The organism is Desulfobacter vibrioformis DSM 8776 (genome assembly GCF_000745975.1).
Taxonomy (GTDB): domain Bacteria; phylum Desulfobacterota; class Desulfobacteria; order Desulfobacterales; family Desulfobacteraceae; genus Desulfobacter; species Desulfobacter vibrioformis.
Genome location: NZ_JQKJ01000003.1, coordinates 173,015 through 230,685, shown reverse-complemented (window position 1 = coordinate 230,685; position 57,671 = coordinate 173,015). Strand labels below are relative to the sequence as shown.

45 protein-coding genes and 1 pseudogene (2 of these 46 running past the window's edge) are annotated in these 57,671 nt (G+C 49.3%); 15 read left to right on the top strand and 31 right to left on the bottom strand.

The window, feature by feature from the left end; all coding sequences use genetic code 11:
* The 6 genes in view from Q366_RS04275 to Q366_RS04250 are tightly spaced (at most 56 nt apart) and all read right to left on the bottom strand, a layout consistent with a single transcriptional unit that may run on beyond the window.
* Window positions 1-130 carry the 5' end (the start) of a beta-ketoacyl-[acyl-carrier-protein] synthase family protein gene (locus Q366_RS04275; protein WP_035236575.1) on the bottom strand. It extends 1,121 nt beyond the left edge of the window, so the window shows 130 of its 1,251 coding nt (coding positions 1-130); its start codon is at window positions 128-130; the stop codon falls past the left edge of the window.
* Window positions 103-948, bottom strand: coding sequence for a lysophospholipid acyltransferase family protein (locus Q366_RS04270; protein WP_245619863.1), 846 nt, complete (start codon window positions 946-948; stop codon window positions 103-105). Before Q366_RS04270 ends, Q366_RS04275 begins: the two co-directional genes overlap by 28 nt.
* Window positions 948-2,183, bottom strand: a complete 1,236-nt coding sequence (locus tag Q366_RS04265; protein WP_035236574.1) for a beta-ketoacyl-[acyl-carrier-protein] synthase family protein — start codon at window positions 2,181-2,183, stop codon at window positions 948-950. Before Q366_RS04265 ends, Q366_RS04270 begins: the two co-directional genes overlap by 1 nt.
* Window positions 2,184-2,189: 6 nt before the next feature.
* Window positions 2,190-3,572 (bottom strand): AMP-binding protein, encoded by a 1,383-nt coding sequence (locus Q366_RS04260; RefSeq protein WP_035236573.1) that lies wholly within the window; start codon window positions 3,570-3,572, stop codon window positions 2,190-2,192.
* 56 nt (window positions 3,573-3,628) lie between these two features.
* Window positions 3,629-4,546, bottom strand: coding sequence for a hypothetical protein (locus Q366_RS04255; RefSeq protein WP_035236572.1), 918 nt, complete (start codon window positions 4,544-4,546; stop codon window positions 3,629-3,631).
* On the bottom strand, window positions 4,543-5,631 hold the full coding sequence (locus Q366_RS04250) for an SAM-dependent methyltransferase (protein WP_035236571.1): 1,089 nt from the start codon (window positions 5,629-5,631) through the stop codon (window positions 4,543-4,545). Before Q366_RS04250 ends, Q366_RS04255 begins: the two co-directional genes overlap by 4 nt.
* 181 nt (window positions 5,632-5,812) lie before the next feature.
* Between Q366_RS04250 and Q366_RS04245 the strand changes: the two genes are divergently transcribed.
* A complete protein-coding gene (locus Q366_RS04245; protein ID WP_035236570.1) occupies window positions 5,813-7,027 on the top strand; it encodes an SLC13 family permease in 1,215 nt (404 codons plus the stop codon).
* Between the two features lie 146 nt (window positions 7,028-7,173).
* Here the strand turns inward: Q366_RS04245 and Q366_RS04240 are convergent, their stop codons facing one another.
* Window positions 7,174-8,241 (bottom strand): C45 family autoproteolytic acyltransferase/hydrolase, encoded by a 1,068-nt coding sequence (locus Q366_RS04240; protein ID WP_169742931.1) that lies wholly within the window; start codon window positions 8,239-8,241, stop codon window positions 7,174-7,176.
* Window positions 8,242-8,656: 415 nt separating this feature from the next.
* On the opposite strand from Q366_RS04240, the gene Q366_RS04235 reads away from it, so the two are divergent.
* Both Q366_RS04235 and Q366_RS04230 read left to right on the top strand, forming a co-directional pair.
* On the top strand, window positions 8,657-9,445 hold the full coding sequence (locus tag Q366_RS04235; RefSeq protein ID WP_035236568.1) for a hypothetical protein: 789 nt from the start codon (window positions 8,657-8,659) through the stop codon (window positions 9,443-9,445).
* 204 nt (window positions 9,446-9,649) lie between these two features.
* Window positions 9,650-10,402, top strand: coding sequence for a sulfite exporter TauE/SafE family protein (locus Q366_RS04230; protein ID WP_342668573.1), 753 nt, complete (start codon window positions 9,650-9,652; stop codon window positions 10,400-10,402).
* Here the strand turns inward: Q366_RS04230 and Q366_RS04225 are convergent.
* Together Q366_RS04225 and Q366_RS04220 are read right to left on the bottom strand one after the other, a co-directional pair.
* Entirely contained in the window at window positions 10,383-11,108 is a 726-nt protein-coding gene (locus Q366_RS04225; protein WP_035236567.1) for a 4'-phosphopantetheinyl transferase family protein, read from the bottom strand. The two genes, Q366_RS04230 and Q366_RS04225, sit on opposite strands and share 20 nt — an antisense overlap.
* Window positions 11,109-22,808 (bottom strand): type I polyketide synthase, encoded by an 11,700-nt coding sequence (locus Q366_RS04220; RefSeq protein WP_035236566.1) that lies wholly within the window; start codon window positions 22,806-22,808, stop codon window positions 11,109-11,111. It lies immediately after the preceding gene.
* A gap of 209 nt (window positions 22,809-23,017) precedes the next feature.
* Here Q366_RS04220 and Q366_RS04215 point away from each other — a divergent pair, with 209 nt between their 5' ends.
* The 6 genes from Q366_RS04215 (at window position 23,018) to Q366_RS04190 (ending at window position 28,315) form a co-directional block, all read left to right on the top strand.
* Window positions 23,018-24,502 carry a sigma 54-interacting transcriptional regulator gene (locus Q366_RS04215; RefSeq protein ID WP_035236565.1) on the top strand — a complete coding sequence of 495 codons (1,485 nt, stop codon included), beginning with the start codon at window positions 23,018-23,020 and terminating at the stop codon, window positions 24,500-24,502.
* Between the two features lie 160 nt (window positions 24,503-24,662).
* Complete coding sequence (locus tag Q366_RS04210) at window positions 24,663-24,962, top strand: hypothetical protein (RefSeq protein WP_035236564.1); 300 nt, start codon at window positions 24,663-24,665, stop codon at window positions 24,960-24,962.
* The gene (locus tag Q366_RS04205; protein WP_051957812.1) at window positions 24,959-26,188 is read left to right on the top strand and encodes a type II toxin-antitoxin system HipA family toxin; all 1,230 of its coding nucleotides are present in this window, start codon (window positions 24,959-24,961) and stop codon (window positions 26,186-26,188) included. The genes Q366_RS04210 and Q366_RS04205 overlap by 4 nt, the downstream gene beginning before the upstream one ends.
* Window positions 26,189-26,266: 78 nt before the next feature.
* Window positions 26,267-27,373, top strand: coding sequence for a chorismate synthase (aroC, locus tag Q366_RS04200; RefSeq protein ID WP_035236562.1), 1,107 nt, complete (start codon window positions 26,267-26,269; stop codon window positions 27,371-27,373).
* A 26-nt stretch (window positions 27,374-27,399) separates the two neighbouring features.
* A complete protein-coding gene (locus tag Q366_RS04195) occupies window positions 27,400-27,579 on the top strand; it encodes a rubredoxin (protein ID WP_035236561.1) in 180 nt (59 codons plus the stop codon).
* A 382-nt stretch (window positions 27,580-27,961) separates the two neighbouring features.
* On the top strand, window positions 27,962-28,315 hold the full coding sequence (locus Q366_RS04190) for a DVU0772 family protein (protein ID WP_051957811.1): 354 nt from the start codon (window positions 27,962-27,964) through the stop codon (window positions 28,313-28,315).
* A 64-nt stretch (window positions 28,316-28,379) separates the two neighbouring features.
* On the opposite strand, the gene proC is transcribed toward Q366_RS04190, so the two are convergent.
* From proC to Q366_RS21880, 11 genes and pseudogenes are all read right to left on the bottom strand, one after another.
* Window positions 28,380-29,234 (bottom strand): pyrroline-5-carboxylate reductase, encoded by an 855-nt coding sequence (proC, locus tag Q366_RS04185; protein ID WP_035236560.1) that lies wholly within the window; start codon window positions 29,232-29,234, stop codon window positions 28,380-28,382.
* A 385-nt stretch (window positions 29,235-29,619) separates the two neighbouring features.
* A complete protein-coding gene (locus Q366_RS04180) occupies window positions 29,620-29,829 on the bottom strand; it encodes a hypothetical protein (protein WP_035236559.1) in 210 nt (69 codons plus the stop codon).
* Between the two features lie 39 nt (window positions 29,830-29,868).
* A pseudogene (locus tag Q366_RS22325) lies at window positions 29,869-29,925 on the bottom strand (hypothetical protein); the annotation flags it as partial.
* A 151-nt stretch (window positions 29,926-30,076) separates the two neighbouring features.
* The gene (locus tag Q366_RS04175; protein ID WP_035236558.1) at window positions 30,077-31,093 is read right to left on the bottom strand and encodes a helix-turn-helix transcriptional regulator; all 1,017 of its coding nucleotides are present in this window, start codon (window positions 31,091-31,093) and stop codon (window positions 30,077-30,079) included.
* Window positions 31,094-31,285: 192 nt separating this feature from the next.
* On the bottom strand, window positions 31,286-31,450 hold the full coding sequence (locus Q366_RS21205; protein WP_156968109.1) for a hypothetical protein: 165 nt from the start codon (window positions 31,448-31,450) through the stop codon (window positions 31,286-31,288).
* Between the two features lie 101 nt (window positions 31,451-31,551).
* Window positions 31,552-32,685, bottom strand: a complete 1,134-nt coding sequence (locus tag Q366_RS04165) for an ATP-binding protein (RefSeq protein ID WP_245619862.1) — start codon at window positions 32,683-32,685, stop codon at window positions 31,552-31,554.
* Between the two features lie 185 nt (window positions 32,686-32,870).
* Window positions 32,871-33,767: a DUF4198 domain-containing protein gene (locus Q366_RS04160; protein WP_035236555.1), complete on the bottom strand. Its 897-nt coding sequence runs from the start codon at window positions 33,765-33,767 to the stop codon at window positions 32,871-32,873.
* A 244-nt stretch (window positions 33,768-34,011) separates the two neighbouring features.
* Window positions 34,012-37,605 carry an ABC transporter permease/M1 family aminopeptidase gene (locus Q366_RS04155; protein WP_035236554.1) on the bottom strand — a complete coding sequence of 1,198 codons (3,594 nt, stop codon included), beginning with the start codon at window positions 37,603-37,605 and terminating at the stop codon, window positions 34,012-34,014.
* Window positions 37,605-38,516, bottom strand: a complete 912-nt coding sequence (locus Q366_RS04150) for an ABC transporter ATP-binding protein (RefSeq protein ID WP_035236553.1) — start codon at window positions 38,514-38,516, stop codon at window positions 37,605-37,607. Before Q366_RS04150 ends, Q366_RS04155 begins: the two co-directional genes overlap by 1 nt.
* Window positions 38,517-38,541: 25 nt before the next feature.
* Window positions 38,542-39,723, bottom strand: a complete 1,182-nt coding sequence (locus Q366_RS21885; RefSeq protein WP_245619861.1) for a TonB-dependent receptor — start codon at window positions 39,721-39,723, stop codon at window positions 38,542-38,544.
* A complete protein-coding gene (locus tag Q366_RS21880) occupies window positions 39,689-40,678 on the bottom strand; it encodes a TonB-dependent receptor plug domain-containing protein (RefSeq protein WP_245619860.1) in 990 nt (329 codons plus the stop codon). Before Q366_RS21880 ends, Q366_RS21885 begins: the two co-directional genes overlap by 35 nt.
* A 606-nt stretch (window positions 40,679-41,284) precedes the next feature.
* On the opposite strand from Q366_RS21880, the gene Q366_RS21520 reads away from it, so the two are divergent.
* On the top strand, window positions 41,285-41,884 hold the full coding sequence (locus Q366_RS21520; protein ID WP_169742930.1) for a helix-turn-helix transcriptional regulator: 600 nt from the start codon (window positions 41,285-41,287) through the stop codon (window positions 41,882-41,884).
* A 71-nt stretch (window positions 41,885-41,955) separates the two neighbouring features.
* On the opposite strand, the gene Q366_RS04135 is transcribed toward Q366_RS21520, so the two are convergent.
* The 7 genes from Q366_RS04135 to Q366_RS04110 all read right to left on the bottom strand — a co-directional run bounded on the left by Q366_RS04135 (window position 41,956) and on the right by Q366_RS04110 (window position 45,744).
* On the bottom strand, window positions 41,956-42,687 hold the full coding sequence (locus tag Q366_RS04135; protein ID WP_211251862.1) for a S16 family serine protease: 732 nt from the start codon (window positions 42,685-42,687) through the stop codon (window positions 41,956-41,958).
* 27 nt (window positions 42,688-42,714) lie between these two features.
* The gene (locus Q366_RS04130; protein ID WP_035236551.1) at window positions 42,715-42,939 is read right to left on the bottom strand and encodes an anti-phage BREX system Lon protease BrxL; all 225 of its coding nucleotides are present in this window, start codon (window positions 42,937-42,939) and stop codon (window positions 42,715-42,717) included.
* A gap of 8 nt (window positions 42,940-42,947) precedes the next feature.
* Window positions 42,948-43,103, bottom strand: coding sequence for a hypothetical protein (locus tag Q366_RS21200; RefSeq protein ID WP_156968108.1), 156 nt, complete (start codon window positions 43,101-43,103; stop codon window positions 42,948-42,950).
* A 30-nt stretch (window positions 43,104-43,133) separates the two neighbouring features.
* Window positions 43,134-43,262 carry a hypothetical protein gene (locus tag Q366_RS22135; protein ID WP_281175467.1) on the bottom strand — a complete coding sequence of 43 codons (129 nt, stop codon included), beginning with the start codon at window positions 43,260-43,262 and terminating at the stop codon, window positions 43,134-43,136.
* Window positions 43,263-43,429: 167 nt separating this feature from the next.
* On the bottom strand, window positions 43,430-44,200 hold the full coding sequence (locus Q366_RS04120; RefSeq protein WP_169742929.1) for a sulfite exporter TauE/SafE family protein: 771 nt from the start codon (window positions 44,198-44,200) through the stop codon (window positions 43,430-43,432).
* An 11-nt stretch (window positions 44,201-44,211) separates the two neighbouring features.
* Entirely contained in the window at window positions 44,212-44,667 is a 456-nt protein-coding gene (locus tag Q366_RS04115) for a hypothetical protein (protein ID WP_035236548.1), read from the bottom strand.
* A gap of 207 nt (window positions 44,668-44,874) precedes the next feature.
* Window positions 44,875-45,744, bottom strand: coding sequence for a chemotaxis protein CheX (locus Q366_RS04110; RefSeq protein ID WP_035236547.1), 870 nt, complete (start codon window positions 45,742-45,744; stop codon window positions 44,875-44,877).
* Between the two features lie 157 nt (window positions 45,745-45,901).
* Here Q366_RS04110 and Q366_RS04105 point away from each other — a divergent pair, with 157 nt between their 5' ends.
* From Q366_RS04105 to nifS, 4 genes are all read left to right on the top strand, one after another.
* Complete coding sequence (locus Q366_RS04105; protein WP_035236546.1) at window positions 45,902-46,711, top strand: TIGR02757 family protein; 810 nt, start codon at window positions 45,902-45,904, stop codon at window positions 46,709-46,711.
* On the top strand, window positions 46,701-47,429 hold the full coding sequence (gene sfsA / locus Q366_RS04100; RefSeq protein ID WP_035236545.1) for a DNA/RNA nuclease SfsA: 729 nt from the start codon (window positions 46,701-46,703) through the stop codon (window positions 47,427-47,429). The genes Q366_RS04105 and sfsA overlap by 11 nt, the downstream gene beginning before the upstream one ends.
* A gap of 84 nt (window positions 47,430-47,513) precedes the next feature.
* Window positions 47,514-48,098, top strand: a complete 585-nt coding sequence (gene nifU, locus Q366_RS04095) for a Fe-S cluster assembly protein NifU (RefSeq protein WP_035236544.1) — start codon at window positions 47,514-47,516, stop codon at window positions 48,096-48,098.
* An 18-nt stretch (window positions 48,099-48,116) separates the two neighbouring features.
* On the top strand, window positions 48,117-49,283 hold the full coding sequence (nifS, locus tag Q366_RS04090) for a cysteine desulfurase NifS (RefSeq protein WP_035236543.1): 1,167 nt from the start codon (window positions 48,117-48,119) through the stop codon (window positions 49,281-49,283).
* Between the two features lie 118 nt (window positions 49,284-49,401).
* Here nifS and Q366_RS22320 read toward each other — a convergent pair whose 3' ends face one another.
* Window positions 49,402-49,716, bottom strand: coding sequence for an ISAs1 family transposase (locus Q366_RS22320; RefSeq protein WP_084691699.1), 315 nt, complete (start codon window positions 49,714-49,716; stop codon window positions 49,402-49,404).
* Window positions 49,717-49,849: 133 nt separating this feature from the next.
* Between Q366_RS22320 and Q366_RS04085 the strand changes: the two genes are divergently transcribed.
* Window positions 49,850-51,031: a methyltransferase domain-containing protein gene (locus Q366_RS04085; RefSeq protein ID WP_035236542.1), complete on the top strand. Its 1,182-nt coding sequence runs from the start codon at window positions 49,850-49,852 to the stop codon at window positions 51,029-51,031.
* Between the two features lie 247 nt (window positions 51,032-51,278).
* Here the strand turns inward: Q366_RS04085 and Q366_RS04080 are convergent, their stop codons facing one another.
* The 3 genes from Q366_RS04080 to Q366_RS04070 form a co-directional block, all read right to left on the bottom strand.
* On the bottom strand, window positions 51,279-52,043 hold the full coding sequence (locus Q366_RS04080) for a substrate-binding domain-containing protein (RefSeq protein ID WP_051957810.1): 765 nt from the start codon (window positions 52,041-52,043) through the stop codon (window positions 51,279-51,281).
* 66 nt (window positions 52,044-52,109) lie between these two features.
* On the bottom strand, window positions 52,110-53,891 hold the full coding sequence (locus tag Q366_RS04075) for a methyl-accepting chemotaxis protein (protein WP_035236541.1): 1,782 nt from the start codon (window positions 53,889-53,891) through the stop codon (window positions 52,110-52,112).
* A gap of 423 nt (window positions 53,892-54,314) precedes the next feature.
* Window positions 54,315-57,671 carry the 3' portion of a RecQ family ATP-dependent DNA helicase gene (locus Q366_RS04070; protein ID WP_035236540.1) on the bottom strand. It continues 1,887 nt past the right edge of the window, so 3,357 of the gene's 5,244 nt are visible here — the last part of the coding sequence; its start codon lies beyond the right edge, outside the window — the gene reads right to left on this strand; its stop codon occupies window positions 54,315-54,317.

Here is a 57,671-nt window from a genome sequence, read left to right as displayed (position 1 = left end):
GAAATCGGGTCAGCGGACCAATACCGCTTTCTCCTTTCAGCGCTTTTTGCCAGGCGTCAGGAAATCGGGTTCCCAGGGCACAAACCGCGTCATACCCCAGAATCACGGCTTGTCTGTGTGATAATCCCAAGGAGATCTCCTTTGTTTTTCGCTTAAAATCGTTTTGGCCTGTTCCATGAGCCCTGCCGCAGAAACGGTTTCGTTGTCATAATCCGGCTGGATCGTGCCGGCAAGTTCCACACTGATGACACCGGAAAAACCAGTGTGAAATAAGAACCGCCCGGGTGTGAACAGTTTGTCGGTATTGCGGATCTTCACTGCATTGATGGGTGATCTGCAAAATCTGGCCATTTTAAAAACCCCGGTGTGAAATTCCAGGACACCTTTTCCAGCGTTGCGGTTCCGGGTGCCTTCGGGAAACACAAAAAGGATACCGCCTTTTTCAAGAAAGGATGCAAGGGCCGTGGTCTGCCGCACCATCAGGCTGGACAGCCGCCCCTTGGGCATGGACGGGATATAGCCTGCGGCCCTTAATACCCAGCCAAACACCGGCACTTTGAAAAAGGTGCTCTTGACAATGGTTTTATGACGCCTGAACAAAGCGATCATCATCAACGGATCCAGATAGGAAACATGGTTGCCGACAATGATGCAGTTTTCAAGGCTTTTGACGCTGGGGTCAATGTGCCAGCCAATGCCCGGCATCAGCATGCGGACCAGACTGAAAAATCCTTTGTAAAACAGATGATTAAGACATTGGATGCCAGGTTCCCGTATGGGCGGACAAACAAAGGCGATCAGGTAAAACGGGGAGAAAAACAGAATAAATCCAAAAATAAAATAGCCCCAGAGCAGCAGTGTAATGATCAGATCCCGGGTAAACGACAGAAACGTGTTTCCCCTGGTTTTTGTTTCATGCCCGGTTTTTGAGGCTTTGTTGATTCCCATCAATTAAATTTCTTCAAAATAAGGGCGGTATTCACCCCGCCAAAGGCAAAATTTTGAACCGATGCCGTGTTGATTTTTTCATCCAGCAGGTGCCTGGTATGGTTGATCATGGCACAGGATTCATCCACGGTGTCAAGATTGAGGGTGGCCGGGATAAACCCGTGCTTCATCATCATCAAGGTGATGATGGTTTCAATGGCCCCGCAGGCGGCAATGGTATGGCCCATGTAGCTTTTCAGGGCCGTTACCCGGGTCTTTGCGCCATATACATCATGGATGGCCATGGCCTCAATGGTGTCCCCCTGGCGGGTGGCCGTGGCATGGGCGCTGATGAAATCAACATCCTGGCTGGCGATTCCTGCGTCGGCCAGGGCCAGGGTCAAGGTCTGGGTAATCCCCGCCAGGTTGGGCAGAATCATATCCCCGCCGTTGTTGTTGGAGGCAAACCCCACAACTTCACCCAGGATGGCTGCCCCGCGATTTTTCGCATGGTCCAGGGACTCCAGCACAAGGGCGCCGGCACCTTCTCCCACCACCAGACCGTCCCGGCGGCTGTCAAAGGGGCGCGGGGTAAGATGGGGTGTGTCGTTGAACCGGATGGAGCAGGCCCGAAGGTTGTCAAAAACGGCCACGGTTGAGGTGTCATACTCGTCGGCACCGCCGCACACCATGGCATCCTGCATGCCGAACCGGATGGCTTCGTATCCAAAACCAATGGACTGGCTGCTGGTGGTGCATGCCGTACACGGACTGATGACCCGGCCGGATATGCCGAACATCTTTGTGATATTCACGGCTGTGGTGTGGGCCATGGATTTTAGAAAATCAGCCGCATTGATGCCGGAATCCCCGTCTTTGCCGCCCTTAAAATAGGTTCTCATGATCTCGCGCTGGACAAGCGGGCTGCCATGGATGGAGCCGAAAGCCACCCCGACCCGTCCCGAGGTCAGAAAATCTTTGTCCAGACCGGATTGTTCAATGGCCCGCCGGGCGGACTCGCAGGCGACAAAAGCCACCGGCCCCATGGTTTTTCGATGGTTTCGTTCAAAGGGATACGTCTTTGGATAATCAATCTTGCCATAGACACCGGACTGGATAAACCCGGACAGAAACCCGTCATCTTCAAGCTTTTTAACCCCGGAAATGCCCTGGGTCAGATGCCGGATGACCTCATCATCCGTATCCCCGATGGGAGAGATGATGCCATACCCTGTTATAACGACTCTGCGGTTCATTTTTCTTTAGTCCTCATCCGGTTCAAACAAGGCAGCAACCGCAGCCCTGTCGTACTTCCCGGAACGGGTCACGGGCATCTGGTCCACAACCTTGATCCACCGGGGATGGGCTGCAGCCTCAAGCCGCCCGGAAAGAAATTGCCGGATATCGGCGTGGGTGCAGTTTGCCTCAACAAGGGCACAGATATCAAAGGCCCGGCCCCGGGGGACTGGCCTTGCCAGAACCAGCGCATCCCTGATACCGTCCATGGTCTTTAATACCGCTCCGACCTTATCGAGGTCAACCCGAATGCCGGCTATTTTCACAACAGTATCAGATCTGCCAAGGATGGCAAAACAGTTGTCGGAACATTGTTTTACCCTGTCCGGGACCAGGTAGAATCCCAAATCATCCCGAACAATTTCAGGCGAAATAAAAGGGGAACGGATCTTTAAGGTCTCTTCTTCAATATGGGTTTCAATGACAGTAAAAGGCGAAAAAAAGGTCTCGTCACGTCCCCGGCATCTAAAGGCGATGCCGCCGGTTTCCGTTGAACCGTAAACCTCCATTACCAATACGCTATTCCTTTGGCGGAAAGCCCTTTCATCCGCCTCATCCAGGACCCCTGCCGAAGAAAAAGCCAGACGCAGGCCATGGTCCGGGAAATCATGATCTTTTAAGGCCCTGAAATGGGCCGGCACACTGACAAGAATGGTTGCCGCCGTATCCGTAACCGTATTGACAATTTCATGGGGGAATCCGCAGGTTTGATCGGCCACCCTTGCGCCTGCCAGCAACGGGGCAGCCACGGAAAACAGCAACCCGTAGATATGATAGGGCGGCACCGTGGCCACCACCACGTCATCACAGGTGATATCATGCACACCCACATGGAACAGGGCTTCGCCCATGATATTTTCCACGGTCTTTGTCCATATGGCCGGTTTCCCTGTTGAGCCTCCGGTATACAGTTTGAGCAGGGGCGCATCCGGATCAATGGCGGCTTTTAAGGGTATGGGATTCGGGCTGTGGCCGGCCGGGGTAACCCAAAGAGCCTTGAAACGGCTGGGCAACGTCCTGCCCGGGTCTGCCACCACCCATGTATATTCCGGGTCACTTGCCAGATCCATAAGGGCCCCGTCCGAGATATCATGGGGCAGAATCAGTATGGGCCCGCCGGCCAGGGCCGCAATAATAGCGGCAGCAATGACAGCCCGGTCTGTGGTAAATATGGCAAGGTATCCCCTTTGGCCATGCTTTGCAGGGCACCTGTCAAGAATGACATGGGCCATGGCATGGATATCCCCATAGGTGCGCTGCCCGCAAAAAGGTCTGTCAGGCGCATTGTTCCCCGTCAAAAGACCGGCCACGGCCTGTTCAGTCAGAAAATGCAATGTATTCGTTCCCATGAAGTGAATCATCCTGTTTGCACAACGCGCCAGGGGCTACTGAATTTTTTTCAAATTCAGTCAACAATATTTTTTGAAAAATAGTCAATTTCATGTTTGATCTCGTCTTTTTTCAACTTGGCTGCCAATATGGAGAGTACCGTAGAAACAGGAGCTATAACTGCGATTGCGGCAAAAAGATAACCCAGAAACAGTTGAACCCGAAATTTTCGGGCAGGATTGCCTCTGTTGCCTTTTTTCAGAATAAATCTTGACCAGATTTTGAAAATTGCCTGGATTCGTTTTTCAAAAAATATATATTGCGGTACCACAGTGACTGCGCCGTGTTCATTAAGCGTTTCCTGAATCGACCCGGGCTCATTTTTTTCCAAGGCGTGTATCAGAAGATCCCCAAACCTTGCGGCGTCATGAATATCCTGGTCTGATATGCCTGCCGCCGGCAAAAGTCCGGGAACTAATTTTTTTTTCCCGGACAACATCCAAATGGTGATGGTGAGAACACCAAGCAGATTATTGGTTCTATCCGCCAGAACGAGATTACCGAACAAGCGGCCGCCTGATTTCACAATTTTTTGTTTCACGGTCTCGTGGGCCAAAAGCCACATGTTCCTGCATCCGATAATGGTCAGGACCGGCCGTCCTTTCATCACTTTTGCGGCACCGGACTCAAGAAAAGCGGTGATCGGCAATGACGGGGCAAGAAACCAGATCTGGTATGCCAGAATAACCAGATCATAGTCCTCATTGGGATCAAAGTGAACAGGCTCTATTTCGCAAGGTATTCCCTGGACAGATTCAGGAAACACATCGCAAAATTGCGTGGCTGACCAGGGAAAAGGAAATGCCGGTTTTGGCTTGATTTCCTCATAGGTGACAGAAACGGTCTCATCCTTTTCAAAGGGGGCTGTCACAGACTTGACGATATCGGTCAACTGGCCGGTTTGTGAATAATGTATGATAAGTATTTTTTTCATTTTCCAGATGTGTCATTTGCCTGGCATCGTATAAGTGTATGGCCCATTCCAAGGCCGTCATCAACCGATTCAATGTGCAAACCCGCCTTTGTGATGAGATCTTCTATCTGGGAAAAACGGTACATACGGCTGTTCCCATTTGCCATGGCTGTAAAATAGGGTGACGAATTGATTAGACAATATGCCGCAATTTCATATTTTTGGCGATCCCAGTATGTATCCAGAATGAACAAGTTGCCCTGGGCTGCCAATGCGTGCTTTGCCCGTTCAAGCAGGCTCAAAATTTGTTCCTCGGAAAAACAGACCAGGAACTGACTCATCCATACCGCATCAAAACCGCCGGGAAACCCGGCTTTTGCATCGAGCAGATCACAAATCGGATATTGGGTGATTCTATCCCCTAACCCTTGTGCAACAATATTTTCTTCTGCCTTGGCAAGCTGCCCGGGCAAATCCATCATAGTAACATGGACATCCGGATTATGGAGAACACATTGGATGGCAAATTTTCCGGTATTGGCACCGATGTCCAGAAGCGATTGCGGTTTAAGGTCAAATACATACGGCAATGCATCCGGAAAGGCAGAGTCACTGTAAAAGTGGTCAAACGCAAACCAGCTTTTTTGCGCTTTGGCAGGCAGATGGCTTAATGCTTCGTAAATTGTGGACCACTTGCCAAACACCTCCAATCCCGAGGGCTTGCCTTTTTCAATCGCCTGATCTAATCGAAAAAGCCCCTCATAGCAGACGTCATGGATAAAATCCATGTTCACGTTTGTTAATTCATCATTGAGCAAAAAATGTCCGACTCTGGTTAATATATAGCAATCATCTTTCAACTCCAGAACGTCCTGGCTAAGTCCTGTTTCGCACAGAACAGATACCCCGTAACAAGAGACACCTGTTTGTTCTGAAATAGCTTCGGTTTTAAGTCCCGTCTTTCCGGCCGCTTCAACAACTTTGAGAATGTTCAGATCCCTTAGCAGACGTACTGCCTGGAACACCACAGGTGCAAAGGCAATTTTCTGTGCCTCATACCGCGCCTTTAGCGCCTTTTTTTTGCCGGGATCAAATTTTTTATCCATTATTCACCTGTTCACCTCATAAAAAACTAAGTACTCAAACAACGACAACGACAGCAAAATGAAAGAGATATCACAAATGTGATTTCAGATACAACAAGATCCTTTCCTGAAAAATATATGTTCCTCACTATCCATTAGGTGTATATGCTGTCATATCTCTGACTATTGTGGAAGACGGGCTATGACAGCACTGGTTGTTTTTCTTGTGAGTTATCTGGGAATCGCCATGGGACGAATCCCCGGCCTGGCCGTGGACAGGGTGGGCATTGCCATTCTGGGGGCCATCGCCATGGTTGTCCTGGGCGCGGTATCGCCCCAGGAGGCGGTCCGTTGCATTGACTTTCCAACCCTCTGCCTTTTGTACGGGCTGATGATTATTTCGGCCCAGCTGCGTCTTGGCGGGTTTTACACCGCTGCCGCTGAAAAAATCCTTGGGTTTTCCGACCGGCCCCGGTTGTTTCTTCTGGTGAGCATGCTTGTTTCAGCCTTGCTGTCCGCCCTTCTTGCCAATGATATCATCTGCTTTGCCATGGCACCGATTCTGGCCTGTTCTCTCAAACGAGCCGGATTGAATCCTGTTCCCTTTTTGCTGGGGCTGGCCGTGTCGAGCAATATCGGGTCTGGGTCCACACTGATCGGGAATCCCCAGAATATGCTCATCGGCCAGATGGGACATCTTTCCTTTGAGGCCTTTTTTCTTTGGGCGTATATGCCGTCTTTTCTTTCCCTGATGGCCGCATTCGGTATGATTGCAATGTGTTATCGAAAGGACCTGCGCATTGAAAAAGCCGAGACCATGGATGAGAGCGGCATGGACTGGCCTCGATTTGATTGCTGGCAGACTGGAAAAGGGATTCTGGCGGTGGGGGTACTGGTGGGACTTTACTTGACTGACATGCCACGGGATCTGGCGACCTTGTCCGTGGCAGGGTCCCTTCTGCTCAGCCGGAAGATGAAAAGCCGGGAGATGATGGCTCTGGTGGACTGGCATCTGATCACCTTGTTCTGCGCACTTTTCATCATCATTCACGGGGTTTCCCTGGCCCATCTCCCGGAACGGGTGCTCGAATTTTTATCCCAAAAAGGCTTTGAGCTTACTCAACCCGTCGTTCTCACCAGTGTTTCTGTGGTCCTGTCCAACCTTTTCAGCAATGTTCCGGCCGTGATGCTGGTAATTCCATGCCTTGGTCAGGCCATGCCTGATTCCTGGTATATTCTGGCTCTTTCCAGTAGCTTTGCCGGAAACCTTTTTCTTTTGGGCAGTATCGCGAATCTGATTGTGGTTGAAAAAGCCTTGGGCCATGGCGTGGTCATATCCTTCAAGGAACACGCCAGGATCGGTATCCCCGTGACTTTTCTGTCACTTCTGGTGCTGATGGCATGGACATGGCTGTGATAAAGTCCTTCGGACCCATCCCCAAGCTCACCTTCAGCGTTATGTGTTTTCTTTGAATTTCATTTCACCGTTCTTTGCAAACTCAAACATGGGGCCCCAGGCTACTTCCTAATTTTCATTATTCTCCCTCAAATTTTTGTGCGGTTTCAAACATCATAGCGCACATATTCGTGTGTGCATGGATTGCCTGCCGCTACCAGCATAGTCCCCTGGGCAGGCAGCATGATAAACGACCCCAGCGACTCAGCTTGCAATCCCGGCGGCACGGCTGGGTCCGGGTGACGGCAGATGGCGTTGGGGTGCCCCTGGTGGTCCGTCAGTGCCTGGCCAAGCGTTTCGGGGGTAAGTCGTCCGGCCAGTCCTGCGGCCAACTCATCCATGCGCGTGGTTCGGGCCTGGCTGTCGGGAAATATCATCTGCCATCCGTCCACGGCCTGAAAGCGAGATGTCCGGTAGTTATTGGCGTGGGCGAGGAAGCCGTCACGGGGCTGGAGGACCTCGTACTCGTCCAGGGTACTCTCAACGCATAACAGGCTGGCTTGTGCATCTGCCAAGGTGACGGCGACCATGCCCCGGCAGGCCTGTTCCAGCAGGCGGCGGGCCTTGGTGATGTCGGTCTGGCGCATGGCGCGCGGCAGATAGGCTGCCATGGGAATTTGGGGCTTCAGGTCCGGCTGCATGGCTGCAACGCCATTGAGGCAGCAGGCCAGGCCGGCGGAATTAAGGGTGTATTCACCTATGCCCAGCAAAGGCAGTACCAATTGGCGCAGGCCGTCACTGCGCTTGATATGTAAAAGGGAGACAGGCGTGCCCGTGAACCAGTCAATGTTCTGGCCCATGATGGATTGACCGTCCGGTGTTGCCGGTCCGGTACCGGCCAGGGTGGTGCACATGGCAGCCAGATTGGTGTTCACAAAAAGCAGCTCCAGGCCGCATCGTGTGGCCCATGCCTCTTCCAGACTCATTCCGGCGCCTTGTGCCTGGCCGCTGACGAAGGGCTCCAATTCAGGATCGAACTGCCTAGCCGCTGGCCATAGCTTCATTGCAAATGACAGAGCCTCCGTACGAGATGTCTTGTGTACTTCGTGGACTACGGCCAGTATCCGGTTCAGGCCGTGGTGCATATTTTCGGCCATGGCCTTGCCCCAGCCTCGGCCCACCTCGGCTGGCGTACCTGCCAACTCAATCAATGGCATCTTTACACTTCTTTTCATGGAATAACCTCCCCAAACGGGCTGCGCCCAATTAATCATCGCGGCCAACCCAGCCAGCCGCAGGAATTGCCTTCTGTTGAGATTGCATTTAGGTAATATTTTGTTTATTCTTTACTTTCAATGCTGTGTAAAATTATACCCAATGCCATAAACTTAACATTGAGATTTTATTTTACCACGAAGAACACGAAGTTCACGAAGATATTAGAAAACTAAACTTCGTGTTCTTCGTGAACTTCGTGGTTTTAATTTGAAAAGTTTCTTGACTTTATGACATTGGGCCATGACCTGACGGACACAACAAAGGATGAAACACATTTTAACCACAGAACACACGGAAATCACAGAATTCTATCTTCAGTGTCTTCAGTGATTTCCGTGGTTAAACTTTTTCATATAAAGGAACCTTAACCCGATGTTTTCGATTACACCTGCAAAAATACTCTTGATTACGGCCCTGTCTTTCGGTGCCGCGCTGTTAGGATTATTTGACAGGCTATATGCCTGGCAGTGGCAGCATATTCAGTTGCATTCGACAATAGAAACGCTTGGCGGTATGACGTCCTGCCTGATTTCCATAATACTGTTCATCCAGTCCCGGGAAAAGCTGGATGCCAGTTCAGTCATGCTGGCGACAGGATTTGCCAGCATGGGCGTGCTTGATACCGCCCATGCGATAAGCCAGCTTGGAGACGCTTTTATTTTTCTTCACAGCGGGGCCAGTTTATCAGGCGGTTTCTTTTTTGCTTCGGTCTGGTTCAGCAAAGGACGACGGTTTGGAAGCCTTAATGAACTGCGGTTCATATACTTTGGATTTATCATCCTGTCGGTTTCAATCGGATTGAGGGCCCTGCTGTTTCCAGGCGATGTGCCTCAAATTATGCCATTGTTTGACGGTAGATTTACCATGGCAGCAGTCCTGATCAATATAACGGCAAGCCTTTTGTTTATTGCCTCAGTATTCAAGTTTTATCAGGTGTACCGGCAACAAGGAGACCCGCGGGATCTGCTTTTCGCTTGTCTGGCGTATCTGTTTGGAATTGCCGCTATGATTTTTCCATTTTCAAGCCCCTGGAACGGTATGTGGTGGGTCTGGCATCTGGTACGGCTGTCCGCTTTTTTAACCACGCTTGTCTTTATTGCCCGGCAGTATGGAAGATATCTGGGAATAGATGAAGGTGAAAACAAAAAGAATCGTGAATAATGAGAATTTTGTCCTGGCTGCATAACTGCCCCCGGTATCTGGCCTTTTGGGTGCTGGCTGACGTCATTTATATATTTTTTATATTTTTATTTCTGGGAACAGGTGTTCCATTAAGCCTTTCCCAGTTTATTTCTGGGAACAGGTGTTCCATTAAGCCTTTCCCAGTTTATCGTTGTCCATTTGCTGGGCATTGCCGTGGGAACCATGGTCATGTTCGCGGGGTTGGGAGGGGGGGTGCTCTGGATACCGGTCTTGACTTTTTTAGATATCAGACCTTCTGACGCAGTTGCCATCTCCATATTCACCCAGATTGCCGGAAAAGGGACAGGCTCATTGACCTACCTTTTTAACGGGATGGTTGACATGGAAAAGGCTAAACGCTTTATTCCCATGGCCTTACTGGGCGTGACCCTGGGATTTTTAGCAGGCTTTTTTACACCTGCGGCCTATGAACGATTCCTGCTCTACATCTTTTTACTGATTGCAGGCTATCTGCTGATGAGAACCATTCAATCCCTTAATACCCAGGATTCGGAAACAGAAAAAAAGATTCCCATAGATACCATTCCCATTTATACCATTCCCAATTTAAGACAAAGCTATCCTGTTGTTATTCTCTCCTCTTTTTTTACAGGCCTTTTGAGCATTGGTAATACGGATTGGCTCATCCCCCATATGACGCTCAAGCTCAATATGGAGACATCCAGGGCCGTGGCCACCAGTTTATTCATCATGTTTGTAACTATTTTATTTTACCTGGTACTGGTCTGCATCAGTGTCTGGGTTGGGAACGCATCCTGGCCCCATGGGACATCTTTGCTATTTGCAACCTGCAGCGGTGTTATTATGGGGGGGCAAATCGGTACCCGTTTAATCCGTATTCCATGGCTGAAGCGCCATCAAAAACATACCTTCATTATTTTGCTGGCTATGTCTATCATTCACTTGATTTGGTAGAAAAAAAATCTGGAGAAACAACCGAGAAAATGATGTTGTCCCGGTGATATGAATTTACGCGAACACCGTCAACGGGGATGTGATTTTCATACAGTGTTTCATCCAGCCATTCGATTTTTTTTACGGGGGTTTTTAAACCGGTTTGCCGGTATTTGAGCAAGGCTTCTTTGATGGTCCATATTTTCAGGATGGTTTCAAGGTCTGCCCCGGCGTATGCGGTTTGTTCTTTTTGGGAAAATCCGGCGTGTAAAAGGGCAGGGATATCCACAGGGCTTAAAACCTCCATGTCAACGCCCAGGCCATTGGCTTTTCCGGGCAGGGCCGCGGCCAGGGCGTAGTCACCGGAATGGGTAATGGATATGGCATAATCAAAGGCCGGTGCCAGGGCAGGTGCCCCGGATGCGTCATTATGTACCTCAATGGCATCCGGGGACAGGTCTTTTTCCTGCATGACAAGGCGTTTTACCGCCCATCGTCCGGCCAGACGTTCCACCTGCTTTTTCAGGGCAAACAATTGATTGAGCCCGGTGAGTTCAGCCCGGGAAAGTACCGGCCTTGCAAACTGATCCGGGCTGAATTGGCAGCCGGGCCTGGTCTGGTAACCCGGCCCGACACTGCCCGCTAACAATCCCTTAAGCATCTCCGGGATGTGGACAAGGCAGAAACGAATGCCCTGTTCCCGGAACAGAAGGGCCATGCGTGGCATCTAACTGGCCAGCAGGCTGTTCTTTATGATCTGCGCATCGGGGCGGTCTTCTTCGGCCAGGCGATCCACCCGGACCATTTGAAAGTCCTGGATGTCAATGATCACACGGCCCGAAAGGTCTGCCAGCTGCATGTGATAGGTTTTGGTGTCACTGCCCTGGGCCAGACGCCGGGTTACGCAGAAATAGGGCGTATCCGGCAGAACCGTTCCTGCAAATGATACCTTGCTGATGGCATAGGGAAGCACCACGTCTGCACTGGTGAAAAATTCCAGTATGCCGCCGGTTTGGAACATGGCATCCATGATCACCACAGGCGTAACAAATTCAGGATGGGTCTGGCCTTTAAAGAATTCACGTCCGGGCCGCCATTGAACCACTGTCACCAGGCTCTCCTGATCCAGGGAAACCAGCTGATCTACGGAGCGGAACAGCCCGTCCATGAACAGGCGGTCCGGGTGGTAGATCTGTTCCTGCCAGCCGGCATCGACCTTAAATTCTGACAGGGCAGGGGGGGCTATTTCATCCAGGGCAGGCAAATCTGTACCGATTTTAAATTTGCCCTGGTAATGCAGGGTTTTCTGGGCAGGGGCGTTGCCTCCCGGGGGGGTGAAAACAGATTGGATTTGGGTTGTTATCAATCCGTCCGCGGTTTTTTCAGCAAAAATTTCAATGTTCTTGGGACGGTTTTTTAATAATTTAATGCCATAAGGGATTTTAAAATCACTGGCTTCAAGGATGTGTCCTTGGCCACCGCTGCATTCCAGGGCCGCTTCAGCCATGGTTTCCAGACCGGTTGCCCCTAAAAACAGAGGCACGCCTTTTCTGGCATGGTCGAAGAGAAAAAGATCCCTGTCTGCTTCCAGCAGGCGTTTGAATTTCAGCCTGCCCCGGGCGGCATCCTGCTCTACGGTGTCCAGGAACGGACCTATGGCAAGCAGACCGTCCGGGTCAAATGCGGCTGGATTTTTTTCAGGGGGGGCCCCAATCAAAATTTCAACGCTGTCCGGATTGTGCATCTCTTCCTGGAAAAAGCGGATCCCTTGGGCCACCGGCAGAAAGGCAATGCCTTTTTCCTTTAGCACGGCTTCAATGGTGCCCTGGGCCGCCATCCCGATTTCCGCCCAGGCGGTCCAGTCAAAAATTTTAAAGGTCAAATACTTTGTTTTCAGGGCATTTGCCTGTATCATGGCCCCCATCATGTCGTTTCCGGCGGTGTAGTCTGACTGGGCCTCGTTGCCGAACCTGGCCGTGATGGATGAAAATCCGATAATATACCGGCAGTTTTTGTTTTCAATGGCTGCCAGCACATTGGCCACCCCCTTGACCTTGGTGTCAAACACCAGATTAAAATCATCCATGGATTTTTTTTCAATCATAATGCTTTTGTCCACACCCGCAGCATGAATCACCCCGTCAATGCGGTCGTATTGACTGACCGCCTTTTGAACGGCGCCGGGGTCGGTGACATCCACGGCATGATAATCCACGGCCTTTGCCTGGGCCCGCAGCCGGGCCAGATTTTCCCGGGCCGTAAGAATCCGCCGCAGTCCGGCTGTTCTGTTTTTCAGCTCCACGGGTTTGGCTGTGGGATGTATGGACTTGAGTGCAGCCATGATTTGTGTGTCATTCATTTTATCTACGGTGGCATCGGTCCCCGGGATTTCCAGTTCATCTTCCACCCGGCTGCGCCCTAAAATAACCAGGGTCATGCCGGCCGTTGTAACCGACTTGAGCAGTTCATAGGTGATGCCCGCAGCACCGCCTGTGACCAGCAAGGTGTCATTGTCTTTTATGACCGAGAAGTCTTTGTCCCGGGTCTGTGGTGTGGCTGGGCTGCCGGTATTGGCCCGGATACCGAATCTTTTGCCCTTTTCAAGGCCCACCTCCAGACGGGTGCTGTCACCGAAAACTTCATTCATGAACAAAGATGCAGCCCGGGCCATATCTGCAAGTTCGGTTTTGTCCATAAACTCCACAAGTTTTACCCCTGTTCCCGGGTACTCCTTGGCAACGGTTTTCAGCAGGCCTGAAATGCCGCTGAAAACAGGGTAGAGCTGATCCGGTGCAGGTTCCCTGAAACGGGCCAGGGCAGACTGAACCGATACGGCAGCCAGACGGCGGCAGGACTGACCCAGGTGGCTGCCAAATGCCTTGCACAGCAGGAACAAAAATTTGACCGCAGCGTTCTCTTGGTTCAGGGTTGCACCCGGCGCCATGGCAAAATCCAGGGGGTGAAGAAAAAAGATCCCGGAAATGCCGTCATGGTCCGCCTTTATTTGCGGGATGATCTCTTCGGCACGTTCAAGCGTGTTTAAATCAACGGTGTAATCATCGTGTTCACTGTTGCCCACACAGATGGCATGCCCTTTATTTTCTTTGATCAGGTCTGCCACAGTCCGGCCAAACCCCTGTTTGTCCATGGTGATCAAATAGGTTTGCCCCTCAAACCCAAGGTCGCCGGGTACAGAACCGGGCAGTTGGCGCAATCCAAAGGTATAGCGCTGAATTCCGGATTGACCTGGCTGGCCTGTTTCAGGTGCCTGGGAATCAGGAGTGGCAGGCACCGGCGTGGTCTTGGCCTTGGTGGTGCCGCTGTCCCCGGGCAGGTTTGTCTGAATATATTCACTGATTTTCCTGATGGTGTTCAATTCAGACAGATTGATATCCTCGGGAACAGACAGGCCATATGCTTTTGTAATCTTGCCAAAGGTCTCCACCTGCTTGACCGTGTCAATGCCTAAGTCCGCTTCCAGGTCCAGGTCCGGTTCCAGCATGTCCCGGGTGTAACCGGTCTGCTCGGCGATCATGCTTGTGATTTCACCCGTGATGTCCGGGCCGCTGCCGGAACCTGAATCCGGTGTCTGGGCAATGGTTCCGGATGCAGGCGGTTCCGGGGTTTGATCCGTTTGAATCCGGCTGCTGATATACTGGGCAATTTTTCGTATGGTGTTCAGTTCCGAAAGGCTGATATCCTCGGGCACGGTCAGGCCGAATGACTTGGTGATCTTGCCAAAGGTCTCCACCTGTTTGACTGTGTCAATGCCCAGATCCGCTTCCAGGTCCAGGTCCGGTTCCAGCATGTCCCGGGTGTAACCGGTCTGCTCGGCGATCATGCTTGTGATTTCCGCGGTGATGTCCGGGCCGCTGCCGGAATCTGAATCCGGTGTCCGGGCAATGGTTCCGGATGCAGGCGGTTCCGGGGTTTGATCCGTCGGAATCCGGCTGCTGATATACTGGGCAATTTTTCGTATGGTGTTCAGTTCGGAAAGGCTGATATCCTCGGGCACGGTCAGGCCGAATGATTTGGTGATCTTGCCAAAGGTCTCCACCTGCTTGACTGTGTCAATGCCTAAGTCTGCTTCCAGGTCCAGGTCCGGTTCCAGCATGTCCCGGGTGTAACCGGTCTGCTCGGCAATCAGGCTTGTGATTTCCGCGGTGATGTCCGGGCCGCTGTCAGCACCTGAATCCGGTGTCCGGGCAATGGTTCCGGATGCAGGCGGTTCCGGGGTTTGGTCCGTCGAAATCCGGCTGCCGATATAACTGGCAATTTTTCGTATGGTGTTCAGTTCGGAGAGGCTGATATCCTCGGGCACGGTCAGGCCAAAGGACTTGGTGATCTTGCCGAAGGTCTCCACCTGCTTGACCGTGTCAATGCCTAAGTCCGCTTCCAGGTCCAGGTCCGGTTCCAGCATGTCATGGGTGTAGCCGGTCTGGTTTGCGATCAGGCCGGTGATCTGGCTTAAAACATCGGTGGCCGCTGCATCGCCCGCAACTTTTCCGGGCTGTTCTGCCCGGACAGGTACCGGCTGTTTGGGTTCTTCGTGTCCGGCTGTTTCGCTGCCTTTATCCTTAACACTCTCCTGGATCATTGGTCCTGTGCGTTGATCCCCGGGAAAAACGCACAGGGTTTTATTTATGATGGCAAGCTTGGGATCTGCGCTGCCGGTGATCCGGGCCAGCCACGCCTGGTAGGCCGGGTTGTTCTCCACACCGGCTTCCTGAACCCGGTCCATTATTAAAAAGGCATAATGGGACCCGAACCCGGCGCTGAAATGCAGCCCAAAGCGGTAATCGCCATGCCCTGATTTGGTAAAATTCAGATCTGAAAATTCGGCAGGCACATGATCCAGGTTGGCCACAGGCGGAAATGTTTTTTTCTGCAGGCCTTTGACCAGTATGGCATCCTCAATGCCCGCGCCCAGGGTGTGCCCCGTATACCCCTTGGTGTTGGTGATGGCAATTTTTTTATAATCGTTGGGGAACGCGGATTTTAAGGCATTGACTTCAGCCGAGGCACTGCCGCCCCGGGCCGGTGTAAAGGTTTCATGGGACATGAATACCAGTTGTCCGGCCATGTCCGTGCGGGATATGGCGTTTTGTTTTTCCACCCGGCCCACGAATTTATTGAGTTCACCGGCAAGGTGGTTCACATCAATGCGGGAGGGGTGAAATGCGCTGTTGCCGATATGGGAACCCAGTATCCGGGCCTGGCCGTTCAACCCCCTGTGGTTCAGGGTGTCTTGGCGTTCCACAACGAGCCCCACTGCACCGGAACCTAAAATCGTGCCGTTTCGGTCCTCATCAAAGGGTTTGGCCGCGTCTGACACCACTTCCTTGCTGGTGGCAGCACCCATGGCCAGAAATCCTGACCCCACCCACGGCATCTGGGCCTCACTTGTGGCTGCTTCCCCGCCGATGACAATCACCCTGTCGCACCGGCCGGTGCGAATCCAGTCCCCTGCCACGCCAATGGCCTGGGTGGTGGATGCACACGCCCCGGTCAGATGAATATTGGGCCCCTTTGCCCGGATGAGCTGGGCAAAATGTGCGCCGCCCAGGGACACGATGTCAAAGAGAATATTGCGTTCAAACTTGTATTGGCCGTATACTTTGCGCCGCTCGCGGATCCTGAAGAACCAGTCCGTGATAACATCCTTCATATCCCTGTCCGTGAGATGCTCCATCAGGTGATAGTAGATGTTTTCCAGCTCATCATAGGGTTTGACGTAAAATTTGTTGTAATAATACGCATTGAGATGGTGCAGCAGGGTTTCAAAACCAGGGAAAATACCTGTCATGATCACGCCTGTTGTATCCTGCATCTCTTCGGGCAATACAAGTCCGTCCGGGATGCTGCTGCCGGTGGAGGTTTTTTTATACCCGTTGACCAGGGGAATGTGGGCGTCTTTCAGGGCTTCAAGTCCTGCGGCCATGGCCAGTTCATCCACAAGGTCAAACTTGCGGCTGATGCCGTATTCCGTGGACAGGTCAAAATACCCCAGTTTACCGGCCAGTTGGATCACATCACTGGTGCGCACAATCTCCAAAAACCTGGCATTACCGTTGGGTTCCTTGAATACCCGGGTAATGTTCATGTCCACGATTTTGTTTTTCTCTTCCTGGGTCAAGGGTTCAATGAAATTGTGCCCCGCAAGAATTCGGTCGAAGTTTTTTTCATTAAATACCTGGTTGCCTTTACCCGGCAGGCCAACGGCAGCACCGGCAATACAGACAAAACCTGTGTACAGGCCTAAATTTTCAACATCCGCCAGAGCCTTTTTCTGCTGAAACGCCCGGTATTCGCGTTGGAGTGCCGCCTGGACCAGGGTTTCGTTCTGTTTTATAAAGGTGTTGAAATCCATGTCGTTGTTCATGGGTTCTATGGGGGCGTCTGTTTTTTGCAGGGACTTATTTTTCACGTTTTGGGGTTCAATAGTCATCAATTCCCGGGGCGCTGGTTCGCTTGCCTGGGCAGTATTCTTTGCCTCGGGTGTGATAAACCGGTCAGAGGCCAGGGTGAAACATTCAAGCTCTCCTTTTTTGGCATCTGCCGTGGGCATGGATTCAGCAGTTTCAATGGAGATGTTTTTCAACAGATTGCACAAAAGTCTGCCTGGCCCGATTTCAATAAACCGTTTGCAGCCCATGGCATGAACGCCTTTTACGGATTCTACGAATTCCACAGGGGAGACGATCTGGCGTGCCAGGTGGACCCGGATCATCTGTTCATCGGCCGGATAGGGCCTGGCTGTCAGGTTTGAGATGATTTTATGGGCGTTTTTAAGATTGAACTTTACCGATTCAAGGGTTTTGGCCATATTTCCGGCTGCAGGTTCCAGCAACGGGGTGTGAAAGGCTGCGGACAGGGCCAGTTTTTTATGTAAGATATCTTTGTCTTTAAGATGGGCGCAAAAAAGGTCTATGCCCTGGGTGGTCCCGGCAATGGCAGTTTGTTTTTCACTGTTTTTGTTGACCAGCCAGATATCTTTAACGCCGGAGTCTGAAATCATCGCCTGGGCGCCTTTTTCCCCGTCAAAAACCACCATGATCCCGCCGGGGTTTTCCTTGGATGCCCGGCCCATGAAATCCGCCCTGGAAATCACAAGGTTCATGGCGGTAGCAAAGTCAATTAAGCCGGCGCAGTAAAGGGCTGAGTATTCTCCGACACTGTGGCCGATATAAAAATCAGGTTCAAAGCCTTTGAGGCTTAATGCATGATAGATGGCAGCCGTGGACAGGAAAATGGCGGGCTGGGTGTTTTCCGTTTGGTTGAGCGGAGCACCGCCGGTGGTCATGATGTCCAGCAGGGATGCTCCCCGGCGTTCCAGGAAGATCTTTTCCCCCTGGTCCATCAGGGCTTTGATCTCAGGCACAGCCTGGTAAAGGGCGTTCAACATACCTGCAGACTGGGCCCCCTGGCCCGAAAGCAGGGCGGTGACCGCTGCGGTCCGAACCTGGTTTGGCCAGGCCCCGGGTGTGATTGCGGGCAGTTCCACAGACGCGTAAGCGTTTTGGGCCTGCAGAAACCGGGGCACCCGGCCAATGATGATATGGGCGTGGTTGCCGCCGATACCGTTGACATCAGCACCTAAAAGCGCGCCATCCGCCAGCGGTGTGATCTCCTTGACCGGGTGCAGCAGGCTTTCCTCTTCTATGAGTGTGGATTGGGGCCGGAACCCATGGGTCGGCAGCAGAACCCCTTTACCCGACATCATCAAAAGTCTTGTCATGACTACGGCGGGATTGGCTGCTTTAAAGTATCCGAACTCGGTTTTGATATTTCCGTATGCCACGGGATGGCTCAGGCTTTTTTCAATGGCCTGTTTTTCAACCAGATCCAGGAACGGGTTGGACACACCAAATACATCCAGATATGCCAGGTCGGTTTTCCGGGTTTTAAATGTCCCGGTGTCGTTTGAGATGACGCTTTCATATTTGTTTTCAGATGGCGACAATAAATGTTCCGGCGCACTTGCCGCCAGGTTCAGGCATTTTAATTCACCCAGAACAGGCATGTTGTTCTGTTTTGCATATTTATAGGTGGTTACGACCAGGCAGGCCGCACCCTCACCCATGACATACCCGTTGGCGTCATTGTCAAACAGGCTGGGTTCGGTTTGGGCCAGAATGCCCAGGCGTTTGAATGCCAGCAGCACCCCCGGATACAGGTTGGTGTCCACACCGCCGGTGACCACGGCATCCAGATCGCCTGAACGCAGATTTTTAACCGCCATGTCCAAAGCCATGGTGGCCGAAGCACATGAGGCATCCACCACAAAATTGGTGCCCTGGGTGTTATAGTGTTTGGATATGCGGGCAGACACAATGTTTGACAGCATCCCGGGTATGCTGTCCCCGGTCATGGCAGGATATCTTTTGCATAAAAGCGCTCCCACATGGTCTGCAATGGCTGAAAGGGTATTTTCATCCATTTCCTTAACGGACCGGATCATGCGCTGGAGCAGTGGAATCCTTGTGCGGATAATCGATTCAACATTCCGGGTCCCGGAAATTGTGCCCAGGATAACCCCGATTCTGTTGCCGGCGGCCAGGTTGTTCAGAAGGCCTGCCTGTTCAAGGGCCTGGCCTGCCGCATCCAGGCCGAATAACTGGGCCCGGTCCATGTATGCCATGGCGGAAGGCGGAATTTTAAAGGTTTTGGGGTCCAGGAGAAAATCGTCAACAATGCCGTTTTTCATCATGGGCAGGTGAAATCCCGAATTTTCATCCTCCTGGGCATAACACGCATTGGCCAGGCGCTCGGACGGCATGGGCTGGTAAGCCTTTTGCCCCGAGACCATGGCATCCCAGAACGCATCTTTGTTTTTGGCCTTTGGCAGGACAACACCCATGCCGGAAAAAACGATCCTGTCGTCATTGGGATCATGGTCAAGATCTGCAAAAATTCTGCGGGAAAGCGCCGTGTCCGCCCCGTTGAACTCGCTGACCACGGTATGGTAGTTAATGCCCCCGAACCCGTAGGCGCTGACCGCTGCCATGCGCGGACCATTGGCCGGCGCATCCCAGGGTCTGGGATTTTCCAGGACAAACAGGGATGAGTCTGCGATGTCGATTTTCGGAGAAATTTTTTCAAATGCGCCGTTGGGAGGCAGAGTCTGATGGTTCAAGGCCAGCAATGTTTTTATCATGCCGGCCATGCCGGCAGCCCCGAGTAAATGACCGATCTGGGATTTGATGGATGATACGCCAATGGATGTGCCCTGGTTATACACCTGGCGCAGGGTCTCCATCTCCACGGCATCCCCCACTTTTGTGCCGGTGCCGTGGGCTTCGATAAACTGCACCATCCCCGGGGAAAATTCTGACTTTATCTTTTCATGACAGCGTTGAAACGCTAATTTCTGCCCCTCTTTATCCGGGGCTGCAATCCCCTTGCCCTTTCCGTCGGAAGACGAGGCGATTGATTTGATTACCCCAAGGATGGGGTCTTTTTCCCGGATGGCGTCTTTGAGGCGTTTCAGGACCAGAACCCCGGCCCCTTCACCCAGGATAAAACCGTCGGCCCGTTCATCAAAGGGGAATGACCCGTTGGCGGACAGGGTGCCCATCTTGCAGAATCCCACAAATGATTCCGGTGTCAGGTTGGTGTTGACACCGCCTGCAATCACCGTGTCATGGGTCCCGCTTAAAAGCTCATGTATCCCGCACTCAATGGCGGAAAGGGCTGTGGCGCATGCGGCATCCACCACATAATTGGTGCCGAAAATACCTAAATGATGTGCAATGCGGGCCGCTTCCATGTTCAGCGTGACGCCGTGCACAGGTTCGTAAATCGAGCCCTGGGACATTTTTATGCGTAACTGGTCAATGATTTTCTTTTGTTCCGGTTCGGACAATGCATTGAATTCAGGCGTATTGCGCAGGTATTGTTTAACCTCGGGAAAAAAGTATTTAAAATGCAGATCCGATGCCATTTCATTGCCAAGGCAGGTGGCTACAATAACGGCTGTGCGCTTCTGTTCTTTTGCTGCAATCCGGTTGTCATCGGTTAACAGATTCGCGTTTTCCACTGCCTGGTAGGCGGCATGCAGCAGCATCTGCTGGCTGCGGGACAATTTTGATGCCTTGGCCGGTGTATACCCGAACCGTTCACTGTCAAATTGAAAGTCATTCACGATGCCTGCGATCTGTGTATAGGACTTGTCCTGGGCCTTGGGGTCGGGATCATAGTAAAGGGATTTTTCCCAGCGGCTGTCAGGCAGCTCACAAATACTGTATTTTTTATCAAGAATATTGTGCCAGAAGGAGTCTGTGTCATGGGCGTCGGGAAACACGCAGCCCATGCCCACCACGGCAATTTCATCATTGATTTCCCCCTGGGCGGAAAAGAGTACTTCAAGGGCGTTGAGCCGGGCAATCAGCGCATCCTTTTGCAGGAACAACCTGTGGTGAATTTCGGCGATGGTGGTCTGGTTCTCAAAGAAAGCAAGGCCTTCGCCGGTCATGAAGTTGCCGTTTGACCGTTGTTCTTCATCTGTGTATGAAATCCACTGGCCGTTATTCTTACGGCCAAAATCAGGGGTTTTGCCTTTGGCGCTGATGAGAAGCGAGCCTAAATTATCCTTTTCAAAGGCGCTTTTGCGCAGGCTCAGGGTCATGGTCTCTGCCAGGCGGCAATGCTCATTTTTCATGATCTGGCCGGCAAAGGCCGTGTTGGCGGTGCGGCAGGCAAGCCCCACGGTGGAACCGATGATGGTGGTGCATTTGTGTTCCCGAACCACTGTCTGGTACACGGGTGTTAAGGCGCCTGTTTCAATAATTTCCTTTGTGAACAGGTAGGCTGTGCCCAGCTGAATGCCGATCTTAACGCCTTCCCGGGCCAAAAGCGCTGTCATGGCGGATATGAAATGGGATCCTTCGGCACTGGTGATGCCTCCGGCAAACAAAACGCTTATATTCGGCCGTTGATCCAAGGGCAGATCCAGCAGGGTTTCAATGCTCAGTTCCCACAGTACCGTGCTGGAGAGGCTGCCGATATGACCGCCGGCTTCATTGCCTTCCAGGATAAAACGCCGGGTTCCTTTTTCAAAGGCGTTCTTCAATACGCCCGGCAGGGGGGTGTGAAGATATGCCCGGGTGCCGCAGGCTTCCAGTTCATTGATCTGGGAGGGAATGCCGCCTGCAAAAAGTGCAAAGGGTGTCTGTTTTGTTTTAATCAGGTCCAGGTGATGATCCAGGGTGGGATTAAAGGCTTTGATGCCGATCATGCCGGCGCCAAATACGGGCAGTTCATCTGATTTTTCCGGCAGGATTCCGTTTGCAATCTCTAAGGGAAGACTGCCCAAGGCAAAGAAGGGCAGGCCGCCGTTGTCATACACGGCTTTTGCAAATTCTTTGTTATCGGAAATATTGGCCATGGGGCCCTGGGTGATGGGAAAACGGGTGCCATGTTCCTTTGCCAGGGATGCGTGTTCGGTTAAGGGATCAAATTGCTCCACAGCGTTCAGGGCATTTCCCACAGAAGTGAACAGGGCCTGGATCATCTGTGTCAGCCGGCTGCCGCGCTTTGCAAAATGCCGGGCAAAGGCTGCATCCTGGCCAAGATAGAACAGGGCCTGCATGGGGGCGTCATTCTCCTGGCCCAGGGATGCCATGTTCTGTTCCAGTGCGGTTTTAATGAAACCCAGATCCTGTCCCTCTGCTTTTTTTATGCTGATTTTTTTGATCAGATCCTGGACGATCTTTGTCCCGGGCTTTGCAAACACCCGGTGCTGTGTATTGCCGCCGCCGTCTAAAATGACGGTGTCGGTCTCTTCCATTTTTTCAAGGACCTTTTTAAAGGGTCCTGAAACCGGTGCATCTTCGGCCAGATAGAGCTGGTCATCCAATACCAGGCCTGAGGCACCGGCTGCAAAAAATCCCGGTGCCGTGTGAAATCCCACGCCGCCGTGGACAAAATATGGAACGTCAATTTTTTGTGCATAATACTGGCTCAGCATGAAGCTTGACGCTGAAGATGTCCTGCCGCCGGCTTCCCGGCCTTTTAAAATAATCCCATGGGGATTGATGCTTTTCAGGATGGTTTCAAGTCCGGGTTCATAAATTTCCACCATCAGAATTTCAGGGGATACCGTCAGCCGGTTTACCGCTATTCTATTATTGATCAGTGAATCCGGGTTATGGCAGGCAAGAATGACACATTCGGGCAGATCTGCCGGGTGCTGTTCAAAATAGTCCCAGATCTTTTCATCCTCCGCATAAATACGGATACCGTGGCGCAGGTTTTGATTTTTAAGCTGCCCGAGCAGGTCAGAAAGCTGTGAGGTGCCTATGAATTCAGTATCCAGAACAGGCATGGCACCGGCCAGCCAGATGGTTTTAAAAAAATCAAGATCATATGTTTTGGGGGGATGATATGCCAGAAGGGGCAAACGGGTGGTCAGTATTCTATTCAGCACAGGGCTTCTCCTTGTTGGTTTTTCGTTCTCCGGCAGAACGCTAACAAAGATCGTGCCACTCTTTTGTTTCGGCATGATAAGCTTATGAATATATTAGGGTAAAGAAATATTATTTATCTGAAACTATGATTTGAATTATAAGCTATTGTGCAAAAAATGTATTCATGTCATACAATAAATGTACAAGAGATTAATCATTGGATGGGAATATGAAAGACGTAACCGCTTTGCTGCCCGAAGAGCTGGATTTTTTTAAATGTGTTCACTACGCCAGCGCTGCCAACCCCTTTGGCAGGGAGCGGGTTCTGCGGGAAGCGCAAATTGCGGGTATTCCACCGGACAGTCCCAAAGAGATCAGAATGCTTAAGGTGTGTCAGGCTGTTCGGCACCGCCTGGACCAGGTGGAAAAGCGTGGCCGGATCAATCTTCGTTTTTTTCAAGGCGAGAGCCGGTATTTTTTACGGTCTGGATTGCTGTTTCACTATTTTCACCTGTTCAGAAAAGAGATCGACACCCTGATCACACGCCAGCTTGATAATGCCGAAGAGTCTCTGGACGCACATTTTGCGCCGGAGGCCCTGATCCTGTTGCGCGGCTGGGGATTCGGCATTGATGAGAGCAGGCGCTTCATTGCCCTGGCGTATCAGTTTCGCCGGGCCTATTATTTTATTTTCCGGCATCTGGTGGGCCGCAGCAGTTGTATGCAGCAGCTGCGGCGGGATCTGTGGCAGAACGTGTTCACCCATGACATCCTTATGTATGACCAGTATCTATGGAACCGCATGGAAAATTTCTCCACCCTGCTGTTTGGTGAGACCGGCACGGGAAAGGGAACCGCTGCCCTGGCCATGGGGCGCTCCGGCTATATTCCCTTTGATGAAAAGGAAAACAAGTTCACCCATAATTTTGTCAATACCTTTACCACGCTCAATATCAGCCAGTTTCCTGAAACCATCATTGAATCCGAGCTGTTCGGCCATGTGCGCGGCGCATTTACAGGGGCGGTCAAGGACCATAAAGGGGTGTTCAGCCAGTGCAGCCCCAATGGCTCCATTCTTCTGGATGAAATCGGCGAGTTGTCCACCCATGTTCAGATCAAACTGCTCAATGTGCTCCAGGACCGGGTCTATTCACCTGTGGGAAGCGATGAAAAACACCGGTTTAACGGCAGGATCATTGCCGCCACAAACCGCAGCATCCGGGAGATCCGGGAAAAGAAGATATTCAGGGATGATTTTTACTATCGTCTGTGTTCCGATATCATTACGGTGCCGCCCCTGCACAAAAGAATTGCCCAGGATCCCGAAGAGCTTCCGGATCTTTTGGCACACACGGTGACCCGTATTGTGGGGCAGCCTTCCCCGGAAATTGTCTCCCGTGTGCTTGAATATATTAAAACAAGCCTTACGCTGTCATATCCATGGCCGGGCAATGTGCGGGAACTGGAACAATGTGTCAGGCGTGTGGTGCTGCGCAATGCCTATGAAACAGATGAAGCCCTGGAACCCGGGTCCAAAGCCGATGCTTTAACCCGGCAGATTCAGGAAGGCCGTCTCAGTGCCCAGGACCTGCTTATCCATTATTGCACCCGCTTGTATGAAAAACACGGTACCTATGAGGCGGTTGCCCGCATTGCCGGGCTGGACCGGCGGACGGTGAAAAAGTATATTGATTCCCAAGGTCAGGTTTATTAATCTGCCCAAAACAAGATACAAGAGGGTGAAGCGCCTGGGGCGCCCATTTTAGCCCCGCATTGTCGATGTTTTTAGTTTTAGTTGACTCAGCAATTGCTAAAATTTTATCATTATGATACGTATTTTATCCAATAACGATAATATTTTGGCATTTAGCACTATGAAATTCACGCTCACAACCCCGGAAGAAACCGCAATGACCCTGGCCAGGCGGAGCAAAACACTCCGCCTGGCCAAAAAATGGAAGCGGTCTACCCTGGCAGCACGGTCCGGCGTTACAGACGCCTCTATCCGGCGGTTTGAACAGACCGGCCAGGTATCCATGAAGCATTTTTTAAAAATTGTTTTTGCCTTGGGCAGGCTGGATGAGATGAACGCACTTCTTGAAACACCCAAGGCCGCATCCATAGCAGACTTGGAAAAAATGGAAGCCAAACTGCCCCAAAGGGGATCTATTTGAAAAAGCTGGCCGTTTATCTCAAATTTTCCCCGGACAAGCGCCGTCTTGTAGGCACCCTTGCCCAGACAGGGCAGAAGGTTGTATTTGAGTATGCCCCCTCTTTTCTGGACAATCCTTTGTGGCTTTCCCCATACAAGCTGCCGCCGGAAGCCCGGTTCCATGAGCACATTGATCTGGATTTCGGACCGGTATTTGGCCTGTTTGACGATTCACTTCCGGATGGCTGGGGCCTTTTGCTCATGGACCGGTATTTCAGGAAAACAGGAATTGACCCGCAAAGGGTTTCCGTACTGGATCGCCTGTCGTTTATCGGGGATAACGGGATGGGGGCCCTTGTTTATGAACCAGCCATGATGTTTGAACCGGCAAACGGTCAATTATTACGTCTCCATGAACTGGCCCGGCATGCCCGGAATATTCTGTCCGGAGACACCCGGGATGTGCTGCCCCAACTCATGCGGGCCGGTGGCAGCCCCGGCGGTGCCAGGCCGAAAATCCTGATCGGTTTAAAGGAAAACCGCCTCATCTCAGGAGAGACAGATCTGCCGCCGGGATTTACGCACTGGATTGTTAAATTTAATTCCGGAAATGATTTTCCGGATGCCGGACCCGTTGAATACGCCTACTCCCTCATGGCCAGAGCTGCCGGAATCGACATGACAGAGACGCGACTTTTCGAAACCAGCCAGTCAGAGCGGTTTTTCGGTATCACACGGTTTGACCGGGAGGAAAACAAACGGTTGCATATGCACACTTTCGGGAATCTGATCCACAGCAATTTCCGGATACCTTCAGTCGATTATGCCGACCTTTTCAAAATTACCCGCAACCTGACCCGGAACCATAAGGATGTAATCCGGGTATTTTACCGGATGGTTTTCAATGTTCTGGCCCATAACCGGGACGACCATGTGAAGAACTTTGCCTTTATGCTGGCGGATCAGGGAGATTGGCACCTGACACCGGCCTATGATCTGACCTTCAGCCACGGCCCGGGCGGCCAGCATTCCATGACACTGGCAGGGGAAGGGGAAAATCCCGGCAGAAAGGAAATGGTCATGCTGGGACAACAGGCGGGACTGTCGGCTGCAGAAATAGGCGCCTGTCTGGATCAATCAGCGGCGGCAGTAGAAAAATGGCCTGAATTTGCCCGGAAAGCCGGGGTCACGTCCCAAAGCATGAAAACCATCCAGGCAGCCCTGGCAGCCCGCCTGGTCAAACAATGAAAGTACTATCGCTATCGGGATCGAAAACAATGGATATTCCGATAGCGATGTTAAAACAGACCATATAAGGAAAAATTCATGTCAAGTTCATTTGGAAAATTGTTTCGTGTGTCAACCTTTGGTGAATCCCACTGCCCCGGGGTCGGGGTGGTTGTGGACGGGTGTCTGCCCGGGATGGCTCTGACAGAGCCCGATATCCAGTGCCAGCTCGACCGCAGGCGGCCGGGCCAGAGCGCCGTGTCAACGGACAGGCAGGAGTCGGACCGGGTGGCCATCCAGTCCGGTACGGAACACGGCCTAACCCTGGGTACGCCCATCAGCCTGTTTGTGCCCAATAAAGACCAGCGCCCGGGCGATTATAAATCCATGGCAGATATCCCAAGGCCCTCCCACGCGGATTTCACCTATCAGTCAAAATACGGGATACGGGCTTCATCCGGCGGCGGGCGTTCTTCTGCCCGGGAGACCATTGGCCGGGTCTGTGCCGGGGCCATTGCGGAAAAGATGCTTAAAACCGCACTGGGTATTGATATTGTGGCCTGGGTCAGCCAGGTGGGGCAGATCAAGGCACCGGAAACCGATGGCTTGAATCTTACCCGGGCCATGGTGGATGCCAGCATGATCCGCTGTCCGGACAAGGATGCGGCAAAGGCCATGGAGGCGGTTGTTCTGCGGGCAAAAGAAGAAAAGGACTCCATTGGCGGCGTTGTCTCATGTGTCTGTACCCATGTGCCGGCTGGCTTTGGTGAACCGGTATTTGATAAGCTTGAGGCGCTTCTGGCCCATGCCATGCTTTCCATTCCCGCCACCAAGGGGTTTGAAATCGGGTCGGGATTTGCAGGGGCGCAAATGCGCGGTTCTGTGCACAATGATCCCTTTGTCTTGAAAGACGGGCGGCTGGGGACCACAACCAATTTCAGCGGCGGCATCCAGGGCGGGATCTCCAATGGAGAACCCATTGTGTTCCGGGTGGCGTTTAAACCCCCGGCCACCATCGGGCATGCCCAGGAAACTGTGGATTTCCAGGGCCGGCAGGCCACTCTTGCGGCCAAGGGCCGGCATGATCCGTGCGTAGTGTCCAGGGCTGTGCCTATTGTGGAGAGTATGGCTGCCCTTGTACTGGCTGATGTCATGCTCCAGCAGCAGGCCAGGTTGGCCGGTGCAGCGCTTATGGATAAACATTAATTTAAACGAGGAAAAAAGGAGGAACCATGTCAGATCCCAAGGATATGTACCAGTGTCAGGTTGCCAATTGCGGATACATTTATGATCCGGACAGGGGGGATCGCAAAGGGAAAATCAAAAAAGGGGTAAAATTTGAAGACCTGCCCGAAGATTGGCGATGCCCGGTTTGCGGGTCCAGCCCGAAAAGTTTTAAGGCCATGGGCTGATATACACTAGTATTCATTCAATGCCATAAACTTAAGCATTGAGATTTTATTTTACCACGAAGAACACGAAGTTCACGAAGATATTAGAGAACTAAACTTCGTGTTCTTCGTGAACTTCGTGGTTTTAATCTGAAAAGTTTCTTAACTTTATGACATTGAGTATTCATTTTTCAGACCGTTAAACAGCCGGCAGGAGACATATATGTCTCTTGCCGGCTGTCTCTTTTCTGTATCATTGCACCTTCTGTATGTGATTTTCTCGGCCGAATATAATTATAACTATTTGTTATTATGACGATATTGCATATCTATTCGATCTGGCACACGGATTGCTTTTAATATAGGCAACGCTGGAGATTAACCGCAAAAACAGGAGGCTTATATGAGACTCAAGGACATAAAAAAAGATTACAACCTAATCAATTCCGTAGACTGGGATATGACCCCTGAAGAAGCCATTGCCCTGCATCTGGAATGGGGACCTTTGCGTTCCCAGAGTTATTACAACTCCAGGGATAATAACAATGAAACCGTCTATTTTGTTATCAACACCTGGAAGAAAACCCCCATTCTGACCCTTGTCAGAAGAAAGGGGTTTGATTCCGAAGAACTTGGCAGTTTTGATCTGCCCGAGGATGTTGCTTCGGAATTCATGCAGGGTATCGGTAAGTACAAAGGGGTTTATGCCGTGGAAGGAGAAGTCAGGGACTGGCTTAGAAAAGAACTTGATGCGTAATCCGCTTTTCCGGAACCGGAAGATGGGCCGTTCTGACCCATCCTCCGGTTCTTTTCCAATTATTCTATTCTTTTTCCGCGTTCTTTATAAAATCCTTTACCATGATGTCACCCAGTTCCATGGACCGTTTGGTTGCGGATTCAACTGCATTGATCAGGGTCGTGCGAAGCCCGCCCTGTTCCAGGGTGTGGATACCGGCAATGGCAGTGCCCCCCGGAGAGGCCACCCTGTCTTTGAGCTGGCCCGGGTGTTCCCCGCTCTCAAGGAGCAGGCGCGCCGAGCCCAATACGGTCTGGGTGGATAAAAACAGGGAATCTTTTCTGGACAGCCCCATTTTTACCCCGGCATCCGCCATGGCATCCACAATGGTGAAAATATAGGCCGGGCCTGATCCGCTTAATCCAGTGAACGCATCCATGAGTATGTTTTCCTGGATAAACACGGTTTTTCCCACGGAATCAAAAACCGCCCGGGCAAGTTCCACATCACCGTCCTGGACAAACTGCCCCGCACATACCGCTGTGGCGCTCTCTTTGACAAAGGCGCAGATATTGGGCATGGACCTGATCAGGCGCAGTTCCTTTTTAAGGCCTGCGGCAATGGCGGCCAAAGGCACACCTGCGGCAATGGAGATCACAAGCTTGGATTTGTCCAGGGCTGGTGCGGTCTCCTTGAGCACGGAACCCAGAATCTGGGGTTTGGTGGCGTAGATAATAATTTCTGATTTTTCACAGACTTCGATATTGCTGGATGTGGTTAACACCCCGTATTTTTCGTGAATATCCTTGCGTGTGTCGGGGGAAATATCCGAGCAGATGATATTTTCGGGTCTGGTTGCCTTGGACAGCACAAGCCCGCTGACCAGGGCTTCCCCCATGTTGCCGCTTCCAATGAAACCGATTTTTTTATCCTGAAGCATCCCGCCTCCTTTTTGGGCTGAAGTAATAATAAATTGACTATACTACGGCCCAGTCTGAAATCGTGTCAAGGCAAATATCATCCCTGCCAAAGGCAATTTTATACAATTTGCTTAATGGTTGAATATGTTATTTTGAACACACATGGTTAATTTGAGTTTTTAACCGTGAATAACCTTAACCCTGCCAACAAGGCCATTTTCCAATCAATTTTACTTTATTTTGACTTTTGTAAGAAACTAGAGACAAGATACAGGAAAAAAGAGGGCGAAGCGCCTGGGGCGCCCATTTTAGCCCGCATTGTTGGTGTCTTTAGTTTCATGCTTCGTTGTGTCCGCTAGGACATGGGGGGTATACGAAGCAATACCCAACTCAAACTGTGCAAGGTCAAATGTTCCATTTTTTACCGTTCAGTTGCGCCTGCCACAACGCGTGATATTTACCATGCTTTTCCAGCAACGATGTGTGTGTTCCGGTTTCAATCAACTGCCCGTTATCAATCACAAGGATCTGGTCCGCCCCTGCAATTGTTGACAGACGATGGGCGATGACAATAACGGTTTTGTCCCGGACCAGGGTATCAACGGCTTTTTGCACGGCAACTTCGCTTTCTGTGTCAAGGGCGGCCGTTGGCTCATCTAAAATGATAATGGGGGCGTCTTTGAGTATGGCCCGTGCAATGCTGATGCGCTGGCGTTCTCCGCTGCAATTTTTATTATAGTTGTTTAACTTTTACGCGAATGGCTAACTGATAATGGATTGTCTACAGATGTGCAAGGGCGTGCAGGGTCAAAATCCGGATTCGATCAGGAATAATCCGGATTGGGGTATGCGTGAGAGCCGGTCAGGAATCCCCGGGGCAGCATTTATGGTTGCCGGGAGTGGTGCCGAACTGCCTTTTGTAACAGGCAATGAAATGGCCGATATTGATGTAGCCCACAAAATCAGCGGCCTGGCTGACATTGGCTCCCTGGTTGATGATCATATCCCGGGCACAGGCCATGCGGTGGTGCTGAAGATATTGTAAAATCGTGGTGCCGAACACCTGCTTAAACCCTTTTTTAAGCTTGAATTCATTCAGTCCGGTTTTGCGGGCCAGAATCGATATGGTGGGCGGGGCCTGCATATCCCGGATCAAAATCCGGGCCGCATTACGGATACGCTCCTCCTCTTCAGGCATCAGGGGCCTGTCCGGGCTGACACCTGGTGTGCGGGTGAACAGATCGATTTGCAGGGAGAGCAGCTCAACAGCTTTGGCCTCCATGAACAGCTGCCGGGATGATCCGGAAAGATCACAGGCAAACACCTGGTGTGCCGTATTGAGCATGGCGCCTGTCATGGGAAGGCCGCAGATGGGACTTTCACCTTGCAGAATCCTGCGGCACGGTTCAAAAATGTTCTTCAGGTCAATGTCAAGATAGCGGGCTAAAAGTGCGGCATCGATCTGGATGGCAATGCTGTTGAAGGTCTCTTGACCCCGCAGGCGGCTGACGCCTGAGGTGCCGGACATGCGGCAGATGGAATTGGTACCGGCCTGGTTGGTAAACTGTGCACCGGTGCTTTTCTTTTTCCCGGTATAGACTGTATGGGTGCTGCCGCTCAGGCAGTACCCAAACTGCAGTGGCGCGTGTTCTATTTCAAACTCATATTCAGCCAAATGCTTAGGATCTATCCGGACGGCATACATGCAAAAGCCTTGACGGACCGACGTGATGGAAAACATCTCCGGCCCGGTCTTTTGTCCCGGTGCCAGTGACTTGGAAAGTTCAACCGGATCTTTGCAGGCCAGGTCATCAGCGGAATTATAATTTATCCGAAAGGTGTTTGACGTTCCGGCATCCCGTTTTCCCGCCTGCTGCATGGATTCGTACTTCCGATAATAATTAGTAAAACATAACTTTATTTGCCATTATCATAATTTTTACAGCAAATCAACACTGCGTTTGATAACGGTGTCCCAAGAATGTTCGGTGTCACACTGACCGACTATTTTTAGCTGAAAACAAGGAGGTTTTCATGACCAAACGCATTGTTTTCATCTTGATGTTCTTTTTTACCCGCTGGTTACGGCTTCTTCCCATTCTCTGTGGGTCAACGCCTTTGAGTCCAGGATCCACCAGCCGGCCCATGTCATGGTCTCTGCCGGGTGGGGCCATGCCCTGCCCCTGGGGGATATCCTGACATCTGCCGGGCCAGGATCGGGATTGAATCCTTTCACAGATCTAAGCCGGGTTAAAGTCAACGACCTTGTGACCGTCAGGGTCTTGTTTCACAGCACCCCTTTGAACTCGACCCCTGCCTGCAAAGTATCCATTTCAGCTACTCGATTGTAAGAAATGATAACCTGTCCCATGGTATAATTTTCACGTCTTCCTGCATCCTGTCTATGTCGCCGCCATACACCAAAAAACAGTTTCTGGTTTGCTGGTAAAGTCTTCGATAATAATGCAGGCCGCCAAAAAAACTTTTTGTCAGCGTCTGGCCTGATTTAATCTCGATCATATCCAGGTGAAGGCCGTAATCCAGCAGGATATCCACTTCATTGCCCCGGCTGTCCCTCAGATAATACAGGTTGTCGGTTTTGCCCTGGTTAAACCGTTTTTTCAACAGTTCAGACACAACCATGTTTTCAAACAAGGCACCGCGCAGCGGGTGGGAGACGACATGGTTCTCCTGCTGGATACCGAGAAGAAAGGCCGCAAGTCCTGTGTCGTAAAAATAAAGTTTGGGAGACTTGATCAACCGTTTGCCAAGATTGTTATAATAAGGTTGAAGCAGCTTGATAATATAACTTGTCTGCAAAATCGACAGCCAGCTTTTGATGGTATTATGACTTACGCCGCAGTCATTGCCCAATGACGACAAATTCAGCACCTGGCCGACCCTGGTGGCACACAGTTTAATGAACGTCTCAAATCTGCCCAGGTCCTTGACATTAATTAACTGACGCAAGTCTCTTTCCACATAGGTGCTAAAGTAAAAGGATAAGGCTTCAGTGGGATCAAGATCAAGATCATATATCCTGGGATAGGCACCCTTGTACAGCAAACTGTCGATGGTTTCAGGAGGACCGGAAATTGTGCGGATCTCTTCCAGGCTAAAAGGAAGAAGCTTGACAAGCGCAGTCCTGCCGGCCAGAGACTGGCTCACTGAGTCGAGAAGTTCAAAATTCTGGCTGCCGGTCAAAATAAATTGTCCTGGCCGGCCGGCCTCGTCAACCAGGACCTGCAGATAAGACAACAGATCAGGAACTCTTTGGATTTCGTCCAGAATTGCCCCTTGTGGAAATTGACTCAAAAAGCCTTTGGCATCATTCTGGGCAAAATCGCGCTCTTCAATGGACTCTAAAGAGACGTATGGTTTGTCCGGAAAAATCATTTTCGTCAGCGTTGTTTTGCCTGACTGTCGGGGACCGGTAATGGTTACAACCGGATACTGTTGGCTATAGGCCAATACTTTATTTTCTATTTCACGGGAAATCATATGCTGAATGTATCAGTCTGTGAACAGATTGTCAATTTAACTTACAATCCGTTCACAGTAAGTGTGATCCGGCAATAGACCCACCCCATAGATACGGACGATACAAACCTTTCAGGACGATGGCCGGAATTAAAATTCCCCGGGTTCATCAATTATCAGGGTTTTGCCGTAAATGATACGGAAGCCGCGTAATTGATGGACCTGCATTTTCCTGCCAGATGTTTGAGTTCATTATCCTTTGTGACCTCTTTTTCTAATGTGACCCAGACCCTCCAGGCTCCGGGAGTCGGAACCCGGATCTGGGCCTTGCCGTTCATGATGTATGCGGCAAGCATGTATTTATCCGGGCCGCCAAAGGTGTTGGAGGTCATATGCAGATAGTTCATTCCCTTCATATCGCAGGTCACGGGTTTGCCGTTGAGTGTGACTGTGAATTTGACCAGGTCGCCTGCCTTGACATTGGTCATGTCGGTTTCGGGCATGATCTCAAGGTCATATCCCAGGGGGCTGGGCGGGGTCCATTTTTCAATACTGAAATAGGACTTGGCCATGGCTTTATACCGGGTGCTGAAATTAACGGATTGGGCCCCTTTTATCTCATCCATGGATTTTGTGGCCATCCTGTTTTTGCCCTTGGCATCCACATATCCGGTAAAATAGGTGGCCCTGGATTCTGCTGCCACCTGGTAGGTTCCGGGCATGGCTTTATCGGTCAGTGAAATTTTCCTTAAACCCAAATCTCCGGGAACAAGGGTCATCCCGGTTTTGGATGGGGTTGCCTTTTCTTGTTTGATGACGGGAAGGGGAATGAGGGTGATGGAATTGTCCGGGCCCATCAGGCTGTACTTTTCAATGTCAACGATGCCGGCTTGACCCACCAGAAAATCATCCAGGGGCATGGCATGTCCCCATCCAAGGCTTGTGATGACATGCCCCGGGGAATGGGCAAAGGATCCGTGTATGTTGATCCACAAAGAGTGAGCAGAAACGGAGCTGGCACAAAGTGTTGTCAGGGCGAGAATTGAACAAGCGGTTTTAAATAGTTTTAACATGTAATGTCTCCTTTTAAGGTGAACAAGTTTTATAAGAAACTATAGACAAGATACAGGAAACAAGAGGGCGAAGCGCCTGGGGCGCCCATTTTAGCCCGCATTGTTGGTGTCTTTAGTTTCATGCTTCGTTGTGTCCGCTAGGACATGGGGGGTATAAGAAAGTCTGTGTAACAACCTACACAGATCATTCAACCTTCGTTGCGGGCTGAGCCTGGCGGCTGATAGTCAGGTCAGCCCGTGGCTGTTATAATTTTTTTGAACATTTTTTCCTGGATTCGATCAGATACCAATAATCCGGATCAAGAATGACGGTGGCCGAAGAAAGACGGCAATCCAGGGTATAGCTGTTTTGTTCCGGCCGGATCATGATCTGTCCGATATTCAGAACATTCCCGGATTCATCTGCCAATCCAACCCCAAGGGGCGCTGAGAAGCTTTTTTCCATCGTTCCTTTTTCGCCTTTGGATTCCATTTTGGCGGCAAAAATGGTCAGGGTAAGTTTTCCCTCCTTTATTTGCGCATTGTCCAGTGACAGCCGGTATTGAATGCGGCGTTCAAACCACTCCCGGACAAAGGGGTGAAGATCATTGGGGACAAAATTTATCAGATCGTTATAAAAGTCGGCGGAGGTGAAAAATGTCTCTTTTTGACGTGCATGCGCAATCCATCTGCTCAGCCATTGGTCAAATATTTTGGGACCGATTCGCCGGGAAAGGGCATACAGGGCAAGCCCGCCTTTTTCCCTTGAAAGGTAAGCTGCCCTGTCCACAAAGAGCAGCGGCTTTTCTTCAATGGCCTCCTTAGCCCTGTCTTTTTCATAGTCGTTATACGCTTTGTCCAGCCATTGCTTCGTTTGTTCATGGCCGAATATTACATGCAGAAACCGGAACGCATAATATTGGGCAATGGATTGGGTTAAAAGTTCAGCGCCCTGAACGTCCGATGCTTTTAAAGAAACCAGAATCCATTGCCGGGCAAGCGCCCTTGCCATTGTCATATAAATATATTGTCCATCTTCATCCTTTTGGATGTCCGCTGTCCAGCCGTGAGCCTCGGAAACGGCGGTAACGTTGGCAAAGGAGATGAAGTCTTCGTCATAAAACGGCTTTTCAACGACCCGGGCAACGCTGTAAGGATATGGCCCCAATTCTCCGGAAAGCCAGGAAATCGCCTTTTGCACGGCATCTTCATAAACCTGCAGATTATAGGTATGACGGGGATCATGGGACAGCCGGCAGGAAACTCCCTGGCAATCGAAGGCCCTGGTGGCAAGTCGTGCGGAAATAATTTTGAAATCCATTGAGCCCGGATGTTCGGACCGGAACCGGGCATAGTTTCGCCCCTTTTCCTGCCAGGTGTTTACTTTCTCTCCCGGTGCGACCACCGTCTGATCAGCGTCCGTACTGATCACCATATTCCAGGTCAGACTGTCGGACCGGGCAGATTTAAACCGGTTGGCCCTGGAAAAGAGGTTATGCATCCTGTCCATGCGGGAATCCAGCAGATCAAGACCCTGGTGCAACCGCTCTTTGTTCTCGGCTAGTTCACGGGAGCGGTCATAACCGAAAAAGGGCAGAAAATCCGTGCCCAGTACGCTTCCGTTATAGGTAAGATCGCCTTGGAAATCGGACTGGTGGAATCCCTTGTGGGCAAGGGTTGCCTTGATATTCAGCTTCATTGCCTTTCCCGGGGCCAGGGCGGGCTTCAGCAGATATATGGCATGGCGAAATTCAGCATCACTTTCCAACTTTTCAAGGGAATGTCCGTCACAATAGAGTTCTGCCACGGTCAGCTTTTGATCCCAGTCCAGGTGCAGGATTTCCATGGGCCGGTCGGTTTTGTTTTGCAGCACCAGCCGGGCCGTGTAGTTTGCCTGGCGTTTCCCCGGAAAAAGATTCAGGTTCAAATCCAGATCCGTAATCTTGGGCCAGGGTGTTTCCCGGTAACGGGCATACTTCTTTTCATAAGCTGCGTCCGCCGCTTCCTTTTGCGCGTCTGTTTGATATCCTGCCTTGCGGACCAGGTTGTCATGAATACCGTACTGGAAACAGCCAAACAAAAACAGACAAAGGATCATGGCTGTGGTCAGGCCCTTTCCACAAGGTTCCCCCAGTCTTCTTTTCACCACCTGCCATCGTTCTTTAAGGCTTCTGTCCACCCCGCGATTCCACAAAAGCAGCGTAAGGACAAAAAATAAAGCGGCCAGAGCCGTCCAGGCCCCGGCATACCAAAAAAGGCCGGCATCCAGCACACCGTATCCGTTCATTTCTGAGTAGTTGTATTTTTCCGGGCCAAAAACGCCTGGAACAAAAGGGAAAGCAAAGCGCAATTGTTCGATCAGCTTGTGATCCACAGACATGGCGATAAATAAAAATATGCCGATGGAAAAAATATGCCCTTTCAACCGGCTGTTGAACAAAGCACCGCAGAAAAATGCCAACATGATGATTTGCAAAGCGGTAAGCCAGCCAAAGCGTGATCCGTATAAATCCCGGATGTACAGGCCCCATTCAATATCGGTAAATCCCATGGCCGGCTGGGAGACAAGTCCTGCCGCAAAAATCAGCGAAGCAATGCAAAATGCGACGATTCCCATGGCAAGCCAGCGGGACAAAATAAAAACCCAGGATGGTGTGGGCATGGCATCGGTTAACCGCCATACACCGGAACTGCGATCCTTGAACAACAGTTCGCCGGAGAGAATCAGCAACATCAAGGCGATGACGATCATCATGGGAATTCTGGCATAGGTCATGACAGAGGTTAGCGGCAAGTGGGAAGTGGTCAGGTATTGGGCGGATGTCCACAAAAAATTGTATCCCAGAAACATCAGAAAAAGGGTGCCCAAAATAAAGGAAAAGATTGGAGAACGAAACAGGCTTTTCATCTCAAGCCATGCAAATCCAGCGCTTTTCACCAAACAGACTCGCGGACCGTACTCCGGCACAGGCAACCCATTGCCACTGTTTTTTTGAAACGGTTTTTCCCGGGGCGGGCCAACGGATTCCTTTTGCCGGCGCGGCTTTTTGGAAGTTTGTGCAACAAAGTGCTTGAACTTGAATTTCCAAAAAGAAATCCCGAACAGGAACATGGAAACAAAGCCCCAGATTATCCGGTTCCACAGCAAAGCGGTGGTGACCGGCAGATACGCGGTGTTAAGTTCCAGTATGTCCATTTTGTCCGTGATATGCTTCACGGCGCAATAGCCAAATGGATCGAGAAGCTTCACAATCAGAACAAGGGAGGATTCCTCCCGGACGGAAACGGCAACCAGAAAACAGACTAAGATCAGCAGCACGCCAAGGTATGCGGCGGCGGCTTTGCGAAACATCACCACCAGGAAAACGGAAAAACTAACCAGAAAAACCAGGTTCGGCACGGTGAGCAGGAAAAAACCGTGCACAAGCTGACCCAAAGGTGCTGGACCAAATTGATCGGGTGCGCCAGTGCCCCAAAAAGGAAAGAGAAGGATACCCAGGGGGTACCCCAGCACCACTGCCAGATTGACCAGCAGGGCCCCGATATATTTGCCGCAGAAATACCTTTTTTCATGGATGATCGCGGGATAGAGGATATGGGCTGCACCGGATTCCAGATCCCGGGCCAGGGCCCCGGCGCAGATAATGGCGGTAACGGCAAACAGCAACATGCCCATGCAGGCCAGGTTCTGGTAGTTGGTTGCCGGGGCGTTGAGTAAAACATTATTGTTGGCCACCAGATTATTGGCGCCCATGGAGAGCCAGAAACCTTGATAAACTAACAGGCCAAAGAAGATATAGGTATACGCTTTTTGGGCGTTATACAGGATTTCGAAGCGGATGATGCAGGTCGGTTTCATTACAGACCCTCCGGCACGACCGGGGACAGTTCCCGCAAATCTGCATTGCCGCTGATCACCGCAAAATAGGCGTCTTCCATATTTGCTGTTCCGGGTTCAAAAGCGGCATCCGGTGCTGTATTGCCGAATACATGGATACGCATTCGTCCCTGGTTGATATGGGTGGCAATGACGGGCAGCTTCTCCTTGCACATATCAAGATCCTTTCTGTCAATTTCCTTTGTCCAGATTTTGCCTTTCACCGCATTGACAATCTTTGCGGGCTGGGTATGAACCAGCACCCGGCCGCTGCCGATAATGGCCATGTCCGAACATAGGGATGTCACATCCTCCACAATATGGGTGGAGAGAATGACTATGGCGTCTTCTCCCAGTTCGCTTAAAATATTATAAAAGCGGTTTCGTTCTTCAGGGTCCAGTCCGGCTGTCGGCTCGTCCACGATGATCAATTCCGGATCTGCGATGAGTGCCTGGGCAATGCCGAAACGTTGTTTCATTCCGCCCGAATAGGTCTTCAACCTTTTTTTACGCACGTTATAAAGATTTACCCTGTTCAGCAGATACGCTACCCGGGCCTTTCGTTCAGATTTATTTACCAGCCCCTTGATCTGGGCAATATAGTCCAGCATTTCTTCGGCAGACACCGTATCGTAGACCCCGAATTCCTGGGGAAGGTAGCCCAGGGTCCTGCGGATTTTTTCAGGATTTTTTATGACATCCGCACCACCAAGGAAAATTTTTCCCTGATCCACATCCTGCAGGGTGGCAAGGGTGCGCATCAGGGAAGATTTGCCGGCCCCGTTTTGCCCCAAAAGCCCGAACATGCCTTTGTCAATGGTCAGATTGACATCCTTGAGGGCCTGAACGCCGTTAGGATAAGTTTTTGATAAATTCTTTATGATCAGTTGCATATAAGACCTTTATGGAAAGAAGATATTAAAACCGGTAGCGGAGTCCTGCGCCAATGGTCAGCGGTTGCCCATACTCAGCCAGCGAATGTCTTGTACCAGACATAAAATAAGTAACGTACTCCTCATCCGCCAGGTTTTTCCCATACACATAGAAATCCCATCCCCCGGTCAGATAACCTATCTTTGCATCCAGGACAACATATGCGTCGTCTTCGACAAAGCTGTTATTGGCATCATCAAAGAAAGACGTTTTTCCGGCCGCCCTCATGTCGATGCGCCCATAAAATCCACAGGGATGTTTATAAGAGGCACCGGCCGTCGCCGTATAGGAAGGGGTATTCTCGATATCCTTTCCATCAAAGGATATGCCGTTTCCGGCTTCGTAAGTATCGTACTGGGCTTCTATAAAGCCAAGGGAACCGGTCAACTCAACGGTTTCGGTGAGTTTATAGGCCAACTCAAGTTCAACCCCCTGAGAATGGGCGCTATCCGCATTATCTGTATAAAGATTGACGCCATCTGACTTATATATATGGATATCGTCTATATCCATGTAAAATATGTTTGCCGCCAACCTCAAACGATTCAGACGTCCCTTGATCCCTATCTCGTAATTTGCCGATTTCTGGGGTTCAAAGGAATTGTCCTCAACCGTGCCGGAAGAGGCAAAGGGATTGAAACCCCCGGGCATATATCCCCGGGAATACGAAACATAGGTATGAAAGTTGTCGCTTAGGGCAAAAGATAGCGCGGCTTTAGGCAAAAAGGTATCCCAGTCCTTCTCTCCGGAGAATGAAGAAAAGGGCAGCCCGGTTGTTCCCACCGGCAGGCTGTATATATCCACGTCAACCTCTTTATCAATGTGTTGATACCTGCCGCCCAGGGTCAGCTCAAACCGCTCTGTCAGAGGAACCATTGCCTGACCAAATGCCGCATAGGTGGTCGTGTCCATTTCCGACTCGGCAAGATAATCAAAATTTCCATAAAACACCCCTGATCCGTCATAATAAGGGTATTGCATACCCAAAGGGTTCTGTATGTATTCTTCTGAATCCAGGTAAAAGCCGGCTACCCAGCGGATGCCGCCTTTGTTGTTACTCGATATGCGCAGTTCCTGAGTATAGGCATCCGTTTCATTGTGGTTAATGTTTTTCAGTCCGTCGTAAATGGTGTCAGCCTGGTAATCCACATCGTAATCCCCTTCCATGTCCTGTTTTTTGTGGGTTGTGGTCGAGGTCAGGGTTTACTGAATCAAATGCATAGCTCAAGTACAGGCTTTGTGAAAAGCAATCGATATCAACTTGCGTTGGTGTATCAAAGTCCACTTTTTCAGCATCATCCCTGTTAAACTCACTAAAATCGGATCCGGCGGGAAGCGCATAGCCATTGATCCATGAATTGCTTTGATTATCCATGGAAAGGGTCAACTTTGCAGTAAACCTGTCTGTGGGGGTATATAAAAAATAGCCGCTGAATTGCTGCTGATCGGATTCATTCCCGTCGGAATCCAGTCCGGAATGAATGTTGTCAATCCAGCCGTCAGATTGCTCATACTTGCCGTTGATGCCCATAAACAGCGTATCTTTAATTACTGAGCCATTGAGGTTAAAAATACCCTGCATGGTGTTGTAGCTGCCGTATTCGGCTCCAGCCATGCCATGCCATTCATTTTCCGGTGCTTTGGTGATGATATTGATAACTCCGCCAATGGCATCCTTGCCGTACAGTGTTCCCTGGGGGCCGCGCAGCACCTCAACCCGCTGTACATTGGCCAGGGATGCATCAAAACCATATTGGTTGATAATTGGAACCCCATCAATGTATATAACCACCGGATTGTTATAGGTAAATATCGAGGAGTTCAGTCCCCGGAAACTCACCGGATTACCTTTGAGGTTTTCCTGGACAGCCATGTTGGGAATTTCCCTGAGCACGTCAGGGATGTCGGTGATCCCTTTTTCTTCCAGGAAAGCTTCATCCATAACGGTGATGCTTTGGGGAACTTCCTGAACGTCCTCTTCTATTTTATTGGCGGTGACTGTAACACTTTCCATCTGTGTTGCCGCCTTATCTTCCGCTTGTTCGGCCCACAATGGGGCAACCGGCAAAGGCAAGCTGAAACAGATGCAGCAGAACAACTGCAAAATTTTTTTTCGATACATTTTTATCTCCCTTACAAACAATAAATCAAAACAAAATCAAACAAGACGAACTTATAATAAAAAGAAATATTGTTTTACAGCGCCTAAAAACAATTTTGTGTCACTTTGTTACAAAAAATCATGTTGACTAAACAAATCGTTAAATAATAAGTTAACTTTGGCTTGGATAATAAACTTTGAAACGGAAAAGGTTCTTGCATGAAAAAATGTGATCCTGTCATTATTTCAGCTGAAAACTATTATGGGCCTTGCCATAATCTAAATGATTTTTTAGAAAAAAAGGACGGGGATGAGATCTTCTATAATTGGTCCGATCACTTGAACGGTCTAAGCAAGGGGTTCGTATATATGCTCAAGTGCCGGCCTGGGTTGACGTTGACCATTGCACGGCACTATCCATCCACTGCTTTAAGCATACCTTTTAAGGCGGGAACAAATTTTGTTAACCTTTTTTTTATTCTTGGTGAAGGGTCTGATCTCCAGCACTATAGCCAAGAGCAAGAAACTACTTATTGCCCAAATCATGGGTATTTAACCTATTCACATAATTTAAAAGGCGGGCTGGTTCATTGCTCCGCAAAACCCTTCTGTACCATTGGAATTTTAATGGAGCCGTGGTTTATACAACGTTTTTCCCAAGGAATAGAAGAAGGATTTGCCCGAAAGATAAAAGAGATGTTGGATATTAAAAATAACGATGGATATTTTTGCTGCCCCGTGTCCATGACCCCTTCCATTAATATCCGTCTTCATGAAATTATGGGATGCACATATATTGATGTCCGAAGGCGCCTGTTTTTAGGAAGCAAAGCCCTGGAACTGATGATTTCCGGTTTTGATCAATTCAATGCAGATAAGGCGCACACCGGCTCCTGCTTTGACCTTGCATCCGACTCTACGGATTTCGTCCACAAAGCCCGCGATATAATAATTTCCGATATTAAGAACCCGCCCTCCCTTACAGAACTCTCCAGAATGGTAGGCGTAAACAGAACCACGTTAAGCCAGGGGTTTTCTAAAGTTTATGGTGTTACTATCTTTGATTTTCTCCGCAAGTTCAGACTGGAAGAATCCAGGCGTCTGCTGCAGGCCGGGAACCGAAGTGTGACACAAGTGGCTTTTGAAGTGGGATACGCCCAGCAAAGAACGTTCTCCAGAGAATTTAAAAGGTATTTTGGCAATACGCCAAGCCATTATCTGGTTTGAACTTTTATCCGCCGGATAATTGGAGGGCAGAGTAAAATTTATTGTGTGCGTTTAGTAACCCTCCCCCTTGATTATTCAACTCCCAGTGCTTTATAAACAGCGTCAACAGGGTCCGAATAAAAGCTGGTCTGAAATTTGGCAAATAATTCATCTGGGATGGAGGGGATGTCTCCCACGCTGCTCATGGGGATCAGAATCCGCTTTGCTCCGGCATCAAATCCCACCTGGAGGGTTTCAGCAAGATTGGAGGCTTTTTCGATTGTGCCGCCTAAACTCATATCACCCAGGATAATCATCTGGCTTTGAATGGGTCTGCCCATCAACCCAGAGCAAAATGTAATAAAACTGCAAAGTGTTATGTTATTGGTTGGGCCGGTGCTTTGCATTTCAACGATATGCAGATGATAATCGTGGTCTGTGACCTTTGCAATGGAACTGACCCGGGACATGTTGGCTTTAAAATAGTCGTAACCTATTTTTATGGCTTCTTTGGATCTGCTGTCGGTGCCGGAACCGGAGACGGATAACTTACCGTTCCCGGCGGTGGCCTGAAGCTCTAACCGATATAACCCGAGATGACCGGATGTCCCCGGCATTACAGTATGCATTGTGCCCGGATTCATGGGGCTTTCGGGGATCAGAGAACCGCCGCCTTGTTCAGGCAGGCTTACAAATTTTTCTTCCAGAGTTTCATTATCAATGTAGCTGAAATGGACATCGTAAAATTCCATCCCACCTATTTTTTTAAGCTGCTCCTTGACGCGCCGTCTGCTTTCCAAGGCGTAAATCAGGCATTTTTCCACTTCACGCGTTCTTCAAAAACGGTTGGCTCAAGCCCCGTGGATCTGAGTATCATGTCGATCCACTGCGTCTTTCAGACCTTCCTGGATGGTTTCTTCATCATCCACCGCACAATACATTCCTAAAAGGTATTCCAGCACATACACCGGAACATTGGCCCCTTCCTTGAGAAGTTTTGTCAGGTCTTTTCGAACGACACGGCCTGCAAAATGAATATTCAATAAAACGTCAATGCCGACCTCTTCTTTTTCCATAAATCCGCCTAAAAATCGTTTGCAAATGCAATGTCTATCATTAAGGGCAGCCGTTCATACTCGGTCTCGTCTTCTGCATTTCTTAAAACCAGGGCATATTCTTTCTTATTGTCAAAGGGGCCTGATTTTAATCCAAGCTTAACCGCTTTTTTCCTGTCATCCATGGATGAAGAACTGCTGTCAAATGTGATGGTCTATTCACTGCTGATCAGTTCGTTTCCGTCCCGTAGTGAAATTTTTAACGTCCTGGGTTTCATACGGTTTGACACGGCATCGGTCTGAATGAACTCAAATCGTGGAATGTTGGTAACAATTTTTTTCATTGTTCCCAACATGGAGACGCCAACCTTGCTGATCTGGGATTTTTCCTTGTGGATGCCTTTCATTTCAGAAACGGTGATGACGGGTATGACAATAGATGAGCCATTTCAAAAAGCAACGCTGGCAGGGATGATCCGGGGGAGTTCACCCGAAAAATGGACCTTGCTTTTTACATGGCAGCAACCTTCATTCCCAATTTCACCGTTAGGATCAGTAACACCATCACAATTACCCACTGCAACATCCTGTCAGACATTTTCCCTCGCAGCTTGTCACCTAATTCTGCTCCCTGCAAGGCAGACAGAATAACGATCACAGCAACGGCAGTGTTTTGTAAGAATATGTTATTCCACAGTGACACTAGGATACCTGTTCCAGTGGAGAACAACACAATGAGCGGGGTGACAAGGATAATATTTTTAGGTTTAACGCCTATAAAAATTATCACCAGCGGTAACATAAACACACCGCCTCCAATGCCAAAGAGACCGGATGCCAAGCCAACAATCATGCCGATCAGGCTGATCGCCAACCAGTTGCGATAATTGTGCTGGAAATTTTTAACTGTCACGGTTTTGTCATACATTTTTTTGATCAACAGCAAAATAATGACAAGCAGGGTGGCAACAAAATAATACAATAATATTTTTTCATCAATAAACGTGGGAATATTCGCCCCGATGAACGCCCCAATGACTGAAAAAACAATCAATGGCCTTGCCAGGGAATAATCAATTGCTTTACGGTGTTTAAAGACAATCGGAGCAAGGCTGATGAAATTCATGGTGTAACCGATCAGGCGTATTTCAGGCTGAAGCATTCCGATGTTGAGGGCAGTCACGGTCAACGCAGGAACAATAACCAATGCGCCGCCTACGCCTACCGTACCTGTCAATGTACTCGCGACAATAGTTAATACTGCAATAATTAAATACTCCACAATCCCTCCTTCTATTTCGCCAAGGCCTTTGCTATTCGCTGGTCGATTAATTCAATGATACGTTTTTCCGTGAAACCTTGTAAGGTCAGGAAAATATCCGCCTGCATAGCCTCGGTAATAAAGTTGTTAAAGGCATCTACGCCTATGCCCAAAAATGGTTTTCCCAAATCATTTTTATCTCCGGCAGTCCGTTTTTTATAACAGTCTTTACAGGCCAGAAAAAACGTGCCGGAATCTAAGCATGACTCGATTCCCGTTAGTAAGTCCTCCTGCAGCTGGGGGTCATGGCAGATGTTTTTAATACCATCGGGAAAGGCCAAATCTGTCCCATCCTTAATCAGGAATACCATGGTGTCCATCCCCATCCGGTTTAAAATACCAATCTCTCGAATAAGTTCTTTTGCCAGGTAAGGATCATTTGACCACATTATAATAGCGGCTAACTGTTCATCCACTTCTTTTTTCATTAAAGTTTCGTTTCCTGTTTGAAATTTTTGTTGTGTTTCAGTCGTGTTCAGTTAGGTTGCTGCATATATTCAAAAACCGTTATTTTGATATCTTTCTATTAAATTATTGATAGCCCGGTATAAGAATTGAGTTTGTAATTTTCCTGAATTTTATAGCAAACAAAGCAGTCTAAAGGAGGCCTGTCTTGTTTGGGTATGACATATGATTTAAATTTTTTTGAATTTTGACACCTGCTCTTTTTTGATCCACCAGGCTTGGTTTTCATCCTTGACTCCTTTGATAAATCCGGTTCGAAGAAAATTTTTTATCTTTGTGGGCGGCAATCCGGATAGCCTTGAAAATTCTTCCAGGCTGACAGATTCCTCCAACAGAGTCGGGGACTGCTCGGATGCATTTGCGATTTGGGGCGGATGATCTCCCTGGATTTTCAGCAATTCTTTTTCCGGAATATACCATTCCGTGGCAGATATCTTTTCCCCTCTGAGAAAACCGGTTTTCAGCAGACGTCTGACCTTGATGGGAGCAACCCGGGTCAGTTTTGCAAAATCCGCCACTGAAAGATACCCCGGAGGCGCTTTTATTTCGGGGGGCGTAACCTTTTGAAAATCTTCCGCGATTTCCAGGAGGGATGCTTGAATCTGAAATTTGCCGAATTTCGTATTAAAGGGAACTACAATAATGGGATTTCCCCTAAGACCTTTGGGAATGGGAGGGATTGTTTGACTGATTTGGGGCACAGCGACATCAAAGAAAAATCCTTTTTGGGATAATTCTGCTTTGGCCGATCCGGTAATCATATTGGTCAGCTCACCCGCAAGATCCTGGAGTTCGTTTAAAGAGGACTGGGAGTAATCAAAGATGGCGGCAAGAATCTGGGTTAAAAAGGGTTGTGAAAAATTGATGATGAAATATCCGGAGATGCCGTGGCCGTTGAGGCTGATGAAGCCGTTGATATCCTCGCTGACCAGGGGGGTTGTCCTGATGGTGGGGCGGCCGGGCTTGGATTCAATGCCCGAGAATGTGAAAAATACATTTATAGAGGCAGTGATAAATGGGTTGATATATTTAACGTCCATAATGTTCTTATCTGGTTTTAAAAAATATTTTAACTATACTACCTGCCAATCTAAAAGTTTACAACCCTGATTTCATGCTATGTTTCGAGGGGCATGGAGATTCTTCGTATTTTTTCTTTCCAGGTGAATTGGCCCCTATTTTGCATAATGTGTTAACATGAAAATTGGCGTACAAAAATTAAGATCAAAGCTGGACCAGCTTTATTCGGCATATAACCGGAAACCGTATGTTGATCCTGATCCATTGTTGTTTCTTTACAACTATCCGGATGTCCGGGACAGGGAGATCGCAGGGATTATCGCCTCAAGTCTGGCATATGGCCGGGTCGCCATGATCATGCAGGCTGTGTCGGCTGTGCTTGACAAGATGGGGCCTGACCTTCACGGATTTGTCGTGAATGCCGATCCGGAAAACATTGCTGGCATGTTTCAAAACTTTAAATACAGGTTTGCCACAGGGGATCATTTAAGCGCCCTGATCATGGGGCTTCAGGCGGTTATTGCAGATTACGGATCCCTGGGCGCCTGTTTTACGGTGGATCAGGCTGGTGGGACAGATCTGTCCGAAGGACTTGCCCGGATCAGGACCCGGGTTTTGCGGGAAGGGGATGCCGGGCATCTTCTGGCTGATCCCGGGAAAGCCTCTGCCTGCAAGCGCAGTCATCTGTTTTTAAGATGGATGGTGCGCAAGGATCAGGTGGACCCGGGGGGCTGGTCCACTATACCGGCATCCGCACTGACCTGTCCGGTGGATGCGCATATGTTTAAAATCGGACATATGCTTGGATTTACAAAACGCCGCAGTGCCGACGGGATCTGTGCTGCCCAGATTACCCAAGGCTTCAGGCGGATCAACCCGGCTGACCCGGTGAAATATGATTTTTGTCTGACCCGGTTCGGAATCCGTGACGGGCTTGATATGGCTGAACTGAAAGGGTTTTTAAAGGACGATGTTTATGATGTATGACGGGTATGAATTTCCGCCTTTGATCCAGGGAACGCTTTTGAAACGATATAAACGCTTTCTGGCTGATATTGAACTGGAAAACGGTGAGGTGGTTACTGCCCATTGCCCCAACTCAGGGTCCATGAAAGGCTGTGTCCGTCCGGGTGCCGAGGCGTGGATATCACAAAGCACCAACCTGAAACGAAAGCTTAAATACACCTGGGAACTTACCCGGATTGACGGCACGTTCATCGGTATTAATACCCTTGTACCCAACCGGCTGGTCAGGGCATCTGTGGAAAACGGTCTGGTGCCGGAACTTTCCGGTTACAGCCGGGTGAGGCCGGAAGTGAAAACATCCGAGCATACCCGCCTGGACCTGATGCTGGAAGATAACAATAAAAAGCAGTGTTTTGTGGAAATTAAAAACTGCACCCTGGTGGAAAACGGGGTGGCCAGGTTCCCCGATGCCGTTACGATGCGGGGACAAAAGCATATCCAGGAACTTGTGGCCCTTGCTGCCAACGGACACAGGGCGGTCCTGTTTTTTCTTGTCCAGCGCACAGATGCCCATGCCTTTACCCCGGCGGCTGACATTGATCCGGAATATGCAGAAAAGCTCATGCAGGCCAGGTTAGAGGGTGTTGAAATTATTGTCCGGGATGTTGTTTTTGATCTGGATGCAGACCAGGCACGGATTCGCCTGAATCGTTCTTTAAATTTTTTCAGGCTGGATTGACAAACTACCACTATGTAGTATTCTCTTAAAGAGAAATTCATCCTGCTAAATGGATGATCACTGAAGGATAAAAGGAGGGCAGATATGTGGAATTATTCGGAAAAGGTTATGGAACATTTTTTGAAACCGAGAAATGTGGGAGAGCTTGAAGGGGCCAATGCCGTTGGTGAAACAGGGTCTTTGAATTGCGGCGATGCACTTAAACTCTATTTAAAGGTAAACGAGAATGAGAGAATCATTGACGCCACTTTTATGACGTTTGGCTGTGCGTCCGCCGTGGCCTCCTCCTCGGCGTTGACCGAGATCATCAAGGGTATGACCCTGGATGATGCCGCCAAAGTAACCAATGACGACATTGCTGATTACCTGGGCGGGCTGCCCAAGGAAAAAATGCACTGCTCGGTCATGGGCCAGGCCGCCCTTAAAAAAGCCATTGCCGATTTCCGCGGGATTCAGATCCTTGAAAAACCAGGAGAGATGGTATGCGAATGTTTTGATGTGACAGATCTTGAAATTATTGATGCTGTTAAAAAAAATGGCCTTGAGAATACCGAAGACGTGACCAATTATCTTAAAGCCGGCGGCGGGTGCGGCAAATGTCTGGATAGAATTGAAGAAATTGTCCACAAGACCAGGGCCGCCATGGAAACATCCTCGACAGCAGATTGATTTTAAAAAAGGATTGATATGATCTACACCGATAATAACGCCACCACCCGGGTGGCTGACGAAGTGATCCAAGAGATGCTGCCGTATTTAGGGCAGTTTTACGGCAACCCGTCTTCAATGTATAGCTTTGCGGATTTAGTAAATAAAAAAGTGGGGCAGGCCAGGGCACAGGTGGCAGACCTGATCAACGCAGACCCTGGAGACATTATTTTTACCGCCTGCGGCACTGAAAGCGATAATGCAGCCATTAACGCGGCCATGAATGCATTTCCCCGGAAAAAACATATTATCACCACGACAGTTGAGCACCCGGCCATCAGAAGTCTTTGTCTTCACCTCCAGGAGAAAAAGGGGTACAAGGTGACCTTTGTGCCGGTGGACAACAAGGGCCGCCTGGACCTTGACACCCTTTACAGGGCCATGTCCGATGATACCGCCGTTGTTTCCGTCATGTGGGCCAATAATGAAACCGGGGTGATCTTTCCCATTGCAGAAATTGCAGAAAAGGCAAAGGAAAAGGGGATCTGGTTTCATACTGATGCGGTCCAGGCCACGGGCAAGATTCCCATTGACGTCAGGGCTGCGGGGGTGGATATGCTTTCCCTGTCAGGACATAAGATCCATGCACCCAAGGGTATTGGCGTGCTGTATGTCAAAAATGGGATCAAGTTTTCACCTTTCCTCATTGGCGGCCACCAGGAAAAGGGCCGCAGGGGCGGCACGGAAAATACAGCATCCATCATTGCTTTGGGTAAGGCCTGCGAACTTGCCAAAGCGCATCTTCCCCTGATGGCGACCGAGGTCCGGGAGGTCCGGGATTACCTTGAGACACGGCTTTTGGAAGCCATCCCCGCGACATCCGTGAACGGAGACAGGGAAAACCGCCTGCCCAATACCCTGTCCATCGGCTTTGATGCCGTTGAGGGCGAATCCATCCTCATGCTGATGAACCAGGCCGGTATATGCGCTTCTTCGGGGTCTGCCTGTACCTCTGGGTCCCTGGATCCTTCCCATGTGCTCATGGCCATGCAGGTGCCCTTTAAATCAGCCCACGGCACCATTCGGTTTTCATTGTCCCACTATAATACCAAAGCGGAAATGGATACCATCGTGCAGACCCTGGTTCCGGCCATTGACAGACTGCGGCAGATGTCGCCGTTCTGGAAAGACGGAAAAGTTGTGTGATTATCTGTGCTGTGGGGAGCGGCAGTGTCCCAGACCTTATTCGTTAACACTACAGCGGCACTTTGTTCTTTTCATAGAAAATGGGGCTGTAAATCATCGTATTTTTGCTGATTTACAGCTATAAATTCCCTCCTGAAAGGGCGGGAATTCTGAAGTATCGCTGTAATGTTAGGGTTTTGCCATCAATGGAAACGACCTCATTTCCCATCAAATCCTTTATGGATTTAATCCAATTTATAAAAGCTGTTCTGAATTCATTTGGATCAATGAGGATAAATACCCGCCTTATTGTATCGTGGGAGGGGATACCATTGGGAAGTTCTAAAAATGTTGACAGCCATTCATGTTTTGAATTTCCATAGTGCTCTATTTGCTCCCATGTATTACTTTTTAATGCGTTTGCCCTGGGGGCAACCGCGGGCGGGCTGTACAATTACCCGATTATATGCTAACGCTGAAGCTTTACCAAGCGCGCAGCACAACATGCGTTCTTCGCGGCTTCAGTGTTTTCATCACGTGCAGGACATTGCCTGTAGCTGAATGTAAACTCAATAGGGGGTATGGCTATGAATGATCAAACAAAAAATATAGAATCCAAAGTGGACATTATCAACGCGATAAAAACACCTCTGGGTTTTTTTGTTCTAATAATCCTTATTGTCGAAGTTGTTTTCGGGACCGTATCAGTATTGAGCCAGGGGACAGACCGAACCTTTTTGATAATTGGCATGATTATTTTGATCTCCCTGTTGATTGTTATTGTCGCATTTATGGCGATTTTTAAACCGAAATCTTTATATGGCATTCAGCTGGAAAAACAGATTGAGTCCGAAAATTACCTAGACGAACTATTGAAACAGAATGTTCGGCTGCCGAAAATTCCCAAAGCCTCTTTATACACACCTAACGATGAAAAAGAACACCGACGATTGAAAGTGCAGGGAGATCTATCATCCCCGATTGACGTCGCTGCTTTTAAAAAAGCGCTATCCTGGCTTGACGGCAAAAAAGATTTGTCTGCACTAGATATCGGCTGCGCAGACGGATATGTGACCTTTGATCGATTTGAAAAATTCAATGAATTCAAAAAAATCATCGGAATTGACAAGGATGAGAATCAAATTAAAGATGCACGAAAGGAAGCGGAAAAATATGGCAACCGGTATATTTTTCATTCAATAGATGTTGCAAAAGACGATTTTCAGGCAGATATGGCCTTGTTTAACCGAGAAGATAAACATCAATATGATTTCGCATTTATTGCACTTACCCTCCACCATCTGGCCTATCCGCAGAAGCTAATTAAAGATATTTATAACCTGCTAGATGATAAAGGCGTTCTGGTTATACGGGACGTGGATGACGGCACCAAAATTTATTATCCAGACGAAAATCGTATTATTGCAAATCTCATGAAAGTTTCCACCGACTCTCCCCACACAGCAGACCGGTGGTCGGCCCGTAAATTATACAGCCGACTTAAGAACGCGGGTTTTACTAAAATTGATATCCAATACTATCCTTTGGACACTCTCAACCGCTCCCGAGAAGAACGCGAACAGATTTTTGTCGATTCTTTCTCGTTTAGAGGAAGCCATGTTAAGCGTCTGATCAGTCAAGGACGTCATGAGCTTGAAAGTCATTATAAATGGATCTGCGATGCCCAGAGGTTTATAGAAGATCAGTTTGTAAATAATGATCAATTTTACTACCTTGAGTTACGGTTCATTGCTATTGCACAAAAATAAGAAAAAAGACAGTGATGATATTTTAATCATTGATATTTTCTAACAGCATGAAGACAAAGGTCTTTCGACTGCATCGACCGAAAGCAGACCAACTGCCAGTGCCTGACAAAAGAAATTAAAGAGTCCTTAATATTACCTGCCCTATCATGAAACAGTTTCTTATAAATCTTTCCCCCCGAATGTTTTATGGGGCCTTGAAATACCATAAATGAAACATTCGGGGGGAAGTCTATCGTAAGGATCCAGATCAGTCAGCCAAACCATATTTTTTAAAAAGGGCATGCCCCTTTTCAGAGGCAGCGAGGGCAAGAAAAGCCTTTGCTTGATCCGGATTTTTTGAGTCTGCCAATACCGCCAGTATCAGCTTATTTTTGTGGGCAAATTTTTCATCTATACGCAACCCATCCACATGGTCCGCATTTTCCTGCCATGTGGAAACGGCGTACCAATTAATGCTGACATCGGCTTTGCCAGCTTTGATTGCATTCACCAAGCTCTGTGAATTCAGGGTAATTGTGGCCTTCTTCATAACCTGGTCAAAATTGCCATAGTTTGTGAGGATTTTTTTTGTTTCTTTTCCAATACTGCCCCTTTCAGCAGATCCGATTATTACTGCAAAACGGTCATCGGTCAAAGCGGAAAGCGCTGCAGGTATTTTTTGGGGATTGCCTTTTTTTACAAGAATCGCAGCCTGGTTGTACCCTACTTGTGATTTATCAACGATCGCCCCCGGGTGCTCGGATTCCAATTTTTGAATATATGAGTCTGAACCAGGTAAAAACAGATCCCCGTTTTTATGTTCTAAAAGCAATGACAGCAGCTTTCCGGAACCCCCTTTCACAAATTGTACTTGGCATCCGGTGTCTTTTTCAAACGCTTCTGAAATTTCAACCATGGGTTTTACCATAGTAATTCCACAATAAATAACAAGCTTACACGGTGTGTCAGCCAGTACAAGCGTTGGCAGAAATACGAAAAAAGCAATTAATGAGCAGGTTAATTTTTTAATCATCTTGTTTTCCTCCTGTTTTTGGGAACGGTCATAATCCTGTTAAAGTTAAAAACGCCGTTCTAATTGTTATAATTGAAACCGCTCTACGGTTTTGAACAGCTTAGATGCAATTTTATTTAATTCATCACTTTTCTGCTTCACATTTAAACTCTCTTCAGAGGTAATTGCTGATGCCTGGGTCAACATTTTACTCTCATTGGTTATATTGTCTGAAAATACGGCATTTTCCGAAATCCGGTTTGTTATTTCTTTGATCCCAACAGATACAGAGGAGATATTGTCGGAGATTTCCTTTGTTTTTTCCGATTGCACTTCCATAGACTCAGCAACACTGTCAGCTCGCTGATCAATATTGCCTATCAGCCGGGTGATTTCGGAAATTTCATCCAGGGCCTGTTCAGACGCTTTTTGAATTCCCCCCACATGCTGTTTAATCTCCATGGTTGCCCCTGTTGTTTTTTTTGCAAGTTCCTTGATCTCAGTGGCAACCACAGCAAATCCTTTACCTGCTTCTCCTGCCCTTGCTGCCTCAATTGTGGCGTTAAGTGCAAGTAGATTGGTACTTTCGGAGATTTCGGTGATACTTTCTGTGATTTTTGTGATGCTTTTTGCACTTTCACCCAGCGCAATTGTTGTCTGTAAGACGGTCTGTCCTTTTTCAGATGCATGAGAACTTATTCCTCTCATATCATTTGAAGCTTTAACAGATGTTGCAATGATGGAATTCATTTCATCCGTAGACGTAACAATAAATTCAACATTGGATGCAGCCAGTTGAGCGGCTTGCTGTATGTCATTAATATTTGTATTCATTGTTTGGGCCGCATCATAAACACTTTTTGCATTGGTATCGGTTTTATTCGAAACTGAAGACAAATTGTCAGACACTTTTGATAAATTTTGGGAAGATTTGGATAACAGCTTCGCCTCCCCCTGCAACTCGGTAAAAATTTTACTTAAACTTGATACCATTTTATTTAAAGACATTACGAGTGTTCCGACCTCATCCTTTCTGTCCAACTGGATGGTTTTCGTAAAATCGCCTTTTGCAATTTGTTCGGCAAATCGTACACTGATCAAAATCGGCTTGATGATGGAACTGGCCACAAAAAACATGAAACCAGCGACAATAATAAATGTCAGAGCCATAATGGCAATTAATTTAACATTTAAATTTTTTTGTGCTTGTATTGAAAGTGTAGATGAGAATTCTTTGATACTCTTAATCGACTGGGCCTGTTGATCCGCTATGTCAGAGACCACCGCATGATTTTTTTTATTGATTTCAGAGAACATGGTTTCGATTTTAGATATGGCTTCCATACTTGCCAGGTTAACCTGAAGCTTGACGTTCAAATAATTAAAATCATCTTGGATGGTATGGGTAAACTCCTTTTGCATGGCTCCGGTGAGGTGTTTTCCCATATCGTACTTTTCATTCCCGGAAGGGGACTCGGATGTTGCAAATTGTATCCAGGAAATAGCCGGATTTTCCGCTAACATTGTTTCAATGCTTTTTTGAGCTTTTTCTATTTCAAAATCAACCACATAGGGGAAGATTTGATTGGCTATCGACTTTGTGAGCGTTCCATACGATATGATATAGAGATCTGTGACGATTTTTTTGGTGGTTTCTGTTGACAGCTCAAGTTTTTTTTCAATGGTTTCAAAATTTTCTGTAAGAGAATTTACCAACTGGTCATCTTCTTTAATGACAGCATCAACAATTTCATTGGTAAGATGCGTATCTTTTTGTTTGATTTCACGGTTAACGATTATGACAAGGCCGGAAAATGCAATAAATAAAAAGATCAGTAAATTATAATTGAGTTTCGCACGAATACCCATGATGAAAATCCCTTTTTGATAAGCTTGTCTGTTTTTTTTATGGTTTAATTATCGCCCTGGGGCGGGTTGTTAAGTTTTAGGTATTAGGAATGAAAATTCCTATACTTTTTAATTATACGAGAATGCTGCTTCTCTTTTTTACAATATGACCCTGATTATCGTTTCGCCCAACACTGCAAACGGTATGTTTGATTCCGGGAAGAAGCTATGTAAATTTAGCGTCTTGACTTCATTAAGTTAAATGCTGTCCGAAGGCTGGGCCAAACCAAACGATGATCAGGGCCTGCAACATATTATGCAGTTAAACATTTTTTTTATGTGATTTCAAATTTAAATTTATATTTGGGATTAATTGTATTTTTACATTACCAGGCCATTTCTGCAAAATCAGCTCCCCGGGTGCTGGGTTTGTCAGGGATTGCGTTAAGGGTGACAAGTCCTGTGAAGGATTTCCACAATGGGCAGATACCACTGTACAATGTTGTTTTTGGTTTTCAACGAAGAATCCTTTTCATCGGCATTGCGGCGCACCACACCTAACACCTGGGCATTGATGATGCCGGGCAGGCGGTGTTTCCATTTTTCAGCGCCTTTCCGGGACAGGCGTCCCACCCATTGGCGGTCCGGGTTGAGGATGCGGATATAGGCACCGTCTCTTTCCAGAAAGATACGGTCACCTGTTTTAAGGGCAGCCAGGTGTTCATGGATGGAATGGTTCTGGGAAAACCGTTGGGGAAAAGAGATGTACAGATCTTCCATGCCAAGGATTGAGATGGTCAGATCTTTTGAAAAGCCGGTTATTACCGCATTGGGCCCTTGCCTGCAGCAGACAAAAGGGTGGCGGGCCAGAACGGCTGTATGCGGGTTGCCGGAATCCTGAATGGCAAAAAGCGTCAGGTGTTTCATGGCCCGGGTCATGCCGACGTAGTAAAGGCGGCGCTCCTCTTCTATCTCTTTATCTTTCCCTTTCCAGCCGTGGTCCAGGATAAGCACATGTTTAAACTCCATACCCTTGATGCTGTGGACCGTTCCGATGAAAACGCCTGTGCCGGTTTTACGGGCCTGTTTTTCCTCGATCAGTGCACCTAGGAAAAACTCCCTTGCCTGGGCAACCGAAATTTCTGTGCCGCTGATGACAGAACAAAAATCATTTAAAATACCGCAAACCTGCCGGGTCCATGGAGACCTGTTTTCAAACAGATCCATAACCGTTTTTTTAAGGGACTGCGGGGCCATACTCTCATGTTTGTGTTCATTTAAAAAATCCAGGGTTTCCTGGAATTCCCGGATGCTGAACAGCGGAAACCCAGGGCTGGACGTAAGGCTGTAACTTATGGGAATCCCAAGCCTTGCCAGGGCCATGCGAAGGGCCACAAGGGCGGGATATTCAATGCCCTGGCGGCAGATCACGGCAATGTCTTTGACGGTTGCGCCTTCCTGGTCCAGAAGTTTTTTAATACAGGCGGCGGTATATACGGCCTGGCTTTGGATGTCCCGGCAGCAGACCATAGTCACCCGCTCTTTTTCAGGCGTTTTGTCATGGGCCAGGGCCAGGTGTTTTCGCTTGTCATTGATCCGGCACCGGGATTGGGTTTTCATGCGCTGCCGGTTTCTGGCAATCAGGTCATTGGCTGTTTCAATGACCGGGTGGGGGCAGCGATAGTTTTCGGTGAGATAAAATTCCTGGGCCTTGTAATCTTCCTTGAACTGGTGGATGAATTTGACGTTGGCATCCCTGAATCCGTAAATGCTCTGGTCATCATCCCCCACGGCCATGATGGCGATTTTTGCATCTTCACTGGATGCCAGCCGGCCGGTGAGTGCCGTAATAAACCGGTACTGGCGTGCGTCTATGTCCTGGTACTCATCCACCAGAATATAACGGTACCGGGCCAGCAGGTACTGCCGGGCCTGATCCGTATCCACACCCGGGATCTCCATTTTGCCTTCAAGAATCTCAACAGCTTCGTCAATCACCAGGTTGAAATTAATCTCCCGGTTTTGGTTTTGACCATTATATGGGTCCAGCAGGCAGCGGCCCGTGATGCGCATGGCAAGACCGTGGAAGGTCATGGCCGTCACTTGGGCGCTTTGTTTTCCGGTCAAGGCTTTGATTCTGGCCCGAAGTTCGATCATGGTGCCGTGGTTGAAGCACAGGACAAGGATACTTTCCGGGTTGATTGAGCGTGCCTTGATCAGCCAGGCACACCGGTGGACGATGGTTCGGGTCTTTCCCGAGCCAGGGCCTGCCAGCACCAGCAGGTTCCTGTTTTCCGGGGCGGCTACAATGGCTTCCTGTACCTTATTGCCAAGGCTTTGGATGATATCTGCATAGGCTTTGGCTGTCATGGCCGTGGTGATGATTTTCTTCTGGCCGGGAAAGTACTGGCGGATGAATTTATCGTGGGAGTGTTGAAAATAGTCCCGGACAAAATCCAGGGCGTTTCGGATTTTTTCCATGCCGAACTGGGCATATTTTTCCATCACATGCACCTGGACATTTTTCTGCTCATAGTGCTGGGACAAGGGCTCGTAATCCCCCCGGGTATAGTGCCGGGGCAGGGCCGCCTCTTCCATGGCCAGGGTAAATGCCTGGCGGAATACCCCCAGACCGTTTTGAAGGGTGATCACCTTTGTGTCGTGCAGAAACAGCAGGCTTTTTTCCACCAGCCTGGTGCTGTTTCCCTTGAACCCGGACAGAAAAATATCCTGGGTCATGGCCTGGATGATGTCAGAAAGGAAAAACTGCCCCAGGATCTCTTTCTGGGCGGCTTTAAGTTCCGGTTCAAGATTTTTGATGATGGCGTCAATACAGACTTGGGCGCACCTGTGGCGCAGGTCCATGCGCTCCTTTAAAATCTGCCAGGGCACATTGACAAAGACCCGCTGCTGTTCTGCGCCTTTTTTCCCGGCGATTTTCAGGCTTTTGCCCCCGGACTCCCCCTGGTCCGCAGCCATGATGTGCAGCAAGGTGGTGCAGATGTCTGTGGTGGCGGTTTGAAAGCCCTTGTCCTTGAGACGCTGGGCAACCCGCCGCAGGTTGATCAGGTCGGCTTTGTCCGCACTGGAGTCCGGGGAAAGCTCTGCCATGAGGTCGGCCATGGTCTTTTCCATGCGGGAAAAAAGCGTTAACAGGTCCCCGGCGCTGTTCCGGCCCTTGGGCCGGATAAAGGCGGTCATCACCGAACCTTCCCGGAGGAGCCCTGCATTGGCCATATTGGACAGCTCATGCATGATGGTGCGCGGGTCCAGGTACTTATCCGGCAGGTTTTCAATGGCGCTGAGCGCCTCGCACAGCATGTCCGCCGAGATCAGGGCGTTTTTATCTTCGTTAAAAAGGGTCTGCAACAGCGTCATATATACCGAATGAACGGTCCGGGACAGGTTCAAGGTTTCAAGTTTCTTTTCCGCCTCATCCAGGCTTTTCACCAAAGGCACGCCCTTGAAAAACAGGGTGCGGTTGAAATCACGCCGGATAAACCCCCGTCTCTCCAGCCAGGCCACGGCAATCCTGGCCCTTTGATCATCGCCGCCCATATGCTCATATCCTGCCAGGCGAAGGATCTCAGCCGGGGTGATCACGATTTCGGGATGTTTTTTGCCCCGGTCCTTTAACACCTTGAGAATTTTTTTGATATCCTGCAAAGAGAGCTTTGAATAAGCATTCAAGGAGAACTGGCTGTCAATGTCATCCTGTTCATAAAGCAGGATGCAGTCGGCAAGGTCCTGGTCCCGTCCGGCCCTGCCGGCTTCCTGGAGATAGTTTTCAAGGGAACCCGG

Coding starts and splice junctions, on each gene's coding strand:
- Q366_RS04270 (WP_245619863.1), bottom strand. CDS start 948: ATGGGAATCAACAAAGCCTCAAAAACCGGGCATGAAACAAAAACCAGG.
- Q366_RS04265 (WP_035236574.1), bottom strand. CDS start 2,183: ATGAACCGCAGAGTCGTTATAACAGGGTATGGCATCATCTCTCCCATC.
- Q366_RS04260 (WP_035236573.1), bottom strand. CDS start 3,572: ATGGGAACGAATACATTGCATTTTCTGACTGAACAGGCCGTGGCCGGT.
- Q366_RS04255 (WP_035236572.1), bottom strand. CDS start 4,546: ATGAAAAAAATACTTATCATACATTATTCACAAACCGGCCAGTTGACC.
- Q366_RS04250 (WP_035236571.1), bottom strand. CDS start 5,631: ATGGATAAAAAATTTGATCCCGGCAAAAAAAAGGCGCTAAAGGCGCGG.
- Q366_RS04245 (WP_035236570.1), top strand. CDS start 5,813: ATGACAGCACTGGTTGTTTTTCTTGTGAGTTATCTGGGAATCGCCATG.
- Q366_RS04240 (WP_169742931.1), bottom strand. CDS start 8,241: ATGAAAAGAAGTGTAAAGATGCCATTGATTGAGTTGGCAGGTACGCCA.
- Q366_RS04235 (WP_035236568.1), top strand. CDS start 8,657: ATGTTTTCGATTACACCTGCAAAAATACTCTTGATTACGGCCCTGTCT.
- Q366_RS04230 (WP_342668573.1), top strand. CDS start 9,650: ATGGTCATGTTCGCGGGGTTGGGAGGGGGGGTGCTCTGGATACCGGTC.
- Q366_RS04225 (WP_035236567.1), bottom strand. CDS start 11,108: ATGCCACGCATGGCCCTTCTGTTCCGGGAACAGGGCATTCGTTTCTGC.
- Q366_RS04215 (WP_035236565.1), top strand. CDS start 23,018: ATGAAAGACGTAACCGCTTTGCTGCCCGAAGAGCTGGATTTTTTTAAA.
- Q366_RS04210 (WP_035236564.1), top strand. CDS start 24,663: ATGAAATTCACGCTCACAACCCCGGAAGAAACCGCAATGACCCTGGCC.
- aroC (WP_035236562.1), top strand. CDS start 26,267: ATGTCAAGTTCATTTGGAAAATTGTTTCGTGTGTCAACCTTTGGTGAA.
- Q366_RS04195 (WP_035236561.1), top strand. CDS start 27,400: ATGTCAGATCCCAAGGATATGTACCAGTGTCAGGTTGCCAATTGCGGA.
- Q366_RS04190 (WP_051957811.1), top strand. CDS start 27,962: ATGAGACTCAAGGACATAAAAAAAGATTACAACCTAATCAATTCCGTA.
- proC (WP_035236560.1), bottom strand. CDS start 29,234: ATGCTTCAGGATAAAAAAATCGGTTTCATTGGAAGCGGCAACATGGGG.
- Q366_RS04175 (WP_035236558.1), bottom strand. CDS start 31,093: ATGCAGCAGGCGGGAAAACGGGATGCCGGAACGTCAAACACCTTTCGG.
- Q366_RS04160 (WP_035236555.1), bottom strand. CDS start 33,767: ATGTTAAAACTATTTAAAACCGCTTGTTCAATTCTCGCCCTGACAACA.
- Q366_RS04155 (WP_035236554.1), bottom strand. CDS start 37,605: ATGAAACCGACCTGCATCATCCGCTTCGAAATCCTGTATAACGCCCAA.
- Q366_RS04150 (WP_035236553.1), bottom strand. CDS start 38,516: ATGCAACTGATCATAAAGAATTTATCAAAAACTTATCCTAACGGCGTT.
- Q366_RS21885 (WP_245619861.1), bottom strand. CDS start 39,723: ATGGAAGGGGATTACGATGTGGATTACCAGGCTGACACCATTTACGAC.
- Q366_RS21880 (WP_245619860.1), bottom strand. CDS start 40,678: ATGTATCGAAAAAAAATTTTGCAGTTGTTCTGCTGCATCTGTTTCAGC.
- Q366_RS21520 (WP_169742930.1), top strand. CDS start 41,285: ATGGAGCCGTGGTTTATACAACGTTTTTCCCAAGGAATAGAAGAAGGA.
- Q366_RS04130 (WP_035236551.1), bottom strand. CDS start 42,939: ATGGAAAAAGAAGAGGTCGGCATTGACGTTTTATTGAATATTCATTTT.
- Q366_RS21200 (WP_156968108.1), bottom strand. CDS start 43,103: ATGGATGACAGGAAAAAAGCGGTTAAGCTTGGATTAAAATCAGGCCCC.
- Q366_RS22135 (WP_281175467.1), bottom strand. CDS start 43,262: ATGAAAAAAATTGTTACCAACATTCCACGATTTGAGTTCATTCAGACC.
- Q366_RS04115 (WP_035236548.1), bottom strand. CDS start 44,667: ATGAAAAAAGAAGTGGATGAACAGTTAGCCGCTATTATAATGTGGTCA.
- Q366_RS04110 (WP_035236547.1), bottom strand. CDS start 45,744: ATGGACGTTAAATATATCAACCCATTTATCACTGCCTCTATAAATGTA.
- Q366_RS04105 (WP_035236546.1), top strand. CDS start 45,902: ATGAAAATTGGCGTACAAAAATTAAGATCAAAGCTGGACCAGCTTTAT.
- sfsA (WP_035236545.1), top strand. CDS start 46,701: ATGATGTATGACGGGTATGAATTTCCGCCTTTGATCCAGGGAACGCTT.
- nifU (WP_035236544.1), top strand. CDS start 47,514: ATGTGGAATTATTCGGAAAAGGTTATGGAACATTTTTTGAAACCGAGA.
- nifS (WP_035236543.1), top strand. CDS start 48,117: ATGATCTACACCGATAATAACGCCACCACCCGGGTGGCTGACGAAGTG.
- Q366_RS04085 (WP_035236542.1), top strand. CDS start 49,850: ATGAATGATCAAACAAAAAATATAGAATCCAAAGTGGACATTATCAAC.
- Q366_RS04080 (WP_051957810.1), bottom strand. CDS start 52,043: ATGATTAAAAAATTAACCTGCTCATTAATTGCTTTTTTCGTATTTCTG.
- Q366_RS04075 (WP_035236541.1), bottom strand. CDS start 53,891: ATGGGTATTCGTGCGAAACTCAATTATAATTTACTGATCTTTTTATTT.